45 protein-coding genes, 1 tRNA gene and 2 CRISPR repeat arrays (2 of these 48 only partly in view) are annotated in these 57,671 nt (G+C 60.4%); of the genes, 19 read left to right on the top strand and 27 right to left on the bottom strand.

What is annotated here, in order from left to right; genetic code table 11:
- Positions 1–578, bottom strand: the 5' portion of a protein-coding gene (locus EA462_RS01960; protein ID WP_124176889.1) for a helix-turn-helix domain-containing protein. 64 nt of this gene lie to the left of the window's left edge; 578 of the gene's 642 nt are visible here — the first part of the coding sequence; its start codon is at positions 576–578; its stop codon lies beyond the left edge, outside the window.
- Positions 579–817: 239 nt separating this feature from the next.
- On the opposite strand from EA462_RS01960, the gene EA462_RS01965 reads away from it, so the two are divergent.
- The gene (locus EA462_RS01965; protein ID WP_124176890.1) at positions 818–1,219 is read left to right on the top strand and encodes a CopG family transcriptional regulator; all 402 of its coding nucleotides are present in this window, start codon (positions 818–820) and stop codon (positions 1,217–1,219) included.
- A 37-nt stretch (positions 1,220–1,256) separates the two neighbouring features.
- Here the strand turns inward: EA462_RS01965 and EA462_RS01970 are convergent, their stop codons facing one another.
- Positions 1,257–1,712, bottom strand: a complete 456-nt coding sequence (locus EA462_RS01970) for a DUF5814 domain-containing protein (RefSeq protein WP_124176891.1) — start codon at positions 1,710–1,712, stop codon at positions 1,257–1,259.
- A 160-nt stretch (positions 1,713–1,872) separates the two neighbouring features.
- Between EA462_RS01970 and EA462_RS01975 the strand changes: the two genes are divergently transcribed.
- A tRNA-His gene (locus EA462_RS01975) sits at positions 1,873–1,944 on the top strand.
- Between the two features lie 194 nt (positions 1,945–2,138).
- Positions 2,139–5,082: a CRISPR direct-repeat array (repeat unit 37 nt; unit sequence GTTTCAATCCCGTTCTGGGTTTTCTCCCGGCTGCAAC).
- 110 nt (positions 5,083–5,192) lie between these two features.
- On the opposite strand, the gene cas2 is transcribed toward EA462_RS01975, so the two are convergent.
- The 8 genes from cas2 to cas6 are packed head-to-tail and all read right to left on the bottom strand — an operon-like array spanning position 5,193 to position 14,931.
- Positions 5,193–5,465, bottom strand: a complete 273-nt coding sequence (gene cas2 / locus EA462_RS01980; protein WP_124176892.1) for a CRISPR-associated endonuclease Cas2 — start codon at positions 5,463–5,465, stop codon at positions 5,193–5,195.
- Between the two features lie 2 nt (positions 5,466–5,467).
- Positions 5,468–6,463, bottom strand: a complete 996-nt coding sequence (gene cas1, locus EA462_RS01985; protein WP_124176893.1) for a CRISPR-associated endonuclease Cas1 — start codon at positions 6,461–6,463, stop codon at positions 5,468–5,470.
- A complete protein-coding gene (cas4, locus tag EA462_RS01990) occupies positions 6,460–7,077 on the bottom strand; it encodes a CRISPR-associated protein Cas4 (protein WP_124176894.1) in 618 nt (205 codons plus the stop codon). Before cas4 ends, cas1 begins: the two co-directional genes overlap by 4 nt.
- Positions 7,074–9,227, bottom strand: coding sequence for a type I-D CRISPR-associated helicase Cas3' (cas3, locus tag EA462_RS01995; protein ID WP_124176895.1), 2,154 nt, complete (start codon positions 9,225–9,227; stop codon positions 7,074–7,076). The genes cas4 and cas3 overlap by 4 nt, the downstream gene beginning before the upstream one ends.
- The gene (gene cas5d, locus EA462_RS02000; RefSeq protein ID WP_124176896.1) at positions 9,220–9,966 is read right to left on the bottom strand and encodes a type I-D CRISPR-associated protein Cas5/Csc1; all 747 of its coding nucleotides are present in this window, start codon (positions 9,964–9,966) and stop codon (positions 9,220–9,222) included. The genes cas3 and cas5d overlap by 8 nt, the downstream gene beginning before the upstream one ends.
- A gap of 10 nt (positions 9,967–9,976) precedes the next feature.
- The gene (gene cas7d / locus EA462_RS02005; RefSeq protein ID WP_124176897.1) at positions 9,977–10,966 is read right to left on the bottom strand and encodes a type I-D CRISPR-associated protein Cas7/Csc2; all 990 of its coding nucleotides are present in this window, start codon (positions 10,964–10,966) and stop codon (positions 9,977–9,979) included.
- Positions 10,967–10,969: 3 nt separating this feature from the next.
- The gene (gene cas10d, locus EA462_RS02010) at positions 10,970–14,068 is read right to left on the bottom strand and encodes a type I-D CRISPR-associated protein Cas10d/Csc3 (protein ID WP_124176898.1); all 3,099 of its coding nucleotides are present in this window, start codon (positions 14,066–14,068) and stop codon (positions 10,970–10,972) included.
- Positions 14,065–14,931 (bottom strand): CRISPR system precrRNA processing endoribonuclease RAMP protein Cas6, encoded by an 867-nt coding sequence (cas6, locus tag EA462_RS02015; RefSeq protein WP_124176899.1) that lies wholly within the window; start codon positions 14,929–14,931, stop codon positions 14,065–14,067. The genes cas10d and cas6 overlap by 4 nt, the downstream gene beginning before the upstream one ends.
- Positions 14,932–15,055: 124 nt before the next feature.
- Between cas6 and csa3 the strand changes: the two genes are divergently transcribed.
- Positions 15,056–15,709, top strand: a complete 654-nt coding sequence (gene csa3 / locus EA462_RS02020) for a CRISPR-associated CARF protein Csa3 (protein ID WP_124176900.1) — start codon at positions 15,056–15,058, stop codon at positions 15,707–15,709.
- Between the two features lie 115 nt (positions 15,710–15,824).
- Positions 15,825–22,790: direct repeats of the CRISPR family, unit length 37 nt; unit sequence GTTGCAGCCGGGAGAAAACCCAGAACGGGATTGAAAC.
- 110 nt (positions 22,791–22,900) lie between these two features.
- Entirely contained in the window at positions 22,901–23,098 is a 198-nt protein-coding gene (locus EA462_RS17155) for a hypothetical protein (RefSeq protein WP_165872006.1), read from the top strand.
- 59 nt (positions 23,099–23,157) lie between these two features.
- On the opposite strand, the gene EA462_RS02025 is transcribed toward EA462_RS17155, so the two are convergent.
- Positions 23,158–24,642, bottom strand: coding sequence for a response regulator (locus EA462_RS02025; protein WP_124176901.1), 1,485 nt, complete (start codon positions 24,640–24,642; stop codon positions 23,158–23,160).
- Positions 24,643–24,855: 213 nt separating this feature from the next.
- Between EA462_RS02025 and EA462_RS02030 the strand changes: the two genes are divergently transcribed.
- Positions 24,856–25,191, top strand: a complete 336-nt coding sequence (locus EA462_RS02030) for a helix-turn-helix domain-containing protein (RefSeq protein ID WP_124176902.1) — start codon at positions 24,856–24,858, stop codon at positions 25,189–25,191.
- A 185-nt stretch (positions 25,192–25,376) separates the two neighbouring features.
- Positions 25,377–26,315 (top strand): NAD-dependent epimerase/dehydratase family protein, encoded by a 939-nt coding sequence (locus EA462_RS02035; RefSeq protein WP_124176903.1) that lies wholly within the window; start codon positions 25,377–25,379, stop codon positions 26,313–26,315.
- A 171-nt stretch (positions 26,316–26,486) separates the two neighbouring features.
- On the opposite strand, the gene EA462_RS02040 is transcribed toward EA462_RS02035, so the two are convergent.
- The 5 genes from EA462_RS02040 to EA462_RS02060 all read right to left on the bottom strand — a co-directional run bounded on the left by EA462_RS02040 (position 26,487) and on the right by EA462_RS02060 (position 33,560).
- Entirely contained in the window at positions 26,487–27,890 is a 1,404-nt protein-coding gene (locus EA462_RS02040; protein ID WP_124176904.1) for a sulfatase-like hydrolase/transferase, read from the bottom strand.
- Positions 27,887–30,487 carry a GtrA family protein gene (locus EA462_RS02045; RefSeq protein ID WP_124176905.1) on the bottom strand — a complete coding sequence of 867 codons (2,601 nt, stop codon included), beginning with the start codon at positions 30,485–30,487 and terminating at the stop codon, positions 27,887–27,889. The genes EA462_RS02040 and EA462_RS02045 overlap by 4 nt, the downstream gene beginning before the upstream one ends.
- Positions 30,481–31,560, bottom strand: coding sequence for a glycosyltransferase family 4 protein (locus EA462_RS02050; protein ID WP_124176906.1), 1,080 nt, complete (start codon positions 31,558–31,560; stop codon positions 30,481–30,483). Before EA462_RS02050 ends, EA462_RS02045 begins: the two co-directional genes overlap by 7 nt.
- On the bottom strand, positions 31,557–32,339 hold the full coding sequence (locus EA462_RS02055) for a polyprenol monophosphomannose synthase (protein WP_124176907.1): 783 nt from the start codon (positions 32,337–32,339) through the stop codon (positions 31,557–31,559). Before EA462_RS02055 ends, EA462_RS02050 begins: the two co-directional genes overlap by 4 nt.
- 225 nt (positions 32,340–32,564) lie before the next feature.
- A complete protein-coding gene (locus tag EA462_RS02060; protein WP_124176908.1) occupies positions 32,565–33,560 on the bottom strand; it encodes a phosphate uptake regulator PhoU in 996 nt (331 codons plus the stop codon).
- Between the two features lie 438 nt (positions 33,561–33,998).
- Between EA462_RS02060 and EA462_RS02065 the strand changes: the two genes are divergently transcribed.
- The 8 genes from EA462_RS02065 to EA462_RS02100 all read left to right on the top strand — a co-directional run bounded on the left by EA462_RS02065 (position 33,999) and on the right by EA462_RS02100 (position 40,810).
- Positions 33,999–35,048, top strand: coding sequence for a PstS family phosphate ABC transporter substrate-binding protein (locus EA462_RS02065; protein WP_124176909.1), 1,050 nt, complete (start codon positions 33,999–34,001; stop codon positions 35,046–35,048).
- 15 nt (positions 35,049–35,063) lie between these two features.
- Positions 35,064–36,056 (top strand): phosphate ABC transporter permease subunit PstC, encoded by a 993-nt coding sequence (gene pstC, locus EA462_RS02070; RefSeq protein WP_124176910.1) that lies wholly within the window; start codon positions 35,064–35,066, stop codon positions 36,054–36,056.
- Entirely contained in the window at positions 36,053–36,979 is a 927-nt protein-coding gene (gene pstA, locus EA462_RS02075; RefSeq protein ID WP_124176911.1) for a phosphate ABC transporter permease PstA, read from the top strand. Before pstC ends, pstA begins: the two co-directional genes overlap by 4 nt.
- A gap of 1 nt (position 36,980) precedes the next feature.
- On the top strand, positions 36,981–37,817 hold the full coding sequence (pstB, locus tag EA462_RS02080; RefSeq protein WP_124176912.1) for a phosphate ABC transporter ATP-binding protein PstB: 837 nt from the start codon (positions 36,981–36,983) through the stop codon (positions 37,815–37,817).
- Positions 37,818–37,819: 2 nt separating this feature from the next.
- Positions 37,820–38,479 carry a phosphate signaling complex protein PhoU gene (gene phoU, locus EA462_RS02085; RefSeq protein ID WP_124176913.1) on the top strand — a complete coding sequence of 220 codons (660 nt, stop codon included), beginning with the start codon at positions 37,820–37,822 and terminating at the stop codon, positions 38,477–38,479.
- A gap of 306 nt (positions 38,480–38,785) precedes the next feature.
- Positions 38,786–39,184, top strand: a complete 399-nt coding sequence (locus tag EA462_RS02090; protein ID WP_124176914.1) for an ArsR/SmtB family transcription factor — start codon at positions 38,786–38,788, stop codon at positions 39,182–39,184.
- A complete protein-coding gene (gene arsB / locus EA462_RS02095) occupies positions 39,177–40,334 on the top strand; it encodes an ACR3 family arsenite efflux transporter (protein WP_124176915.1) in 1,158 nt (385 codons plus the stop codon). The genes EA462_RS02090 and arsB overlap by 8 nt, the downstream gene beginning before the upstream one ends.
- A 26-nt stretch (positions 40,335–40,360) precedes the next feature.
- A complete protein-coding gene (locus EA462_RS02100) occupies positions 40,361–40,810 on the top strand; it encodes an arsenate-mycothiol transferase ArsC (protein ID WP_124176916.1) in 450 nt (149 codons plus the stop codon).
- 84 nt (positions 40,811–40,894) lie between these two features.
- Here EA462_RS02100 and EA462_RS02105 read toward each other — a convergent pair whose 3' ends face one another.
- From EA462_RS02105 to EA462_RS02150, 10 genes are all read right to left on the bottom strand, one after another.
- Positions 40,895–41,743, bottom strand: a complete 849-nt coding sequence (locus tag EA462_RS02105; RefSeq protein ID WP_243641343.1) for an aldo/keto reductase — start codon at positions 41,741–41,743, stop codon at positions 40,895–40,897.
- Between the two features lie 76 nt (positions 41,744–41,819).
- Positions 41,820–42,980 carry an AI-2E family transporter gene (locus EA462_RS02110; RefSeq protein ID WP_124176918.1) on the bottom strand — a complete coding sequence of 387 codons (1,161 nt, stop codon included), beginning with the start codon at positions 42,978–42,980 and terminating at the stop codon, positions 41,820–41,822.
- A gap of 129 nt (positions 42,981–43,109) precedes the next feature.
- Positions 43,110–43,751 (bottom strand): 3-isopropylmalate dehydratase small subunit, encoded by a 642-nt coding sequence (gene leuD / locus EA462_RS02115; RefSeq protein WP_124176919.1) that lies wholly within the window; start codon positions 43,749–43,751, stop codon positions 43,110–43,112.
- Positions 43,748–45,169 carry a 3-isopropylmalate dehydratase large subunit gene (gene leuC, locus EA462_RS02120; RefSeq protein WP_124176920.1) on the bottom strand — a complete coding sequence of 474 codons (1,422 nt, stop codon included), beginning with the start codon at positions 45,167–45,169 and terminating at the stop codon, positions 43,748–43,750. The genes leuD and leuC overlap by 4 nt, the downstream gene beginning before the upstream one ends.
- Positions 45,166–45,462, bottom strand: a complete 297-nt coding sequence (locus EA462_RS02125; protein WP_124176921.1) for a hypothetical protein — start codon at positions 45,460–45,462, stop codon at positions 45,166–45,168. Before EA462_RS02125 ends, leuC begins: the two co-directional genes overlap by 4 nt.
- Positions 45,463–45,478: 16 nt before the next feature.
- Positions 45,479–46,531: a ketol-acid reductoisomerase gene (gene ilvC, locus EA462_RS02130; RefSeq protein WP_124176922.1), complete on the bottom strand. Its 1,053-nt coding sequence runs from the start codon at positions 46,529–46,531 to the stop codon at positions 45,479–45,481.
- Positions 46,524–47,195 (bottom strand): acetolactate synthase small subunit, encoded by a 672-nt coding sequence (ilvN, locus tag EA462_RS02135; protein ID WP_124176923.1) that lies wholly within the window; start codon positions 47,193–47,195, stop codon positions 46,524–46,526. Before ilvN ends, ilvC begins: the two co-directional genes overlap by 8 nt.
- Positions 47,196–47,247: 52 nt before the next feature.
- Positions 47,248–49,059 carry a biosynthetic-type acetolactate synthase large subunit gene (ilvB, locus tag EA462_RS02140; RefSeq protein WP_124176924.1) on the bottom strand — a complete coding sequence of 604 codons (1,812 nt, stop codon included), beginning with the start codon at positions 49,057–49,059 and terminating at the stop codon, positions 47,248–47,250.
- A 347-nt stretch (positions 49,060–49,406) separates the two neighbouring features.
- On the bottom strand, positions 49,407–50,699 hold the full coding sequence (locus tag EA462_RS02145; protein WP_449289201.1) for a LeuA family protein: 1,293 nt from the start codon (positions 50,697–50,699) through the stop codon (positions 49,407–49,409).
- A 331-nt stretch (positions 50,700–51,030) separates the two neighbouring features.
- Positions 51,031–51,624, bottom strand: coding sequence for an AsnC family transcriptional regulator (locus EA462_RS02150; protein ID WP_124176925.1), 594 nt, complete (start codon positions 51,622–51,624; stop codon positions 51,031–51,033).
- A 616-nt stretch (positions 51,625–52,240) separates the two neighbouring features.
- On the opposite strand from EA462_RS02150, the gene EA462_RS02155 reads away from it, so the two are divergent.
- Positions 52,241–53,227: a GDP-mannose 4,6-dehydratase gene (locus tag EA462_RS02155; RefSeq protein ID WP_124176926.1), complete on the top strand. Its 987-nt coding sequence runs from the start codon at positions 52,241–52,243 to the stop codon at positions 53,225–53,227.
- Between the two features lie 132 nt (positions 53,228–53,359).
- Positions 53,360–53,809 (top strand): HVO_A0114 family putative DNA-binding protein, encoded by a 450-nt coding sequence (locus tag EA462_RS02160; RefSeq protein ID WP_243641344.1) that lies wholly within the window; start codon positions 53,360–53,362, stop codon positions 53,807–53,809.
- A gap of 110 nt (positions 53,810–53,919) precedes the next feature.
- Here EA462_RS02160 and EA462_RS02165 read toward each other — a convergent pair whose 3' ends face one another.
- Positions 53,920–54,627 (bottom strand): sugar phosphate nucleotidyltransferase, encoded by a 708-nt coding sequence (locus EA462_RS02165; protein WP_124176927.1) that lies wholly within the window; start codon positions 54,625–54,627, stop codon positions 53,920–53,922.
- A gap of 149 nt (positions 54,628–54,776) precedes the next feature.
- Between EA462_RS02165 and EA462_RS02170 the strand changes: the two genes are divergently transcribed.
- The 3 genes from EA462_RS02170 to EA462_RS02180 all read left to right on the top strand — a co-directional run.
- Positions 54,777–55,757: a hypothetical protein gene (locus EA462_RS02170; protein ID WP_124176928.1), complete on the top strand. Its 981-nt coding sequence runs from the start codon at positions 54,777–54,779 to the stop codon at positions 55,755–55,757.
- A 101-nt stretch (positions 55,758–55,858) separates the two neighbouring features.
- On the top strand, positions 55,859–56,809 hold the full coding sequence (locus tag EA462_RS02175; RefSeq protein ID WP_124176929.1) for a glycosyltransferase: 951 nt from the start codon (positions 55,859–55,861) through the stop codon (positions 56,807–56,809).
- Between the two features lie 79 nt (positions 56,810–56,888).
- On the top strand, positions 56,889–57,671 hold the 5' portion of the coding sequence (locus EA462_RS02180; RefSeq protein ID WP_124176930.1) for a glycosyltransferase. 324 nt of this gene lie beyond the right edge of the window; 783 of the gene's 1,107 nt are visible here — the first part of the coding sequence; its start codon is at positions 56,889–56,891; its stop codon lies beyond the right edge, outside the window.

Raw genomic sequence — 57,671 nt, forward strand, 5'->3', positions numbered from 1 at the left:
GAGCGCGCCACGCCGAGTTCCTCGGCCACTTCCGTCGCGTTCGCCCCCTTGGGATAGGCGAAGTAGCCCATCTCGTGGGCCGTCTCGAGTACCTCTCGTTGTCGAGGCGTCAGCGCGTCCAGATCGACGATCGCGCGATCGCCACCCGCTCCGGCGGCGCCGCGTGTCAGCTCCTCGACGACGACGCCCTCGAACCGATCACGAAGGCCCTCGACGACGACGGCGACCTCCTCGAGATCGCCCGTCCGAAACGAGATTAAGAGCGATCCGTCCTGGGCGCGAACCGAGGAAATCGGCGTTCCGAGTCCCTCGACGACCTCGCAGGCGCAGTCGTCGCGTTCGCGCTCGAACCGGTAGACACCGCCGTCGCCGTCCGACCGGAGTCGCGTCACCTCGACGTCGAGCGTCGCATCCTCGAGCGCCGTCGCCCGAGGAGCGTCGAACTCCTCGACGGTGACGCCGTCCGACGCCCGGGTCCAGTTAACCGATCCGATCGAGTCGTCGCTGGCGGCGGAGACGCTCGCGACCGGACAGTCCGTCGGCTCGTGTACGACGACGGTTGCGCGGAATCCGGTCATCGGATGTTCGTTCGACGGACGCCTCCATAACCGGCGACCGGAATTCCCACGCGTTGAAAACGTCACGTCGTCCGGCGTGTACCCGACTTTCGCCGTTTCGTCCGAGTACGGGAGATGGCAAGTAGAGAGTATAAGAGGCCAGTATATCCGATACTTCGGAATTCAAAGTATTGGCACAGGTTCGCCCGAGTCCACGTCTGACGAACGATTAAGTGGACCGAACGGTAACTAGCGTGTGAATGGGAAACAAGAACAAGACGATCTCGTTTCGAGTCAACGAGGACGCCTTCGAGGCGCTTCAGGACATCGCGACGGAGCGAGACATCTCGCTGTCGGCGGTGTTTCGCGACTACGTCGACCTGCTGGTCGATCACGACGGACAGGTGACCGTCGTCCCCGACCACGAACTCGAGACCGGCGCGAGCGACGACGGCGATCGCTCGTTTCCGCCGACCGTCGAGGTTCCGAAGAGTTTCATTCGGGAACACGAGCGCTTAGAGCTCGAGGCGGAGCACCTCCGCGAACAGCTCGACGAGTACAACGCCTACGTCACCGATCTGCAGGACCGACTCGAGGGCGAGGAGGACGAGATCCTGTTGCTCGACGATCTGGACGACGAAGAGTCCTACCAGCTCCGGTAAGGCGGATTCCGCCGGGCTCCGATCCGCCGAGTTCCGGTCAGCGGGTGAGATTTCGCTTTTCGCGTCGAATCTCGTCGGTCGTCTCGCCCGCGCCGTCGACCCGTGCGAGCCCCTCGGCGGCCTCGAGCGTCCGAACGCCGTTGTCGAGAAAGGAGAGAACGTCGCCCGTGTACGCATAGACCATGTAGTCGTCGCTCATCACGTCGACGATCGCGTTCGGACCGAGTCCCTGGGCTCGCAACTCGAGTAGGTACCGGATGAACTTCCGCTCCGGACAGCCACAGTAGGGGTTGTTGTCACAATCACAATCGAGAAAATCGCCCGCGAAATCGAGAACGCGATCGCGGGTGGCCTCGTCGAGCTTCTCGAGGCCCGCACCCTGAAAGAGGACGTCGAGCGTCGCCCCCTTGAACGCCCCTTTCGGGATGTTCGTCTCGAGCTGGGAGCTGAGTTGACGGTGGTTTTTGACGTAGATCTTATCGGTGATAGCCACGCGTTGGAAGGGGTACGGCCCCACCGCCGAAAAACGTCTCGATCACGGGCGATCGGCCTCGTCGGCGCTGGCGACGATTCGGCACTGCCTGACACACCGCCCGTACTCGAGTCGTAACGTATTTCAGGTCAACCACCCCTAACTCAACTTGCAACACGTGTCCGGGTTGGGGTAGTGGTTATCCTTCAGCCTTGTGGAGGCTGAGACGCGGGTTCGATTCTCGCACCCGGACTTTTTCACGACGACTATCGGGAGGAGTGGAAAAGCCGGAAGGAGAGATCGAACCCTGGAAGTCGCAGCGTCGAGCGAAGCGAGGCGACCGTCTTCCTTCGGTTCATTCTCGCACCCGGACTATTCTGCGACGAACGGACGTGAGGAGAGAATAGTCCCAGGAGAGACCGAATCACGCGAGACGACCATCGCAGTGTTTCAATCCCGTTCTGGGTTTTCTCCCGGCTGCAACCTCCGTCCCATCAGAATCGTAGCGCGAGAGCGTCACGGTTTCAATCCCGTTCTGGGTTTTCTCCCGGCTGCAACTACTTACGTAGACGCAGTCTTGCGTTTTCTTGTGCTGTTTCAATCCCGTTCTGGGTTTTCTGCCTTCTGCGACACCAGTGCGACCGTTGCGAGCAGACGTTCAGCGGTTGTTTCAATCCCGTTCTGGGTTTTCTGCCTTCTGCGACAAACATTAGCCAAGGGGTGGTGATTGGATGTCATGTTTCAATCCCGTTCTGGGTTTTCTGCCTTCTGCGACAGCGGAGCTCGTCAGCAACGAACCGTACATGCGCGAGTTTCAATCCCGTTCTGGGTTTTCTGCCTTCTGCGACAGCCGGGGGAGTCGATGTCGATTATCGGAGTGCCGCGTTTCAATCCCGTTCTGGGTTTTCTGCCTTCTGCGACGCGGCGCTCGAGCACCTCACCCACTCGACGACTCAGTTTCAATCCCGTTCTGGGTTTTCTGCCTTCTGCGACCCACCATCTTTCTCGGCCGCCCAGTCGTCGAAGCGTTTCAATCCCGTTCTGGGTTTTCTGCCTTCTGCGACACGACGACGGCGTCTCGATCCTCAATCGGATGGCTGAGTTTCAATCCCGTTCTGGGTTTTCTGCCTTCTGCGACGCCAGATCACCCGAAGACGCGGGAGCACATTGCACTGTTTCAATCCCGTTCTGGGTTTTCTGCCTTCTGCGACTGAAAAGCTCGAGCGCCTGGAAGACGTCGCGCTCTGTGTTTCAATCCCGTTCTGGGTTTTCTGCCTTCTGCGACCTCGTTCACCCAAGGCGAGTCATCTGAGGCTTCCAGTTTCAATCCCGTTCTGGGTTTTCTGCCTTCTGCGACGGTCGATGTCGAGCCATTCGGAAACGGCGATGTGTTTCAATCCCGTTCTGGGTTTTCTGCCTTCTGCGACCGATAGCCTCTCCGACGGAACGGCCTACGACTATCAGTTTCAATCCCGTTCTGGGTTTTCTGCCTTCTGCGACGATCTCGACATGATCCAAGATGCGGCGACGATCGCGTAGTTTCAATCCCGTTCTGGGTTTTCTGCCTTCTGCGACGGGGCAACTAACACCACACCACCCCCGCCGTTACGTTTCAATCCCGTTCTGGGTTTTCTGCCTTCTGCGACGCATGCTTCGTGAGCCCCACGAAGCGCGGTCGGGCGGTTTCAATCCCGTTCTGGGTTTTCTGCCTTCTGCGACGCATGCTTCGTGAGCCCCACGAAGCGCGGTCGGGCGGTTTCAATCCCGTTCTGGGTTTTCTGCCTTCTGCGACTCGACGGGAATCTTGTGCTGTTTTGACCCACGGGCATGTTTCAATCCCGTTCTGGGTTTTCTGCCTTCTGCGACCGTCGCAGAAGTCGAGGTCAACATGTCCAGGGGTGAGTTTCAATCCCGTTCTGGGTTTTCTGCCTTCTGCGACAGCTTCGAGCCGCTGATCGAGCCGATCGGGACGGTGTTTCAATCCCGTTCTGGGTTTTCTGCCTTCTGCGACATCCGCGATAGTCCCCCGATGTGGCCCGGTCAACCCGTTTCAATCCCGTTCTGGGTTTTCTGCCTTCTGCGACGACTAGTCATCATCCACCTGAATCTGCAAAGAGCGATGTTTCAATCCCGTTCTGGGTTTTCTGCCTTCTGCGACCTCACTGTTAGTGAATAGGATCAACTCTTCATCGCTGTTTCAATCCCGTTCTGGGTTTTCTGCCTTCTGCGACACCGATCCGCTTCGCGATGCCGTTGGGGAGATTCGGTTTCAATCCCGTTCTGGGTTTTCTGCCTTCTGCGACCAGTCGTCTTTCGTCATTCGCTCGAGTACGTACGGTTTCAATCCCGTTCTGGGTTTTCTGCCTTCTGCGACGTGTCCACACCCGGCACTGAACGACTCCCGCTTAATCGTTTCAATCCCGTTCTGGGTTTTCTGCCTTCTGCGACAACAGTGGCGTGCTGAAGGCGGCGATCACGTTGAGGTTTCAATCCCGTTCTGGGTTTTCTGCCTTCTGCGACACGTTCCCAAACCGGTGATTGAGCATTTCGAGGAAAGTTTCAATCCCGTTCTGGGTTTTCTGCCTTCTGCGACTCGTTGCCGGTCCCGAATGCACCCACTTCTCGACGTTTCAATCCCGTTCTGGGTTTTCTGCCTTCTGCGACCGACGCCACCGAAGATGTCACCTACAAGACTACCGCCGTGTTTCAATCCCGTTCTGGGTTTTCTGCCTTCTGCGACCCTGCAGCGAGCGTCATGTCCAGTGCATAGAGGTTCGGTTTCAATCCCGTTCTGGGTTTTCTGCCTTCTGCGACGTATCGTCGTGGGAGTCGATCCGGTACTGGAGCTTCGGTTTCAATCCCGTTCTGGGTTTTCTGCCTTCTGCGACCATTTCGCCGAGTGTCTTTTCGTCGGTGCCGTCGTTTCAATCCCGTTCTGGGTTTTCTGCCTTCTGCGACCGAGCAGGAGCAGACGCGCTTCCTGCCCGACGACGGTTTCAATCCCGTTCTGGGTTTTCTGCCTTCTGCGACCGATCGTCAATGTCGAAAGTGATCAGAACCGAATCGTTTCAATCCCGTTCTGGGTTTTCTGCCTTCTGCGACATGTCGCTGGTATCGGTTATGCCAAAGAAGATGTGCCGTTTCAATCCCGTTCTGGGTTTTCTGCCTTCTGCGACCTTGCCGTCTGATCCAGGTCTTCATGTCGCTAGTTTCAATCCCGTTCTGGGTTTTCTGCCTTCTGCGACTAAACGGCAATAGTCTCTCTCATTCGGGAGAGCTTGGTTTCAATCCCGTTCTGGGTTTTCTGCCTTCTGCGACGTCCGCTGTCGGCCGGACCGACGCGATCGTCGGGAAGTTTCAATCCCGTTCTGGGTTTTCTGCCTTCTGCGACAGGGGGTGAAAATACGTCGAGACGGATCAAAAACGTTTCTTATTGCTTCAAAACAACCTCGAGATTCGTCGACAGGGGCTGTACAGATTCTTAATAAAGGTCGACGAAGATCAGATCACGTTCGATTGCTCATCAGGTGGTTCATCACCCAAATCGGTCGTTGCGTCTTGACAGGCACTACAGAGTCGATAGATTCGGATTCGATCACCGTCACTTGGAGAAATCTGTGACTCGAGTTGGTCCTCGAGTTCGACGCGATCGGTTTTCGAAATTTCGAGTTCGAACACGCTGTACTGTTTCCAGGCCCCGTAGCGCTCGAGAGTGCGATAGACCCGTCGTCGGTTCGCGTCGTCGCTGACGTCGTATGTAATTGCTAGTCGCATGGTTATCGGTCGAAAGTAAGCGGGTGGTAGTCGTCCAGTTCGTCGGTGATCACCTTTCGAAGCAGGATTGCTTGTTGACGAATGGCCTTTCGACGAGACACAGTATATTCGAAGTACGGATGCGTGAACTCTTCTTGCATGTAGTCATCGAATTTCGAGAGGTACGTGTCGAACGCGTCATCTCGAAGCCGGTTGTCCGTTCGGAAATCGTCGTGCGTGATCGCTCCGCGATTGACGAGTCGGGTTACGAACGCATCACAGAAGATTGGCCGGAACTCCTCTTGCAAATCGAGTGCGAGTGACGGGCGTCCGTGCCGGTCGGCGTGAAGAACGCCGAGAAACGGATCGAGATTGTACTGCCGCAGCGCCGCCAAAACCTCGTTTTTCATGAAGACGTACGTCAACGAGAGGAGCGAGTTGATGTGATCCTCCGGCGGCCGTTTCGACCGCGTTTCGAACGTCCAGCCGTCAGTCAACGTCTCGTCGAGTCGTGCGAAGTACCGTTCCGCCGCTTCGCCCTCTGTTCCACGCAGATCGTCTTTCGATGTTGCCTTTTCCGTACGAACGCCGAGGTCTTTCAGCACCTCCGTTCCATGAACGCCCTTCCGAGAGAGCAGCGTCCGTGCGTTTCTGATCTTTCCCGAAATCATCGCTTTGGCGATCTCGAGTTCCGCATCGTCCGAGAGCGCATATTGTGCCCGACGAACCTCTGCAATCGTGTTCTTCTCGGGGACGAAACTCCCGCGATACTTTCCATGCTGGGTGAAATAGTTGAGTACGATGCCGTGTTCGTTCGCTTTCGCGACGAACGGCGTCGAGAAGTTCACTCCGCCGAAGACGTTGATCGTATCGACCTTCTCGATCGGCCTCGAGGCGAGTCGTCCCTCGTCGCCGTCAACGTCCCAGACGACGATTCGACCGCCGTCGACCTGTACCTGGGACCCCTGTCTCGTGACGAACAGTACCGCCTCATCGTACATTCCTTCGGATGCTTTCATATCTCGTCCTCCCAGCCGGTTCCAGCCGCTTTCTCGGGCTCGAGGCGTGCAGTTTCTGCTGGCATGCAGTACTCTCGAGCCGAACAGGCCTCGCATTTCTCTGGGTTGTCGGTCAACGGTGGTATCGAGCCAACAGACATTTCTTCGATTCGGGTGATGATTTCACGGACTGTCCGTCGGTGACGATCCGTAATTCGAACAGCATGCCGTTCATCAGTCGAATACAGATAGATGTAGCCGACGTTCACCGGTTCGTTGAGTGCGGCTTCAAGTAACATACAGTAGCCGGTGAGTTGCACCTCGTCGCTCGGATAGTACTGCCCACTTTCGGAACGCTTCCGCTCAACTGGAGTGAAAACTCCACCTTCCGATTCTATCAGGTCGATTTTTCCGTGTAGCTTGAGCTCGTCAGCCCTGAAGTATCGTTCAGTGATCCATCCTCCTCTGTTCGATTGATTCTGGTGTTTCGATCGACCATCAACGAGTTCGTACGGGGTACCAATCTCGTCGTGGTATCGCTGGTAATAGAACCGGCGTGGGCAGTATACATACTCATTCAATGCACTAACGTGAACGACCTTGTCCCGTTGTCCAACGGTCGGTGGCGACTTCAAAAATCAAGCACCTCATCGAACGTACTCGACTTTTCCTGTATTTTGTCTTGGACACGACAATGGAGATACAGGGCGTCATGGCCAAATGCCACTGCTGCTTCCCCTTCTGAGTAGAGGAGTGAATAGATGAAGCCAAATGAGCCGAGCGAGTACTGATTCTGAATTTGCGAGACGTGCCCCTCGAGCGGATAACAAAGGATCTGGTCGGTGGAGAGGTCGTCCTTTAATATATCCACACCGTTGACGCTAGGTGTCACTTCGACCTCTAAACCAGTACAGACCTCTGGTGTACGGATATCTCGAGGATGGTCACTCAGAAGGCTATAGAGTTCACCCGTTGCTTTGTACGTGAAAAGCCTCCCAGAGACCTGATCACCATCTATCCCGGATGATTGGCCATCATACTCCCCTCGGTAAATACAGTAGCCGCTACTGTACGGTTCTAATCTTGACACTTGGTCAATAAGTTCGCTTGGGATATGAGTTAAGAAGTCATCTCGAGTGTGGAACGAAATATCAGAATGCCGGAGAAGGTACGGAAGGTTGTACGTTTGAACAGTCTGTGAGCGCTGGTTGTAAACAAGCGTCTGGACGCTTTCCCCTCGGTAGGTTTTCAACGTCTTGAGGAGTTCCGAATTAGCTACCTCGTGTATCCGTTGGAGATCGCTTTCAGAGAGACCACCCTGTTCTCCATTAAAGAAGTGACTTTCAATCCGATGCCAACCAGCCTTTCGAACGGCCAGTTGGTCATCGGGTGGTGCATCTTCTACTCGCTCTTCGACGTGATCGTAGGCCTCTACAGCAGAGTACCGCCAGTCAAACGAAGCGGGCGTGGATGAATCGACATAGGCTGATTTGACGCGCTTTTCGAACTCTGAGCGATCAACCCATCGTCCACTGAGAGAGTCTGCAAGCGGTTCGAGATCATGAAAGAGATAGGGGGGCGCGTACGCAAACGCAGCAGAACGGTCAGAACGGGTGCGAAGTCGTCCAAGACGCTGGAAGAAACTCGCAGCATCGTGGCCCGAGAATACGATCTGATCTGTATCGAAGTCGACACCGACCTCGACGGCAGAGTTACTCACTAACGTGTCGAACGTGTCGATTTTCTCCCGAACGCCATCACGATGGAATCCGTCGATTCGCTCAACACGAGTGAGATCCGCACGGCATAAGCGATCATACACGCGATCAATTTCGTGAACCCCATCGAGCATGATAACCGTCCGGCCGGTGGCCAATCGCTCCAACACGACTTCGTCGTTGTCTAGCATTTCTGTCGCGGTTCCGAACGTCGGTGCTGGCTCGATTAACAAATCTACAGGAGGTAAGACCGCGCGGTAGTCTGCAGGTAAATTACCCGGTGAAAACGATATTGTAGATGGTGTCTCCCCTGAGATTGCGGGGTGAGGAGTATTCCGCCAGCCAAAGTCGTCGACTCGATAATATGGTGCAATCATCGCCTCTTCGAATTGCCGTTCGAGGCGCACTTCTGGGGTTGCACTTAGGAAGACGAGGTAATTTAGCCGACAAATAGACTCGTTAGTATCGTACATCTCGTCGAGGAGAAAGAGCATCGTATTCCGCTCTTTTCGTGTTGCCCGATGGAACTCGTCAACGACTGCAACTTCGAATCGCTTAATCTCCCCAATTCGTTCACGGTAGATCTCTCGTCGGAGCAATACGAATATGTCGGGGTTCGTGAGGAGGATGACGGTCCTCCGACTAGAGAAGGCTTGCTTCAGAAGCAACGAGAGACGTTTACCGTTCGAACTGGCTTCGGGAAATTGCTCCGCATATTCGTTCTGGAGTGTTTCACTGGTGACCGCCAATAGTTGACAATTATCTCCACCATCGACATCACTCAACAAGTCAGAAATATTTCTATTTTGGTCTTCGATGAGGGCGTTCGTTGGGTAGACCGCGACTGTTGACAGCCCTTCTGAAATCACAGGTGCGAGCCAGGAGAGCGTTTTGCCCCCACCGGTGGGTGCATCGTTTACGAATGTCCCGGGTTCACGGGCTGTAAGCGCATCGTGGAGTGCCCACTGGTGTCGGTACGGGGTGATACCGTCCACCGGATACTCGCCCGGATACGTACGAAGTCCAAGTCCAGCAAGCTGGAACGAGACTGAATCGGGATTAGACATCGTCCCGTTTTGTCGCGAGGAATTTCGCACCAGCTGGGTAATATATCCTCGATTCGTTCCGATACGGGGGCTCAATTGCGTAGTGGTCAGCGTCGAACTCCCCTTCGAACCAGACCGGTGTCGGTTGCATCTGTTTCATCACGACGCCACCGGTCGGCGTTGTGTCGTGATCGTATACGCTCAACGGATGTCCCAGATTGAACCTGCCCGATCGGCGTTCGGCGTCGACAATTCGATAACTGACGTGTCCCTTCCCCCGCTTCTTTCCGAGTCGGATATACGACGGGAGCCGTGTAGCTACCTCACTCGCGTCTTGTCCGTACGGAAATACGTAGAAACGGAACGTGTTTTCGGGCGCTAACGCCCGCTCACGCTCGAACGTCGGGAGATTCTTATCAGCCCGGCCAGTGGGGTCGTCAGTTGCTGGGTAGTTGGGCGTCGCGTAGGTGTCACTTCGAGCGTTTCGATTCGTCGTGAGATATTCCGTACGAGCCGTGCCTTGCCGTTCGACACGAGCGGGAGCCGCGGGGGTAACGTACACTTCGTCGACTACATCAGCGGTGTCTTCGATGTAGGTCGGCTGGTGGACCACATCCACGTATCGTCCACTCGCAATGCCGAGGGCGTAGTGCAACGCTGTGTTTAGGATACATGGATCTGTATCGGTCATTCGACCCACTTCTCGTGAGGCGAATCCAACTTTGCCGTGCGTCGTGAGCGTTGCTTCGATGATCTGCATGGCAGCCCCGTCAGTCCCCGTCAGTTGCAATTGCGTCTTCGATGAACTCCTCAGAATGCGGTCGCTGGGCTTCTAGGATAGCCTCGAGTTCATCATCTGCAGCCACCTCGATGAGTTCATTCACGACTGCCTGATCAACTGGATTCTGTGCAACCTCTTCTGTACAAGCAGCATCGTACGCATCTCGGACGTACTCACTTGCCTCCGAAATGTCGAGCGCTGGTGCCTGAACGACGTCACCTAACGTATAATCGCTATCTGCAGCGAACGACGTAATGACATTTGCCGTGAGTTCCCGGTTCGAAGGGCCTTCCTCGGAGCCGGTGTACACGCCAAGGATGTGGTTTTTGACGCGGCCAAGCCGCGTCGTTGCTGCACCGTAGCGCTTGTTTCGTTTCGTGATCGCCACGACGAACGCCACTTCGGCAGGCGTCGCGTCTCGGAGCGTAATTGCACACGGGAAAAGTGACCCCGGTTCGAAGAAATCCGGCTCGCGGATAGTTGAACGGGAACCTTTGGCGTAATCTTCCCCTGGTGCGTTCTGGAACTTCTCATCGATGCACGCGCTTGCGTCCCGAACGCTAAACGCCGTATCGTACATCACTCGTGAGGTGACGCCAATATCGACGTCATCATCGCCGCTTGCTGCGCTCCCATAGAGAGCCGACTCGACGGAACGAGGATTCATGTTGTTTACCTCCATCGAGTCATCTTCCTCATAATCCAGCAGCTCGCGCTGAATGGCCTTTCCCATGCGACGGTCACTGCCAGTTTGTTTTCGCATGAACATGATCCCTGGCGAGTACTCGATACTCGCATCTTCTCCGACGACTGACAACGAAGCGATGTCTGCGTCCTCGCCGTTAGTCGTAAAGATCGCGTGACTTTCGAGTTCTCTGAGTGCCAGGATCGTCGTGTAGTTGGTTCCTGGTGTGTTCGTCATTTCGTCGATCGGAACGGTACCGCTCTCTAGCGCCGTAGTGATTGATTCTGGTAGCATTGGTTACTCCATCTCCGTGTCCGCGTCGTTACTTTCGTTCGTTTGGTCACGCTCTTCGTAGAATCTCGATTCTGCCCTGAGCGTTGCGCCAAAGAACCCGTCGGCAAGGTTGTTTTTGAGGCGTTTCAGCTGCGAGGGGCGACCGTTTGCGATACCATAGAGGATTTCGTCTACGAAGAACTCGGAATAGTCCTCAATGCGTTCTTGCAATGGTGTACCTGAATTTGAGTCTTCTGCGCTGACTGGGTAAACCGCATTGACTTTTGACGGGACCAATCTTTTTTGAAGTCGTCCTGAGACGAGCATCACGTAGTCGTCTCGGCTGAGCTGTTCGCCTGTCTTCGATACCGCTTTCACACTCTCGCGAAAGACTCGTTCGACGCGATGAGGTTTTCGTCCGTGGCCGCTTGCGGGACGGATAGCGTCGTAAGCGAGATTGGCGAGTTGTGTGATGCGGCTGTGTGGTGTTTCACTCATATTTGAACCGTACTGCTTGATGCCGGCTTGCTCATCGAGCGTAACAGCGTACCTCATCAGGGCGGGAATATACGGCCCCTCATCTGAGGATTGGGCTGCTCGTTTGAGCAGGTACGACCCCGGGAGCAACTCGTTACGAGTAACCCGAAGGTACTTTGCGAACAGCGAGTCCGTTCGAGAGTCTCCCTGCAAGGCGTGGCCGAGTTTGATTAGTGCCGCTGCAGACCGAAGTCGGCCCTGTAATTCAGAGAGTGGTACGCTGTCTCCATAGAATGAAGTTGCTTGGCTGAAACCACCCCCGATCTTCACGAACTCTTGGAAGTCGCGTGATCGGATTTCCGGGATAGGAGATGCGCTGAGGTACACTCGCATTCCCGTGTAAGAACTGATCGAAAGCGCGAGAAAGGTCCCGAAGAATTGGAACTCGGTATCGTTGTCGGAATTTTTAAAGTAACCCACAGTCTGCGCACCGAACTGCAGATTCTGATCGAAATCTTGAGATAACGACTCGATCATTGTTCGCCCTTTTCCTTCGGGCTGGGTCAGTTCGTTCATGACTGAAGCGAACTCTTCCGAAGATTCGGTGTCGAATACGGCCTCTGCGAGCCGTCCAATCCGGACGCGGTTCTCACCAGTAAACCGATTGATTGTTCGAGAATACAGCTGCCAAGAAAATGGCGTATAGAAGTAATCTGGCACCAGGTGGAAAAATAGCCGACCGGGTCCTCGACGTTGAGAAGCTGTCTCCCGAAGGGAAAACTCAATTCGGCAGGCAGAACACAACAGGAGCTTTTCCCGTTCATTAACTCCTATCATCTCGCGGTTGGAAAACCCACTCTGCAGCGTTGTGAGCGACTTCTTTGATTTCATTGGGCCCAAATTGCCACCTGCAGCAACGCCACGTCTACACAGTGTGCAAGTCTTCCCACGTGACTTTTTCACATATTCATCGAAGGTATCCACAGTTGATTCGGACGAAAGCAATATACCAGATCCGACTCGAAGATTCTCGCTGATAAATGCCTGTACCTCCCTTTTCAGATTTCCAGCGTGCTCATCTCTAATTAGCTGGCGCCAGTCATTGGTATCGCCAGCGAGATCACTGAGGCCAGCATCAATTATGGAGAAGATGGCATCTTCGTCATTTCGAATCTTGGGTCCGACACCGTGACAATCTAAGAGCCCCTGAGCGATAGCGTAGGAATATTCCCACTTACCCCCGCTCGTCAGTGATGAGACTGTCTCATCGGAGAGATTGTTGAGTTGGTCCGCGAGAGATTCTGGTAGATCGAACACCGCTACTGTTGCTCGAATCAGATCGTCGCCAGTTGCATCATTGTTGAGTAGCGGTCTAACGAACGACGTTTTAATCGTATTGACGAACCGTCCGAGACCATATTGTTGTTCTGTCTTGGCGAATGTTTGATCCAGACTTTCCTCCAGTAGTTGCATTGAGTCCAGTGCGGCCTCGCTAGGGTCGCCATCTTCCTTACCATCGTTGACTCCCTTTCGAACGACTGCCTGGAGCATATTTTGAGCCCCTGCGTAGAAGAAATCTGGCGAATTCAGGCTATACAACCCCTGTGAGATTGTTGAGAAATTCAACAGTAGCTGATCGGGGTTGTCATACGATGAGTGAGACTGCTTGATTGTATTTCCGAAGCGGTCCGCGATCGTTTCGGATAGTTCCTCTTCCTTCTCTAGGTTAGATGTGTCTTCTGGTGATAGATACACACACCCATCTTGATAAATCGTTAGAAGGCTGTAGCCAAATTCATCACTCAGATGGTCGTTTACCGCTCGATTAAGGAGGTTAGTGAAAATGCCACTCACGTGGTCGATCCGGTGGTGAGCCAGTTTAACGTCCACACCCGGGAAGCATTCCCGAAACTGTTTCTGTGCCCTTTCGTTCACAGCTTCTTCTGGCGTCGTCGAAGACGCCATCCCGTCTGCTAACCGAATGAAGGGCCGATATTCCTCCCACCGAAGCGTTACGTTCGTCGATTTAGCATTCTCGGTTGCGTGATGATCGACAGCACAGGAACGGAAGTCTTGCATCTCAAGCGCTGAATTTGCTTCCGACGGAGCGGTGCTGAACGCTTTGAGTCCGAGTTCATCGACGAAAGGCTCTAGCTCTGCGATTGTAATGTTGAACCGCTCTAACCGATTCTCGTCTTCATCACGAAGTTTGTGATAGTCATGAATGACTGCAAGAGCGATGAGGTGACGTAACTCTTTCGGAGAGATCGGTCTGAGACCGGCTAGTTCTGCCTGGGCCGCAAGTCGATGGAGGAAGAAAACGAGATTCCGAGTGTGATTGAGCATCGATTGGTCAACCTTCCCGTACTCGGTGCTCTTATTCGGGAGGTATAGCCAACCGGCCTCAATGAGTTTGCCGTCAATCTCGGAAAGGTACTCCATGAACACCTCGTTGAGTGCTGCCTGCTCGTCAGATACTGTCTCATCGGGAGCAAACACCTCATCAGGATTTTCAATTATCTCCTCTGGAAGGGATGCAACACCTGATTGTGACTTCTCATTTATGTGCGACTTGTCCCCCTCTCCTTCAGCGACATAGCTGAAGTCATCAATCTCACTTTGTTCATCGTCTGAACTATCACTCATTCATCCACCACCTGGATATTAACATTCCCACACCCTCGAGCGACGGCACTCCCAACCCCCGAATACTCGGCAAACAGTGCCAGCGCTGAAAGTGCGTTCTCGACGCTCTCGGACGCATCCTTGAACGCGTACGTACACCGACCCGAGAATCCCTGCCGAAAGATCGGCCGTGGATTCCCGTCATCGTCCTCCACGCGATTGACCAGCACGCTGTGAGTCCGGTAGCTCGAGTCGTCGGGCTTCTCGATGACCGACGAGGCGATCGCGTCCCGGCTGACGTCTACCTCGAGATTCTCGGGAGCCGTCCGGTTCCACTTCCCTAGCAGACTCGAGAATACGGCAGTGCGAACGGGGAACATCGTCGTTACCGAGCCAGCCTCCTCGATACAGGTTGCCGTCTCGAAATCGAACTCGAGCGATGGATCGTCGAACGAAGCCGCGGTCTCGAGCAGATCTTGGTGGCTCGAGTTCTCGCTCTCGAAGGAGTCGACGCGAAGGCTGCCGTTCGTGAGTTCGATCGAGTCTCCTTCGAGGACCAGCGCGGCGACGAGAGCTTGAAAGATCGCCTCGTCTTCGGGATCGGTAATCCCGATCGACAGTCGGTACTCCTCGTTCGGCAGGGCGAGTTTGTGGTGGGAGCGATCACTGTCGCCGAACACACCCTGTAGGCCGCTAGTGTGAAGACTACCGATCTGAGAGTCGTGAACGCGTGCGCTCGCGTCCGCATCGGCGGACTCCAGCGCACTGAGAAGGGCGCTGTACACCGAGTAGCCGTCCGACAGTGGAACGGCGAACCGCTCCTCGGGTCGCAAGCGAATCTCGACCCGGCGAGTACGGGCGCTCGAGTGTGATTGCTGTGCCATGCGATGGATACGAAAACACGACAGCAGAAGAATATAAATCCGGCGACCTATCCAACCTGGAATTCGAACAGCTGGGTTGCAATATCGTGCAACACTAAATGACGTAGTCGAGTAGTGGCCGCTAATGCGAACGTACGTCTCGCCGATCGGGTTCAACACGACCAGTGTCACGCGGACGGTACTCAATCAAGACCTCGACAAGAACGACGTCGTCGTCCTGATTCGACCCGAGCACGGGACCGACGACGACCGAGCCTCCGAAGCAATTGCAGATGTGGAACAACTATTGCAGGAAATCGAACCGAGCGTCTCCGTTTCGATCGCCCGCATCCCACACGACGACTTTTCGACTGCGGTAATGTCCTGTAGTGACGTCCTCCGCGCAGCGGAGGGATCGGTAATAGTCAATCTCGGCGGTGGTGCTCGAGACGTGGTCGTCCCGCTGACGATCGCGACCGTCGCTCACGCACACGAAATCGACTCGATGGTTGGCTTCAGCGATATCGACGGCAACGTTCGCGAGTGGGAACTGCCGACGATTCCATCGAACACTTCGAGAGGGGCGACGGAGACGCTCGAACTGATCGGCGAGGTATCTGGCTCGGTCTCGATTCCGATGCTCGAACAACAGTGCGAACTGGCAAAAAGTACGGTCACACGTCACGTCAATCAACTCGAGACCGAAGGATTAGTCACGTCGCGGACTAAAGATCGAACGAAACACGTCGAGATAACGCTCGGTGGCCAGCTCTATTTGGCCTCGAGCGGGTCAGCCTGAGTGTGTCTTCATCGACCCATATAAACAGTCTGTACAGCAGAGGTCGACGAATTCCAATGTGGAATTCGACTGCGCAGGAAGTTTTTTAGCCCCTTTGTCCGTATCTCGACCCCCTGTTGCAGCCGGGAGAAAACCCAGAACGGGATTGAAACAACGTCGCCGTCCCAGTCACGGTTTGAAAAGAGTCGCGTTGCAGCCGGGAGAAAACCCAGAACGGGATTGAAACACAGCGACCCACTCATCAGTGGGGACATTCCCTCGTTGCAGCCGGGAGAAAACCCAGAACGGGATTGAAACTTGCTGTTCGTCGTGACGGATATCGATCTAATCGTGTGTTGCAGCCGGGAGAAAACCCAGAACGGGATTGAAACCTGATCAACGAGCGCGGCGGCTGGAACGAGAGCGGGTTGCAGCCGGGAGAAAACCCAGAACGGGATTGAAACACATCGACGACGACAAGTGTCCATCCGGCTCCGCCGAGTTGCAGCCGGGAGAAAACCCAGAACGGGATTGAAACACCATCTTGCCACTCGTCGCCATCGAATGTCCGGAGTTGCAGCCGGGAGAAAACCCAGAACGGGATTGAAACACGGAAATGAAGTGCCGCAGAACACCGAACTCCGGGTTGCAGCCGGGAGAAAACCCAGAACGGGATTGAAACAGTGATGACGGGTACGACGAGGCCGCTGATAGAGTATGTTGCAGCCGGGAGAAAACCCAGAACGGGATTGAAACGCGGCTTCGGCGTCTCGAGTTCGCTGTGGCGGTACGGTTGCAGCCGGGAGAAAACCCAGAACGGGATTGAAACTCGTCCTGCTGGACGTCGTCGAAGACCATGACGAGAACGTTGCAGCCGGGAGAAAACCCAGAACGGGATTGAAACAAGTCCGAGATCCAGTCGGGCCGGGCTGCGTCCGCCGGTTGCAGCCGGGAGAAAACCCAGAACGGGATTGAAACATCGTGATGACTGCGAAAAAGCCGCCTTTAATCGCCTTGTTGCAGCCGGGAGAAAACCCAGAACGGGATTGAAACCCAGGCCGAGTTTGCTGAGCGCTGTCTTGATCTTCGGGTTGCAGCCGGGAGAAAACCCAGAACGGGATTGAAACCGCTCGAAGTACTCTGGATTGATCGTGATCAGGTTGGTTGCAGCCGGGAGAAAACCCAGAACGGGATTGAAACGCGGTACGCCACGAATGATAGACCCGCCGCTCGCTGTGGTTGCAGCCGGGAGAAAACCCAGAACGGGATTGAAACCGTACCGAAAGATGTTCCGAACGAGTGGTTTGAGGTTGCAGCCGGGAGAAAACCCAGAACGGGATTGAAACACGGCGATGTCGGGCAGCCCAGTCCGTGGTTGCAACCGTTGCAGCCGGGAGAAAACCCAGAACGGGATTGAAACGAAATAGGGACGTGTGCCTTTCTCTTGGGCAAGCATATAGTTGCAGCCGGGAGAAAACCCAGAACGGGATTGAAACATATAGCCGTTTCCAGAGTCGGACACAACCGCGTTAGTTGCAGCCGGGAGAAAACCCAGAACGGGATTGAAACGAGTGCCTCCAGCAACGTTTTCGTCGATCTCTCGCGCGTTGCAGCCGGGAGAAAACCCAGAACGGGATTGAAACAATAGATGCGAGAAAAGCACTGTATGGTAATAGGGTTGCAGCCGGGAGAAAACCCAGAACGGGATTGAAACGATGCGGTTCAAGCAGCGCGTTCACGACACACTATTGGGTTGCAGCCGGGAGAAAACCCAGAACGGGATTGAAACTTAGACGAGCTTAAGTCAACGTATGGCTTGAGTATAGTTGCAGCCGGGAGAAAACCCAGAACGGGATTGAAACTTGGTGGTGCGGTGATTCCATCGGCCTTGTTCAAGACGTTGCAGCCGGGAGAAAACCCAGAACGGGATTGAAACCGCTCGGCCTGACTGTTGTGGTCGTCGTTGAGTGCGTTGCAGCCGGGAGAAAACCCAGAACGGGATTGAAACTTCACCTCGGACCCGCTCGCGGGTCCCTCGCGAAAGTTGCAGCCGGGAGAAAACCCAGAACGGGATTGAAACAGCGCGCCAAAGCGCATCGACCTCGATCTCGAGAATGTTGCAGCCGGGAGAAAACCCAGAACGGGATTGAAACTGCCGACGAGTGCGGACTTAGCCGACGCGCCGAAACCGTTGCAGCCGGGAGAAAACCCAGAACGGGATTGAAACAGTGCGGGGGATGGTCCGAACGACGACGTGTCCTTGTTGCAGCCGGGAGAAAACCCAGAACGGGATTGAAACGAATGGATGACTCGGTCGGATGATGAAATCCTTGAAGGTTGCAGCCGGGAGAAAACCCAGAACGGGATTGAAACCGAGATCAACGGATCGTACGACCCGGCGAAACGGTTGCAGCCGGGAGAAAACCCAGAACGGGATTGAAACCTCGATTGCCGTTGGGGAGGAATACTGCCGAACGATACGTTGCAGCCGGGAGAAAACCCAGAACGGGATTGAAACCGCCCAAAGGATATCCTCGAGCTGATCCTGAGAGTACGTTGCAGCCGGGAGAAAACCCAGAACGGGATTGAAACTCTGGCACGACGACCCTCGCGTTTGCGAGTTTTGGCGTTGCAGCCGGGAGAAAACCCAGAACGGGATTGAAACTCCTCGGGGCGTCGGAGGGCGACGGCGGCGGGTTCCGTTGCAGCCGGGAGAAAACCCAGAACGGGATTGAAACATTTCGGGATAGGCGTCGTCGATCGTGGCCGTGAGTTGCAGCCGGGAGAAAACCCAGAACGGGATTGAAACCGCTGATGGCCGGGAACCCGCTGTCTGCGATCGCCGGTTGCAGCCGGGAGAAAACCCAGAACGGGATTGAAACTAGTCCGCTCCGAGCGTCACGCGTCCGCGATCGTCGGGTTGCAGCCGGGAGAAAACCCAGAACGGGATTGAAACGTTCGCATCGAGATACGAAACAGGCGAAAATAGCGAGTTGCAGCCGGGAGAAAACCCAGAACGGGATTGAAACAGGAGAACCTCTACATCGAGATGGACGCGCTCGAGAGTTGCAGCCGGGAGAAAACCCAGAACGGGATTGAAACGCCGCCGTGTGATCCTCGTGCCAGTTGATCGGTGGCGTTGCAGCCGGGAGAAAACCCAGAACGGGATTGAAACCACCCGTCGCAGTACTCGTCGCCTGAGAAGCCGCCGAGTTGCAGCCGGGAGAAAACCCAGAACGGGATTGAAACAACTCAAAGGCACCACCAACGGCGTTCTGGTACTGCCGTTGCAGCCGGGAGAAAACCCAGAACGGGATTGAAACTGTCCCGTCCGTTCATCGCTGCGGAGAGGTCGCAAAGGTTGCAGCCGGGAGAAAACCCAGAACGGGATTGAAACTCTTCGGGGTCGATCATGCTTTCACCCGGCCGTCTTGTTGCAGCCGGGAGAAAACCCAGAACGGGATTGAAACACTACCTTGATGTGAGCTTCGACTTGGTTAACCAACCGTTGCAGCCGGGAGAAAACCCAGAACGGGATTGAAACCCGGGCCAGGGTTCCTTGTTGTAGTCCTCCCAGTCGGTTGCAGCCGGGAGAAAACCCAGAACGGGATTGAAACCGTGTAGAACGTCTTGTCGACAAACTCAAAGACAGGTTGCAGCCGGGAGAAAACCCAGAACGGGATTGAAACACGCATGATAATTTCGATCTGCTCGAAGTTGTCGGGTTGCAGCCGGGAGAAAACCCAGAACGGGATTGAAACACCATTCCTTCCGGGCCGCGCGCGGTCGCACGCACCGTTGCAGCCGGGAGAAAACCCAGAACGGGATTGAAACCCACTGGAGGCGGCGTGCTCGGCTACACGAGCGCCGTTGCAGCCGGGAGAAAACCCAGAACGGGATTGAAACAGTTCGTCACCGAAGACCAGCTGAACGAACAACTTGGTTGCAGCCGGGAGAAAACCCAGAACGGGATTGAAACCTCCAGGGGACGCTGACGAATCCGTGGTGGGTTCGGGTTGCAGCCGGGAGAAAACCCAGAACGGGATTGAAACCGGGCCGGATGGACCGGGACATCTTCGGCCAGCAGGTGTTGCAGCCGGGAGAAAACCCAGAACGGGATTGAAACAGAACTCGAACAGAGGTCCGACGTCGAACAGCCGGGTTGCAGCCGGGAGAAAACCCAGAACGGGATTGAAACTTCGTAGTACGGGAGTGGTTCTGCGCTTTCGGGAGGTTGCAGCCGGGAGAAAACCCAGAACGGGATTGAAACCCGGATCGTCGCGCGCGATCTCGACCTGGAGATCGGTTGCAGCCGGGAGAAAACCCAGAACGGGATTGAAACCCGGATCGTCGCGCGCGATCTCGACCTGGAGATCGAGTTGCAGCCGGGAGAAAACCCAGAACGGGATTGAAACGGCAATGATTAACTCTGGAACGCACGATCGCGACGGTTGCAGCCGGGAGAAAACCCAGAACGGGATTGAAACCATTCTCACAGTGCTCGCACTCGATCCCTTCACCGTTGCAGCCGGGAGAAAACCCAGAACGGGATTGAAACTCCGATTTCACCCGGATCCCTTTAAGTACCCCCTCTGGTTGCAGCCGGGAGAAAACCCAGAACGGGATTGAAACATTGGAGACGACGATCAACATCGGCAGTTCATGGATGTTGCAGCCGGGAGAAAACCCAGAACGGGATTGAAACAACTGGTCGTCGACGGTGAACTGGTAATTATCGAGTTGCAGCCGGGAGAAAACCCAGAACGGGATTGAAACACGTCTCGAGGACGCGGTAGGCACCAACGCCTGCGGTTGCAGCCGGGAGAAAACCCAGAACGGGATTGAAACTCTCGGTCAGTTATCGGGAGTGGGCCGAGTAGTTTAGGTTGCAGCCGGGAGAAAACCCAGAACGGGATTGAAACTCGTCCCGCGGGCGCTCCGGAACGCAGCCGATGGGGTTGCAGCCGGGAGAAAACCCAGAACGGGATTGAAACCGCGGAAGCCCGTTGAGCACTGGGATCCACTCGATGTGTTGCAGCCGGGAGAAAACCCAGAACGGGATTGAAACCCACCCGACAGCGTAGTCGATAACTTCGAGGACGCGTTGCAGCCGGGAGAAAACCCAGAACGGGATTGAAACCGACTCGACTCGAGCCGCCGTACGACCTCGAGACGGTTGCAGCCGGGAGAAAACCCAGAACGGGATTGAAACAGATCGACCTCGCTGATTCCGAGACGAAGCTGTTTGGTTGCAGCCGGGAGAAAACCCAGAACGGGATTGAAACTGTGACGATGAACGGAACGGCGAACCCGACAAAAGGTTGCAGCCGGGAGAAAACCCAGAACGGGATTGAAACCGCGGGTGGCAGGATAAACTAACGGGGCCTCGCTTGTTGCAGCCGGGAGAAAACCCAGAACGGGATTGAAACCCCCAGACGTCGTGACGGAAGTCGCGAGCCTGCGGATGTTGCAGCCGGGAGAAAACCCAGAACGGGATTGAAACCGTCCGACATCATCCCCGCGATCAAGACGATCCACGGTTGCAGCCGGGAGAAAACCCAGAACGGGATTGAAACACGACTATGTTGTCGGATCGGATGACAGATACGACGGTTGCAGCCGGGAGAAAACCCAGAACGGGATTGAAACCATCCGTCACTGTGGATGTCGAAGCACCACCGACCGGTTGCAGCCGGGAGAAAACCCAGAACGGGATTGAAACGTCACTACTCGAGCGGTGTTGGCCGGAAGGAGTTCGTTGCAGCCGGGAGAAAACCCAGAACGGGATTGAAACGATCGCTGAGTCTCCCCGAGTTCTCGACCGGGCTGGTTGCAGCCGGGAGAAAACCCAGAACGGGATTGAAACGTTGCCTCCTCGAGTGGCTCCTGGACCTCAAGCGCGGTTGCAGCCGGGAGAAAACCCAGAACGGGATTGAAACGGCCTCTCCCCAAGTCTCTGAGTCGGCAGCAGACACGTTGCAGCCGGGAGAAAACCCAGAACGGGATTGAAACGGTTCACTCCGCACGTCATCGATTGCTTCTATCTTGTTGCAGCCGGGAGAAAACCCAGAACGGGATTGAAACATCGCCCTGGTCGGCGTGCTCGACGAACACCTCGATCGTTGCAGCCGGGAGAAAACCCAGAACGGGATTGAAACACTTCTGGGGAGCAGGTGGTGAGTTCGAGGTTATGTTGCAGCCGGGAGAAAACCCAGAACGGGATTGAAACACGACGGCGAGAAGGACATTGTAGCCGAAGCGAAAGAGTTGCAGCCGGGAGAAAACCCAGAACGGGATTGAAACTTTCGGCTTGGGTTTCGACCGACCCATTGACCCTATGTTGCAGCCGGGAGAAAACCCAGAACGGGATTGAAACCTATACGGTTGACTACGTTGAGGTTATCGGGGTTGGGTTGCAGCCGGGAGAAAACCCAGAACGGGATTGAAACCGTATCTTCCACGGCCAGAGCGCGTAAACTGGTTAGGTTGCAGCCGGGAGAAAACCCAGAACGGGATTGAAACAGAGAACCCAACCAAGGACACGGAAGATAGGCAGAGTTGCAGCCGGGAGAAAACCCAGAACGGGATTGAAACACTGAACCCTTATCAATTGAAGAGTTCGATGCAGAAGTTGCAGCCGGGAGAAAACCCAGAACGGGATTGAAACTCACCTCAACCGTGACGCCGACGGCGAACGCAAGCGTTGCAGCCGGGAGAAAACCCAGAACGGGATTGAAACTTATCTCACAGTTGGTCCATGCAAGGGCGCTACTCACGTTGCAGCCGGGAGAAAACCCAGAACGGGATTGAAACTTCGTGGATGGATCAACGGCTCGCGTTCAGTAGCGCTGTTGCAGCCGGGAGAAAACCCAGAACGGGATTGAAACACTTCGGAGAATGGAAGAAGCGGCTGTTCAACGGTTGCAGCCGGGAGAAAACCCAGAACGGGATTGAAACGTTGATAAGCTCGTTCAGCCCCGAATCGGGAAGCTGTTGCAGCCGGGAGAAAACCCAGAACGGGATTGAAACTCTGTTCCGTCTCGAGGGCGCGACGTCGATCGTCCTGTTGCAGCCGGGAGAAAACCCAGAACGGGATTGAAACACCGCGGAATATATACACAAGACTCGCACCCGGACTTCCCGTGGCGCAAACTCGAGAGCTCACCAAAACCCGTTGGATTGAATAATCACGAGGGACAAACGGGACCCACGATGGAGTGTTGCAACTGCAACTCCGTCGGCAGACTCGAGAAGTACCAGCTCGTATTGAGAGGCGAAGACACGCTCGAGATGACGATAACCCTGTGTGAAGAGTGCGTCATCGACTTCCGCGCTACCGACTGGATTACGGTCCGCGGTGGCTCGGAACGGGCGACCGGACGCAGCGGAGTCGAAGGACAGGAGACCTAACGGTCGGTGTCCGGTGTGAGTGTGTCCGCTTCGAGAGGAGTGACGGACTCATCAGTGATCTACTCGCCAGTGCGTATTTCGAATCGAACGCCGCCGAGTGTATCATCGTCGTCCACGTAGATTCGCCAGCCGTGTGCGAGTGCGATCTGTCGAACGCTCGCCATGCCGAGTCCGGTTCCGCCGTTCTCTTCTTTGGTGGTGAACCCCTGTTCGAACACCTTCTCTCGGTTCTGTTCGGGGATTCCCGGTCCATCGTCCGCGACGTAGAATCCGTCGGTCAACTCGCCCACTCGAACGGTGACCTCGCCGGTTCCGTGTTCCAGGGAATTCCCGAGAAGGTTGTCGAGCAATCGCGTTACTGATCGTTCGTCACCGACGATCTCCGGGGCGCCGTCGATCGAAAGCGTTCCGTCCGTGTCGTACGAATCGAGGGCGTCCCAGACGGACTCTGCGAGCGTCCCGACCTCGAGACGCGTTTGCTCCGAGACGATGCTGCCGGCTTTGAGAACCTCCGAAATGTCCGTTATCAAGTGCTCGAGTCGCTCGAGCGCCGGCAAGGCCTCGTCGACGTGAGTTTCCTCGCCGGTTTCCAGTGCCAGTCGGAGTCGGCCGCGAATCGTCTGTATCGGGTTCATCATGTCGTGAGAGAGAACGTCCCCGAGCGCTTCGAACTCGGCCAACAGCTCGCGTCGGGCGGTGACGTCCTGTTGAAACCCGACGAAGTGCGTGACGGTCCCGGTCTCGTCGCGGATCGGCGCGATGTCGAGGCGATTCCAGAACTCGGAGCCGTCCCGTCGGTAATTTCGCATCTCGACGGTGACCGGCCCTTCGTTTCGAATGGCGTCCCGAACGTCCCGTATCGTCTCGTCGTCCGTGTGCTCGCCCTGCAGAAATCGGCAGTTCCGGCCGAGGGCTTCGGAGCGCGGATAGCCGGTCAGTTCGACGAAGCCGTCACTGACGAAGACGATCGGATTGTCCGCTTTCCGCGGATCCGTGATCGTGATCCCGATCGGTGCCTGGTTCATCGCACGAAAACCGCGGACGGCGTGATTTTCCGCGCGGTACCCCCGGACGGAGTTTTGGATCCGGTTTGCGAGCACCTCGTACTGGTCCGTCCCTGTGCTTTTCTGGAGGTAGTCGGTCACTCCCGCCGAAATCGCCTCGCTCGCGATCTCTTCGTTTCCCTTACCCGTAAAGAGGATGAACGGTAAATCGGAATATCGCTTCCTGAGCTCTTCTAACAGTTCCAGACCGTTCATTCCCGGCATTTCGTAATCCGAGACGACGCAGTCGAAATCGGCATCGTCGCGGTCTATCGCCTCGAGAGCGTCCGCCGGATGCGTCTCCGTCCGTATCTCGAAGCTCCCGTTCTCTCGTCTGAGAAACTCCGCGACGAGCGTACCGATGTTGTGATTGTCATCGACGTGTAATATATCGATGTGGTTTTTGACCCCCGCAATCTGCAACCGATCATCGACGGCCTCCTCCAGATCGTCGAGGAGGAATGCCGGAAGCGAAACGTCTCTCGACACGTCGTTGGTCATCGATCATCCGACCCTTGAAGCGGCCACTGGAAGTATGTTGATGGCGGGGTTCACCGGTGAGACTCGTACATGAATTGGAGATATCAGGTCGTGGTGAAATCAATTTTTCGGACGGTTAAATCGGAGATCCCAGCGCTGAACGCGAAAGGGCAAATCTCATACGTGAGACTGGACTAGCGGTTATGGAGCGTTTCAGCGGATGGATCAAATCGGATGTCACGAAATTCAGAGGATCGCGAAATCGCCGAAACGCTGATCGACCAGCACGGAAGCGAGATCCTCACGGCAGCGAGCAAAGAGCCGGTCGCCGTCAGGAACATCGTCGAAGAGACGGAGATGTCTCGAGCGACGGCGTACCGACGGGTGGAGGCGTTGAACGATAGCGGCCTGCTCGAAAAGGTCGGTCAGGTCGACGAAACCGGCACCCAGTACCACGTCTACCAGGCCGCGTTCGAATCGATCAAACTCGAGATCGTCAACGGAATCACGTACGTACACGTCATTCGAGACGACGGTCACGACCTCACCCAAATCAGTGACTACCGGTGAACGAGCGGATGGGCGGACTGCAGAGAGCGGGCGAACTCGCCCCCCGTCGACCGGTTCCAGGTCGATTGAAACATCAAAAGTCCGAAGAGTAATAGCCGATGTCCGATCGCTCGGGAGCGGACATGCACGTATTACCCACGAATCCGACTCCAATATTCAAATAGTGCTTCGTCGCCCGTAGTTCCATGCAGGGAAAGCGAGTCCTGATCACCGGCGGGGCCGGGTTTATCGGATCCAGCCTCGCGAACCATCTCGTGGACCGCAACGAGGTTCTCGTCGTCGATGACGGGTCGCTGGGGACGCCCGCGAACGTCTCGGATTCCGTTTCGGTCATCGAGCGCAGCGTCGTCGATTCGACGTTACCGACCGACGTCGACGTCGTCTTTCACCTCGCGGCGCTCTCGTCCTACGCGATGCACGAGGCCGACCCACAGCGGGGCGTCCGCGTCAACGTCGAGGGGTTCGTCAACACGGTCGAACAGGCGCGGCGAGACGGCTGTGACGTGATCGTCTACGCGTCGACCTCGTCCGTCTACGGCGATCGAGCGGAACCAACGGCCGAGAGCCTCGAGGTGGGGGCGTCGACGGGCTACGAGGCGTCGAAGCTCTCTCGAGAGCGCTACGGCGAGTATTTCCACGACCGCTACGGGATGGAACTGACCGGGCTCCGTCTGTTCTCGGTCTACCAGGGGTACCACGGCGGCGAGTCCCACAAGGACGAGTACGCGAACGTCATCGCGCAGTTCGCAGACGACGTCGCGAACGGCCGCTCGCCGGAGCTGTACGGAACGGGCGAGCAAACGAGGGACTTCGTCCACGTCGAGGACGTCGTTCGCGCGTTCGAACTCGCCGCGGATTACCGTTTCAACGGCGTCTTCAACGTCGGAGCGGGGGAGAGACACAGTTTCAACCGGATCGTCGAGGTGCTCAACGAGCTGCTGGGACGGTCGGTCGAACCGACGTACGTCGAGAACCCGATCCCGGAGCACGTCTACGTTCACGACACGTGCGCCGATTGTAACGCGTTTCGGAAGGCGACGGGATGGTCACCCGAGATCGACCTCGAAGACGGCCTCCGTCGAGTCTGCGCTCCGTACGCCCCCGATCGTCTGGAAATCGCCTGAACGCGTTCGAACTCCGGGGCGAACCGAGACTCGGGCGGTTCACTGCAAGTCATCGCCGGTGCAACGGCCGGCAGTTTGGGGCTGCGCCGACAAACCGGCACAGCGGTCCGTATCAGCGACCGCGCGGTCGGCCGAGGGACTCGATCCCGCGTCGTCCGCGGTGGACCCGGCTCACTCGAGGTAGCCCAGATCGCGAAGCCTCCGCTCCGTGCTCTCGTCGTAGGAAGCGTCGGCCTCGCCGGCGAGCGTCTCCTCGATCGAGTTCACCCTCGCGGCGAGCACCGACAGCAGCTCCGACCACTCGGAATCGGGGTGGTCCCGAACGGGGCGTCGCTCCCGCGGATCCGATTCCAGATCGAAACAGCGCGTCTCCCCTCGGTCGAAATACGCCTTGCGGTCGGCCGTGCGGACGACGATCTGGAGAGCGGTCCGGTCGATCCGTCCCGGCGCGCCCGGCCGTGAGGCGACCTCCGCGATCGCCGGTCGAATTCCCGACTCGTCGTCAGTCCGTCGATCGTCGGTTCCGTCGACGATCGGTCGAAGCGAGCGTCCCTCGTAGGAGTCAGGGGGCTCGATCCCGGCGTAGTCGAGTACCGTCGGTGCCAGATCCGCGTGGCGGACGAGCGTCTCGTTCGTCCGGGCGCGGGTCCCGCCCGGCGGACGGATCAGGAGCGGCACGCGCAGGAGTTCGTCGTACAGGGCGGGTTCGTGTCCGACCTGTCCGTGTTCGAAAAGCGCCTCGCCGTGATCGGCGGTGACGATAGCGAGCGTTTCGTCGTCGACCGACGAGAGGAGCGCCGCGATCTGTTCGTCGGCGTGGCGAACCGACGCCGCGTACAGTCGTCTGACCGTTCGCTTCTCGTCGCTCGTAAGCGACTCCGGATCACGCTGGGCGCGTCTGACCAGGGGCTGTGAGTCGGAGACGGCGTGGTCGATGCCGACCCGATGCTGGTGGCGGGGCGGCGGCTCGTACGGCGCGTGTGGCGTCAACAGGTGCACCCAGACGAATTCGTGGTCGCCAGCCGACGAGAGCGCGCCGACCGCGAAGTCGACTTCGCTCTCGGCGTCAGCGACGAAGCGAAGCGGTGTGCGAACCCGGCGGTAAATGCGCTGGACGGCGCGAAAGACGCGGTCATCCGTTTCGAACCGGTCGTGTAATAGGTTGCGACCGCGCTCGAGCAGCGGCAATGAGAACTCGCCAACGTCCGCGTAGCACTCGTAGCCTCGCCCGTACCCGTTTTCCGCTTTCAGCCACGGGTTCGAATGGACGCCGGTGCAGGTCCATCCCGCGTCGGACAACGGTTCGGTCAGCAGCGTTCGGTCGGCCGTGATCCGTTCGTATCCGCCACGGTCGAGCGGAAGCGTCGACGTGAACAGGGACGGAAACGCGTACGGAGTCGCCGGTCCGTGGGCGACCGCTCGAGAGAACGCGACTCCGTCTCTGGCGAACGACGCCAGGTGGGGAGTCAACTCGCACCCGGCGGCGACGGTTCGTCGGAGACCGAGATCGGATCCGTCGACGAACGAGGCGTGTGAGGCCCGCCACGCATCGATCGTGAGGAGGAGGACCTTCACGGGTGGACCACCGCCGATCTCTCACCAGCAGTCGGGTGCGGTCCGTGGCGCTGAGTTTCGTCCGCGACGATCCCGTCCGTCGCCGCCCCGCTCGAGCGATCGCCGTATACGAACGCCCCGCTCCGATCGTCCCCCGAAAGCGTCTCGCTCCGATCGTCCCCCGAAAGCGTCTCGCTCCGATCGTCACCGGACGGCGAAACGAGTTCGACTCCGCCGCCGTGGAACTCGACGGTTCCGTCCCCGCCCGCCTGAAACCCGCGGAGTTCGACGTCGCTCGGACGGTCCAGTTCGAACCTGACCGTCACCTCCTGGGCTCCGCCGGTCGAGTCCAGATCGGTGCTCGAGACGACCTGTGGCCCCTCTCCGGCGGCGACGTCGAGCGTTAGCTGTAGGTCCGACTCCGTCGTCACGTCGACGAGAAACGTCGCCTCGTAGGTCCCCGGCGGTAACTCGTCGTACGGTCCGTACCAGAGGAGCCGCGGCTGCTCGTCGCTTGCGACCGTCATCGAGCTCTCGAGTCGATCCGCGTACAGCTCCGCGTTGCTCGAGGAGAACTCGCTCGGTGCGTACGTCCTCGATATCTCGAGCGGTTTCGTTATCCCCCGCGGGTCACCGTCGTAGCCCCGCTTGTAAACGATCGTTCCGTCTTCGTAGCGGTAGACGGCGTACTCCTCGTGGAGCCGGTCTCCGAACCCGTCCTCGACGGGGTCGTCCCAGGGTGACGTTCGATCGACGAGGACGTACTCGGGTTCGATCGGACCGTACAGTCGATCGTATTCGCGGAACATGTCGGATCGGACGACGTACGACGCCCCCGGATTCGTCGCGACGTGCGGATAGATGTCGTTCTGCGTGACGACGGTCTCGTCTTCGGGGACGGATTCGATCGCGGCGTCGAGGCGCTCGGTCCGGTCGCTCTGTGACGGGACGCTCCCGGCCGGTCCGAGCGCGAGACCGACGAGCAGATTCACAACGAGCACCGCAGCCAGCAGCGTCCGCCAGTCGAGTCGGCGCAACCGTCTCGCCCGTCCCGAGGCCAACGCTCGCGTCGCGCCGATGTACAGGAACGGCAGCAGATAAAACGGGTAGTGAGCGCCGAACTCGTAGTACACCGTTCGTCCAGCGAAGATCCAGGCGAACGCGAAGAAGGGAGCCACGGCGGCGACCGCACTCTCGTCTAACAGCGAAAGGAAAAACACCGGTAGCAATAATAGGAGAACGAACGTCACTTTGGTCGAGAGGTCGTACGTCGCGGACTCGAGGAGTAACTGCGGATTGGTGAGGTAGAGCTGAAGTAAGTCGGTTATCGAAAGTCGCCACTGGTCGGTGTAGGCGTGTACCGGGTCCGCGACGGACGCGAGCGGGATTCCCGTAGCGACGCTAAACCGTGCCATCACCGCTTCCGCGAGCAGCTTTACGGCCGCCACGAGACCGAAGCCGGCGAGGAACACGGATCGCTCCGCTCGCAGTCGGTTCGCTCGGTGCGAGGCGAGTGCGAGCCCGGACAGGTAGCCGGCGACGAGCGGAACGAGGAACTCGTTGGTGAGCAAGATCAGCGCGATCGAGACGAGAAATCCTCCGTATCGACGTTTTTTGTAGAAGTAGTACGATGCGAAAACCAAAATCGGCAGGAGGATCTGTTCCTGAAAGTCGAACAGCCAGGCGCTCCAGAGGAACGGGTTCCCCGCGTACGAGACCACGAGAACGAGTGCGACGTTCCGGTCGTCGACGGCCTCGCTGGCGACGTACCAGAAGGCGGGAATACTGAGCGCCAGCACCACGGACTTGACGACGAGGAGGGTTTCCGGGCCGGGGGCGATCGCGAACGGAACCAGAAAGACGAGTAACGTCGCGGAGAAGTGTGCCCCCCAGTAAGATCCCATCGGGTGACCGATTCGGTATTTGCCGTGTTCCAGCCACCCGTCGCCGCTCGCTGTCGTCGAGAACATCTGGACGTACGCGCCGAGGTCCGAGCCGGACGTCAGGTACGCCCGGTGCTGGAGGAGAAGAAAAGCCGTCAACGCGGCGCCAACCGCGACCGAGAGTCCGACGACGGCCAGCTCGTGGCGACGAGCGTGGATTGCCCGTCCCGCGGCCCGAATCCGGGTGCGCACGGCCGAGATCCGCTGGCCGCTGACGCGTCGGAGTTCGCTTCCGAGGGGGTCGTCAGATCGCGGTCGCCAGACCCACCGCTCGCTGATGCCGAACCCCCAGAGAAAACCGGCGCCGATGGCGACGAGATTCGCGAGGAGGTAGTGCATTCCGAACGCCTCGACGAGGACGATCAGTACCGAGATCCCGATCAGTATCCCAACGATCCTGGTTCCGACGTACTTCCCCCCTCGCTCGACGTACTTCCGGCGACCGGTCCCGCCACGCCCGCGCCACGTCCAGTGATCATTGAGCGCGTAATTGGTGAGTATGCTCACGATCCGGCTGAGGATCCCGCCGGTTACGTACGTCACTCCAACGTAGGCGACGCTGACGAAGAGCACTACTTCGTTGACGCCGACGCCGACCAGACCGACCGTCGCGTACTTCAGGACCCGTTTGTTCCGCGGCGTCAGCCACTGTTCCGAGAGCACGTCCCCTAGCATCTTCGCTCTGGGGGGACGCGTGATCGGTCACTGCGGTCGCCGACTTCCGGGTCGGCCCGCTCGAGGAGGAGCGATTTCAACGCCGGATACACGCGTTCGACGTCGCGCGATTCGCTCGTCTCCCGCGCGTAGCGACACCGACGTTCGTACGCCTCGCCGGCCTCCCACTCCGATCGCAACCCCTCGAGCAGCGACGCCATCCCTCGAGGAGTTCCGGCGTGGAGGACGGCCTCGTTTTCTCGCACGTGGGTCTCGAGGGGCGTCGTCACGACCGGCGTCCCGGCGGCCCCCGCCTCGTTGATCACCATGCTGTCGGTGTCGACTCTGGCCGGATGCAACACCGCGTGCGACCGGGCGTACGCGTCCGCGAGCTCGCGTTCCGAGAGAAAGCCGAGACCGGTGACGTGCGGCGAGTCGCTCGTTCCGGTCGTGACGAGCCGAATCGATGGTTCGAGTAGCGATGCGGTTCGACGCGCGAGGTCCCACCCTTTCCTGTGGACGTTCGCCGCAGAAACGAGCACCTGAAACTCGTCGGCCAGCGGACGCCTGTTCGGCCGGAACAGCCGCCGATCGACGAAGTTCGGGACGTACACCGGCTCGATTCGATCGCCGCCGTCGAACGCCGGTGTAACGGTGTGCACCCGGTCGTACCGCGCGAGGTCGCGTTCACCGACGAGTCGGTAGAACAGCTTCGCTCCGTTGTGCAGCGGAGAGTAGTGCGGTTCGACAAGCGTCGGGGAGACGAACGCCCACGAGTGAATCCCGGCGACGGTGAACTCGGAGCCGCGAAACGCCTGGCGCATTCCGGGGGCGTACATCATGTAGGCGGAGGAAACGCCCGACAGATCGTGATGCCACGCTTCCGCGTACGACACGTCCGGGTCGAGAACGCGCCGGTGAGAAACCCGGCGCACGCCACCGGGCGAGTACGGTATCGTTCGCACCTCGACCGAGAAGCCGTCCTCGGAGAGCAGGTTGGCGAGGGCTGCGACCCACTTTTCGCCGCCACGGTAATGCTCGAGCGAGAAGTGCGAACAGATCGCGATCCTCGTCGAACGCGGTCGGTCCGTCACGGTTTCCCCGCCCGTCGAAGCGAGAACACGTGTTCGAGAAACGCGAGATACTCCCGGGGTGATAGCTTCGATTCGCCGCGCTTTCGATCCTCGAAAGCGTAGGGGACCTCGCGGACGGATTCCGGTTCACACCGGACGAGCGCCTCGAGCAGGAACTTATAGCCGGTCGGGTCGACGCGCTCTCCGTCGAGTAGCGATCTATTAATGACGAAAAAGCCGCTCAACGGATCCGCGATGGACCGCGTTTGCGGTAAAAGCGCCTTCGCGATAGCGACCGCACCCTTACTGACGAGCTTTCGAGCTGTCGTCCAGCCCGTGATCCGACCGAACTCGGCGTATCGGCTGCCGATCACGAGGTCGACGTCGTCCTCGACGTGGACCAGTAGACGCGGGAGTACTTCCGGCGGATGCTGGAGGTCCGCGTCGATGATCGCACAGTGTTCGAAGCGACTTCGGGCGATTCCGAAGGCGATGGCCGATCCGAGTCCGCGTTCGTCGATCCGTCGGATCACTCGAACGCGATCGTCATCGCCGTACAGCAGATCGACGATCCGCCAGGTGCTGTCCGGGGAGTCGTCGTCGACGACGATGAGTTCGTACTCGTAGCCCTGGAGGACGTTCCGGATGCGCGAGATCACGTGCTCGACGTTTTCCGCCTCGTTGTACGTCGGAACGATCACCGAGAGACCCCGCCCGATGTCGGGTTCGAGCGGGGCTGAATCCGAGATCGAACTCGACTCGCTCCGCGTTTTCCAGAGAGCCCCGTCAGCGGACGACATGTTCGACTCGGTTCTCTCGTTGAGTCGTACCTTATACCGTAATAACCGTTGAAACGGCCAATTATAAGTTAGAGAAACGCTTTCCGAGACGGATGACTTCAACAGGAAGTTACCGGTTTCGACAGCCCTCCGGAAAGCACCCGACGATCGTACCCGAACCGATTCGCACCGGACAGGGTAACGAGGAGGCGCGAACTCTCGTCGTTCACAGCGGAGAGAGGACCGTCACGGCTGCGGTCTCGCCTTCTGGAGCGCCGTCTCTGCGGTGTTTCCGCCGTAATCGGCACTCCGGGAGAGTGAGTCGAGTACTAATCCCAGCGACTGGGCCTGTACCGGGTCGAGTTCTCGGAGCAAGTCGTCGATGCGGCGGGTGTGTTCGTCGATTTCGAGGACAGACTCGAGTGCGTCGTGGCCGAGGTCGGCCGCTTCGGAACTCTCCTCGGTGAACAGCGCGTCCATCGACTTCTCGATGATCTCGGCCGAGTCGGCCTGAAGCGCGAGGAGCGCCTCGCCCACGTGGTCCGGAATATCCTCTAGTTTTACCGCGAGATGGCCGATTTTCGCCGCGTGGTCGGCGATCCGTTCGAGTTGACGGGCGCTCGAGTGATAGTCGAAACAGTCCTCGCGCGAGACGCCGAGTTCCTCGCTGGCGCGGGGCGAGCGAAGCGTTGCGCGAAAGGTTCGGGAGACGACGAGCCAGAGGCGATCGACGTCGTCGTCGCGCTCGATGACGTCGCGAGCGATGGCGTCGTCGTTTTCGACCAGCGCGATGACCGCGTCCTCGAGCATGGACGTCGCGATCAATCGCATCCGACGGACGGCGTCGACGATCGAGAGCTCAGCGGAGTCGAGCAGGTCCTGGACGACGACGCGATCGGCGCGCTCCTCGACGACCTCGACCCCGATAAGTCCCTGAACCGCGGTTCGGATCGCCCGGCGCTGATCGGTCGTGATTCGGTTCGCCTCGAGCGCGATGATATCGAATCCGCCGACGTACATCGTCAGAACGGCCTGGATCAGTTGCTCGCCCTCGAGCAGTTCGATCTCGAGCGTGCCGGTCCGGTGGTCGGTCTCGCGCCGTGGCGTGACGAGCAACGTCTCGCCGTCGGCGTACAGCTCGACGGTCGAGCCGCTGTCGACATCGTTGTCGGTCGCCCAGTCCTTTGGTAGCGAAACGGTGTACGTCGAACCGCCGGTCATCTGGACCTTCCGGGTTTCCATACGCTGTGTTCCCGACACCGGGACTATAAATCCACTCATATCTATATAGGTATTTTACGTACCGCCCGGTAGCGCGCCGTCCGGCTCGAGTCGACGCCGTTCTGGACCGGTCGTGAACGTATTGCTATCGAGTGATACGTATCGATCGTTGTGTCACCGTACGACTATCGAGAAGCCAGTGATCCGCTGCTCTCGCGCGTTAGGGAACACACTTCGGCGTTTCGCCCGGACGGGCGAGGTGGCGGTTTCAACGCGAAAGCGCGCCCTCGGCCGGCCTCCTATACTCGAACCGGTCGAGTTCGGTTTCGAGTGACCCGGTCGGATTATCGAGGATCGTACTGCGAGCTACAGTCGACTATGGACTTCTCTATTGAGTTTCGTCCAGTATTATATATCTATTAGCATCGGTTTTATACGAGCCACGAAACCGCTTACCTGATGACGGACAACCAGTCCGGCCGACCCGACTTCGGTGGAGTATCGAGGCGGAACTTTCTGGCGGGCGGCACGACAGTCGCTGCGATGAGCGTTGCTGGCTGTGGCGACGTCCTCGGTGACGGAAACGGTGACGGTGGCGGGCCGTCCGGAACGATCGACGCCTCCGGATCGAACACCGTCGCGCCGATCACCTCGTGGGCGGGCGAACAGTTCGAAAACGAGTACCCGGACGTACTCGTCGACGTGGCACCGGAGGGAACCGGTGCCGGCTTTCAGGAGTTCTGTCGGGCCAACTCGGCCGTTCAGAGTGCAAGCCGAGAGATCACCGAGGACGAGGTCGACCTCTGTGAGGAAAACGACGTCGACTACGACTTCCTCGAGGTCGGTCTCGACGGACTGTCGGTCGTCAAAAACTCCGAGAACGACTGGGTCGACAACGTCACGCTCGAGGAGCTCCAGCTGATCTGGGAGTTCGAAGCGACCGACGAGATCACCCACTGGAGCGACGTTCGCGAGGAGTGGCCCGACGAGGAGATACAACTGCACGCACGAGACAGCGCCTCCGGGACGTTCGACTACTTCACCCGCGAGATCAACGGCGAAATCGGGGACGTCCGGGACGACTACTCCGCGACCAGTCAGACGAACGAGATCATGGGTGCGGTCGCGGACAACCTCCACGGCTTCGGCTGGGGCGGACTCGGCTACCTGCGCGAAATCGAGGACGATCAGCCCATCGAGGCCGTCCCCGTCGAGAGCGACGCCGACGGCGAGTTCTACCTCCCGACCGAGCAGAACATCGAGGACGGGCTCTACTCGCCGCTGGCTCGTCCCCTGTTCGCCTACGTCAATCTCGCGAGCCTCGAAGAGCAGACGGACCTCATCGGTTCGTTCGCCCGGTTCTACACGAACGGCGCACAGGAGTTCGCCCGCGAGGAAGGGTTCTACGCGGCCCCCGACGCGGTAACCGACGAGAACCACGACAAGATCGACGGCTGGCTGGACCGGGTCGGTTCCTCGCCCGACGGGATCACCGTACAACGAGAGTGACGACGGAGTGATACGATGAGCACCGAAACGACGCCGGGGCCGGACATCACCGGCGGAGCGGCACGGGGCGATCTCGAGGCGAACCGTCGAGCCCGACGGCTGCTCTTTGGCTGTGCGACGATCACCGTCGTCACGACGCTCGCGATCTTTTTCGTGTTGATCGACAACGCCGTGAGCTACTTCTTCGGCGCGAGGGCGACCGAGATACTGCTCGGCGCGAGTCTCGAGCGGACCGTCACCTTCACGGAGTTCTTCACCGGAACGCGGTGGGCACCCGACCACGCGACGCCGGGCCACGGCGTGCTCCCGGTCGTCTTCGGGACGATCGCGATCACGGTCGGTGCGGCGTTCGTCGCGATTCCGATCGGCACCGCGACGGCGATCTACCTGTCGGAGTACGCCTCCGACGGCGTTCGTCGAAAGCTCAAGCCGACCCTCGAGATCCTCGCGGGGATCCCGACGATCGTCTACGGCTACTTCGCGATCGCGTTCATCAATCCGGTCGTCCTCAGCCCGATCGCAGAGACGCTGTTCGGCATCAACATCGGCCGGTACAGCATGCTCTCGGGGATGCTCGTCGTCGGAATCATGACGATCCCGATGGTCTCCTCGATCAGCGAGGACGCGATGTCGGCGGTGCCGGACGACCTCCGAAACGGCGCGTACGCACTCGGCGCGACCAGGTTCGACGTTTCGACGCGGATCGTGCTGCCGGCGTCGATCTCGGGCGTCTTCGCCTCCTACATCCTCGCGGTGTCGCGGGCGATCGGTGAGACGATGGCAGTCTCGCTCGCGGCGGGGTTCAACGCGAACATCACCGCGAACCCGTTCGACGAGATCATGACGATGACGGCGTACATGGTCCAGATGGCGCGTGGCACCACCGCCGTCGGAACCGTCGAGTATCAGAGCCTGTTCGCCGTCGGCCTGTTGTTGTTCGTGATGACGCTTACGATGAACCTGCTCAACGACTGGTTCAAACGCCGATTCCAGGAGGAGTATCGATGAGCACCGACACCGACACCGAACCGACGAGTACCGCCGCCGACGAGAGCCTGTTCACCGACGTCGATCTCGGCTGGGAACACCGCAAGAACCGCATCTTCCTCGCCGTCATCTTCGCCGCGTCGATGTTCGGCGTCGTCATGCTCGCACTCCTGTTGCTCGACGTGCTCACCGACCTCTACGTTGGCGTAACCGAGTACAACATCAGCCTCCTCGAGTTCTTCACCCGCGACGGCTCCCGTCGCGAGGAGCTGTCCGGGTTCAGGGGAGCGATCGTCGCCTCGATCATGCTGATGATCGTGACCGCGATCCTCTCGTTTTTCGTCGGTGTCGGCTCCGCGATCTACTTGGAGGAGTACGCGCCGGACACCCGCATCACCCGACTGATCGAGGCGAACCTGGCGAACCTCGCCGGGGTTCCGTCGATCGTCTACGGCCTGCTCGCGCTGGCGGCGTTCGTCAACGGAATCGGAATGGGACCGATCCTGCTGGCCGGCGCGATCGCGCTCGCGTTGCTGGTGATGCCGATCATCATCGTCTCGACCCAGGAGGCCCTCAGAGCGGTTCCGGACGGCGTCAGGAACGGCTCTTACGCTACCGGTGCGACGGAATGGCAGACGATCCGCCGCGTGGTGCTTCCGGCCGCGATGCCGGGGATCATGACGGGCACGATTCTGGCCCTTGCACGCGCGATCGGAGAAACGGCCCCGCTGATCATGGTCGGCGCGATCTTCGTCAATCGAATGCCGTTCGGCCCGTTCGATCGGTTCAGCGCGATGCCGACCCAGATCTACAACTGGGCGAACGAGCCGAGCATGCACTTCATCCACCTCGCTGCGGTCGGGATCGTGGTGTTACTGACGTTCATGTTCGTCATGAACGGGATCGCGATCTACCTGCGAAACGAGTACGAGACCGAGATCTAAGATGGCAACACAAGACAACGAGCGTGCGTTGATCACGACCGAGGTACAGACCGAGAGTACGGATCGTTCCGACCGGCCCGACGAGACCGTCCTCGAGGCCCGGACACTCGACGTCTACTACGGCGAGGATCAGGCGCTTACCGACGTGTCGATCGAGATTCCCGAACACAAGGTCACCGCGATCATCGGTCCATCAGGCTGTGGGAAGTCGACGTTCCTGCGGTCGATCAATCGGATGAACGACCAGATCGACGCCTGTCGCGTCGACGGCGAACTGTCCTTCCACGGGAAGAACGTCTACGACGACGACGTCGATCCCGTCGCCCTGCGCCGGAAGATCGGACAGGTGTTCCAGAAACCGAACCCGTTTCCGAAGTCGATCTACGACAACGTCGCCTACGGGCTGCGGGTTCAGGGGGAACTCGACGAGGGAGGGATGGACGACGCCGTCGAGGAGGCCCTGCGTGGGGCGGCGCTCTGGGACGAAGTGGAGGGCAAACTCGACTCGAGCGGACTCGACCTCTCGGGCGGCCAGCAACAGCGCCTCTGTATCGCCCGCGCGATCGCGACGGACCCGGAGGTGATCCTGATGGACGAGCCGACCTCTGCGCTCGATCCCGTCGCGGCCTCGAAGATCGAGGACCTGATCGACGAACTCGTCGAGGAGTACACCGTCGTCATCGTCACGCACAACATGCAACAGGCGGCGCGGATCTCCGACCGGACCGCGGTGTTCCTGACCGGCGGCTCGCTCGTCGAGGAAGACGACACCGCGACGATCTTCGAAGATCCGCGGGACGACCGCGTCGAGGACTACATCACCGGTAAATTCGGATAACCATGACACGAACCGCATACAGAGCCCAGCTCGAACAGCTCCGAACGAACGTTTTCGAGATGAGCGAGACGGTCTGTCGCCGGCTGCGGCAATCGCTCGACGCACTCGAGGCGAACGACGACGAGCTCGCTGACGCCGTGATCGCCGGCGACGACGAGGTCAACCGCCGCTATCTCGAACTGGAGAGCGACTGCATCGAACTGCTCGCCCTCCAGCAACCGGTCGCGAGCGACCTGCGATTCATCGCGTCGTCGTTCAAGATAATCACCGACCTCGAGCGAATCGGGGATCTCGCGGTGAACCTGGCCGAGTACTCACGGCGGGCCGAACGGGATCGCTATCCGGAAATCGATATCGTTCACATCGGCACCGAGACGGTGTTCCTGGTCGAGGACGCCATGCGGGCGTACGCGACCGACGACGCCGACGCGACCCGCGACATCGCCGCGAGAGACGACGAGATCGACGCGCTGTGTGAACGAGCCAGCCGGACCGTCGTTCGCGGCCTCGTCGACGCCGACGCCGCAGACGACGCGCTTCTGGCGGACGTCTCGCGGATGCTGTTGACGATCCGCGATCTGGAACGAGTCGGTGATCACGCGGTCAACGTCGCGGCCCGGACGCTGTACATGGTCGACAACGACGACGAGTTGATCTACTGACGGCGCAGAGATGTCCGGCGGAGGAGAAACGCGAACCGACCGAAGGACGGTTCAGCCCGTCGGAACCGCCACGTCCGTCGCGTCGGTCCCGAAGCCGGTGCGAGAGAGCACGAACTCGAGTCGGAGGACTCGATCGCGTGCCGTCTTTTCACTCACGGGTATTATTGACTGTATACTCAATCGTTATTAGACGGAGGGGCTGGTACAGGGCATAATATCACTGTATTGGGCCACAGTAGTGCATCTTCGAGATTCTCCGAAACTGAATCGGAAGATGTACTTGAGAGAACATTCAACTATATCTCGATGGCACACGCGACGGAACGCCTGCGACGGTACCTCGAGGACGAACTCGAGGAGTGTCGAAGCGAGGACGTCGACCGCCGGCTCGACGAACTCGGGACGCTCGAGGCGACGATCGGACACGAGCGGGTCAGCGACGAACTCGACGTGCTCTCGGCGCTCGCAAACGAGACGCGGTACGCGATCGTCCGCGTTCTCGTGGCCGCTCGCGAGGAGCTCTGCGTCTGCGAGTTGAACGCGGTGGTCGACGTGACCGAGAGCGGCCTCAGTCACGCGCTCTCCGCGCTCGTCGAAGCTGGCCTCGTCACCGCACGCAAGGAGGGGAGATGGAGGAAGTACCGGGCGACGAACCGCGCCGTCGCCCTCGTGACGGTTCTCGAGGGGAGCCTCGAGGATGCGTGACGCTCACGATCACGGGCCGAACTGCGACTGTGGGAGCTGTGGGGATCCGCGGGCGATGGACGTCCTCGATAAGTACCTCACCGTCTGGATCTTCGCCGCGATGGCGGTCGGCGTCGGACTCGGATACGTCGCACCCGGAGTCGTCGATCCGATCCGGGAGTACTCCCTCGTCGAACTCGGCCTGATACTGATGATGTACCCGCCGCTTGCGAAGGTCAACTACCGGCGGCTCCCGACGGTGTTCAGCCAGTGGCGCATCCTCAGCCTGAGCCTCCTCCAGAACTGGCTGATCGGGCCGACCGTCATGTTTCTGCTGGCGGTGATCTTCTTCAGCGGGGCGGTCCCCTGGTTCCCCGCCCGTCCGGAGTACTTCCTCGGGCTGATCTTCATCGGGATGGCTCGCTGTATCGCCATGGTGCTCGTCTGGAACGACCTCGCGGACGGCTCGAGCGAGTACGCCGCCGGCTTAGTCGCGTTCAACAGCGTCTTCCAGATCGTCACCTACGGGGTGTACATCTGGGCGTTCGCGCTGGTTCTCCCGCCCCTGCTCGGCCTCGACGCGTTAGCCAGCGGGATCTCCGCCTTCGACATCACGACGATGCAGGTGTTCGAAGCGATCGTCATCTTCCTCGGAATCCCGTTCGCCGCCGGCATGCTCACCCGCTTTGGCGGCGTCCGAGCCAGGGGCGAGGCGTGGTACGCCGACGAACTGGTTCCGAAGATCAGCCCGCTCACGCTGCTGGCACTCCTGTTTACCATCGTCGTGATGTTCGCGACACAGGGAGACGCGATCGTCGCTCAGCCGACCGACGTCCTGTGGATCGCCGTCCCACTGACGATCTACTTCGTCGTCATGTTCCTCGTGAGCTTCGCGATGGGCCGCGGGATCGGCGCGGATTACTCGACGACGACGGCGATCGGCTTTACCGCGGCCTCGAACAACTTCGAACTGGCCATCGCGGTGGCGGTCGCTGTCTTCGGCATCGGCTCCGGCGTCGCCTTCGCGACCGTCGTCGGCCCGCTCATCGAGGTGCCGGTGCTCCTCGCGCTGGTCCACGTCGCGCTGTACTTCGGGCGGCGGTTCGACTGGGACGGGTTCGAAACCGGCCGACTCGACGGCTCTCCCTCCGAAACCACGACTGACGACTGATCACACCCGACGACTCATCACCAGCCATGTCCACCACAACCGAACCGACGGACGCGATCCGCCTCGCGTTCGTCTGCGTCCGAAACGCCGGCCGGTCACAGATGTCCGCCGCGATCGCAGAACGCGAACGCGACCGCCGCGACCTCGCTGGCCGCGTCGAGATCCGCTCGGGCGGGACGGATCCCGCCGATCGCGTCCACGAAACCGTCCGCGAGGTGATGGCCGCGGACGGCTACGACTGCTCCGATCGGGTCCCCAGGGAGATCTCGCCCGAGGAGCTTCGCTCCTGTGAGTACGTCCTGACGATGGGGTGTTCGACCCTCGACATCGAGGACGCCGACGCGGTCGACGTCCGCGACTGGGCGCTCTCGGATCCCCACGGTCGCGACCCCACGGAGGTCCGTCGCATTCGCGACGAGATCGAACGGAAGGTGAACGCGCTCTTCGACGAAATCGAACGAGCGCTCGAGCCGTAGCCAGCACCGAACCGGACGGTTCACCCGCAGACAGCGAACGCGCCCGGTCGCGGGCGTCTCGCGACTGACCCGGTGCCGACCGCCTCAGACGCCGGCCTCCGTCAGCCGGCCGACCTCCTCGTCGCTCAGCGACACCGCTCGAGCCTCGAGGTTCGACTCGAGGTGGGCCGGATTCGACGTGCCGGGGATCGGCAGGATCACGTCCGATCGCTCGAGGAGCCAGGCGAGCGCGACCTGTCGACGCGTCGCGTCGTGGGCGGTCGCGATCTCGTCGAGCAGGTCGCCGTGTGCCGCGAGGTCGTCGGCGTCGATGGGACACCAGGGAACGAACCCGATGTCGTTGTCGGCACAGACCTCGAGTACGTCGCGGGAGGACCGATCGGAGACGTTGTAGCGGTTCTGGACGGTCGCGACGTCGACGTGCTCGCGGGCCGTCTCGAGTTCGTCGACGGTGACGTTGCTCAGGCCGACCTGTCGAACCAGTCCCTCGTCTTTGAGCTGTGCGAACGCCCCGACGGAGTCTTCGAAGGGAGTGTCGGGATCGGGGCGGTGGAACTGGTAGAGGTCGATCGTCTCGGTTCGGAGGCGGTCGCGGGAGGCGAGGACCTGATTGCGGACGTAGTCGGGATCGCCGCGGGCGAGCCACTCCTCGTCGCTGTTTCGCAGGAGGCCGGCTTTGGTCGCCACCACGACGTCGTCGGGATCACCGATCGCCTGGCCGATGAGGCGTTCGCTCACGCCGGGTCCGTAGGAGTCCGCCGTGTCGATGAAGTCGACGCCGCGGTCGACCGCGCGCCGGACGACCTCGCGGGCGGTTTCTTCGTCGTCCGGCGGACCGATGATCTCCTCGCCACAGAGGCGCATCGCCCCGAATCCGAGCCGGTTGACGGTCGTTTCTCCGATGTCGAACGTCTCGGCGCTGTCGGTGCTCACGTGTCGATATCGGACGCCGCGGGGGATACGCTTTGGGCGTGTGGTCACCCGCTCGTTTACAGAGCGCATCGGGGGGTCACTCCCGAAGCGGCATCGACTCGCTCCCGGAGGCGTCCGTACCCGACGAGCCCCCGTGTCCCGTCGACGCGCCGCGTTCGGTCGGGGCCGGCCGATCGACCGGAGCCGACTCCGCGCCGAGGAGGCGTGGGAGCGCCGTATCCGCGAACGTCAATCCGAGGACGAGGATGATCGGTGCCAGAAAGAGCCCGTAGAAGCCGAAGACGATCGGCCCGAAGATGTACGCGAGCATCAACAGTCCGACGTGGGTTCGCTTCCCGCTCAGGTACGGCCGGAGCACGAGATCCGGAATGGTATCGACGACGACGACCGCCAGCGCGAGAAAGCCGAGCAGATACACCAGCAACGCGGTCTGCCCGTCTAGAACGAGCGGAACCGCCGCCGCGATCGCCACCGGGACGTAGACGATCTTCATCCCGACCACCGGGATCAGGCTCGCGACGCCCGTCAGCGCCCCCGCGAGCGCGGGGTAGGGTATCTCGACCGCGGCCGGAACCAGCGCGTTGTACCCCATGAACGTGATGACGGCGATCAGGGAGATGAGGATCACGTTCAACAGGTTGCCGAACAGGACCGCCTCGAGTTCCTCGTCGACCGCCTCCAGATACTCGCGGACGATGGCGTCGTCGTCGAACCTGAGCAGCCACTCGTGGGCCTTCGAGCCGTCGATCAAGAGGTAGTAGGTGACCACGACGACGATGAGCAGGTTCAACAGAAAGCCCGTGACGAGGTCCGTCAGCAGACCGGCGTTGTCGATCGTGAAATCCAGAAACGGATCGAACGTGCCCGCTCGATAGGCCTCCGCGAGCCCCTGGATAGTCAGTTCGGGCGGGTTCTCGAGCCCCTGAACCCAGCCGACGTCGTCCGGCAGCATCTCCGCGACCGGATACTCCGCGACGAAGTTTCGAACCTCGATCACGAGCAACGCGACGGTGTAGCTGACGAGCGCGAGAAACGGAACCGCGAGAAAGGAGATGACGAGCACGGCGCGCACCTTGTCCGGGAGGTGGAGTCGCTCGAGGGAGGTGTAGAACCGACGCGTCGAGTAGTACAGAAAGACCGCAACCGTCAGCGCGGCGATAAATCGGTAGGCGATGTAGGTCGTGACGGCGGCTACGGCGAACCCGAAGAACGTCACGGCCGTCCGTTTCTCGTTCATATCTGTCAACCTGGAGTCGTGAGGACGGTCACATAAAACGTCCGATCGGAGTCCACACCGGGACGGGGTCGTCCGGCGCGACGGACTCGCTGAATCGGATCGGTCGCGCGTCGAAAATACCGGATCGGATCAGTCGGCCGCGTCCGGAATCTGCTCGTCAGTCACGTACGGCAGGTCCCGGGCGGTCTTGCGGACTTCGCCCGCGTTCGACTTCATCAGCGCCGTCGTATCCCAGACGCCCTCGACGAGGGCTTTGCGCTGGGCGTCGTCGACGGTGACGTCGATCGTCTGTCCACCGTAGGTGACCGTCTCGGCCTCGACGTCGATCTCGAGTTCGCCGTCGGGGTTCGCCTCGACCCACTCCTGCAGTTCCCCGATCGTCTCGCTGTCGGCGGTGACGGTCGGGATGCCGAGTGCCAGACAGTTGCCGGCGAAGATCTCGGCGAAGCTCTCGCCGATGAGCGCGTCGATTCCCCAGCGCATCAGCGCCTGGGGGGCGTGCTCGCGCGAGGAGCCACAGCCGAAGTTGCTGTTGACGACCATCACCGACGAATCCTGGAACCGCTCCTCGTTCATCGGATGCTCCTTGAGGTCGTCGTTCTCGTCGAACCGGAGGTCGAAGAACGCGAACTCGCCCAGTCCGTCGAAGGTGACGACCTTCATGAACCGGGCCGGGATGATCTGGTCCGTGTCGATGTCGTTGCCCCGGATCGGAACGCCCGATCCCGACGCGGAGTCGACCTCGGGGATGTCGACGTCGGTTCCGCTCATACCGTCTGCACCTCCGGTAGATCGCGGACGTCAGTGACCGCCCCGGTGATCGCCGCCGCGGCGACCATCTGCGGGTTCATCAGGACGGTCCGCCCGTCTTTCGATCCCTGTCGGCCGACGAAGTTCCGGTTCGAGGAGGAGGCACAGGCCTCGTCGCCCTCGAGTTGGTCTTCGTTCATGCCGAGACACATCGAACAGCCGGCGTTGCGCCAGTCGAAGCCGGCCTCCTCGAAGACGTCCTTGAGGCCCTCCTCCTCGGCGGCCCGCTGGACGCGCTGGCTGCCGGGGACGACCATCGCGCGGACGTCGTCGTCGACCTGACGGCCCTCGACGATCGCCGCGGCGCGACGGAGGTCCGGAAGGCGCGCGTTGGTACAGGAGCCGAGGAACGTGACGTCGATCTCGTAGCCCTCCATCGTCTCGCCGGGTTCGACGCGCATGTGCTCCTGGGCGCGTCGAGCGGTGTCTCGCTTGTCCTCTGGGAGGGAGTCGGGTGCCGGAATCGGCTCCGTGATGCCGATTCCCTGACCGGGAGTCGTCCCCCAGGTGACGACCGGCTCGAGGTCGTCGGCGTCGATGGTGACGACGTCGTCGTACGCCGCGTCGTCGTCCGAGCGGATGGACTCCCAGTAGGGTTTGAGTTCGTCGAACTGCTCGGGGTTCTCCTGGAAGTAGTCCGTCCCCTCGAGCCACTCGTAGGTGGTCTCGTCGGGGTTGACGTAGCCCGCGCGAGCGCCGCCCTCGATCGACATGTTACAGATCGACATCCGACCCTCCATGCCGAGGTCCTCGACGGCGGAGCCGGCGTACTCGTAGACGTAGCCGACGCCGCCCTCCGTGCCGAGTCGGCGGATGATCTCCAAGATGACGTCTTTGGCCTCGACGCCCTCGCCCAGTTCGCCGTCGACTTCGATCTTGCGAACCTTCTGTTTCTCGAAGGCGAGCGTGCCCGTCGCGAGCACGTCCCGGATCTGGCTGGTACCGATCCCGAACGCGAGCGCGCCGAACGCGCCGTGGGTGCTCGTATGCGAGTCGCCACAGACGATCGTCTTGCCGGGCTGGGTGAGTCCCTGCTCCGGCCCGATGACGTGGACGATCCCCTGATCGCCGGAGGTCGGATCGGAGAAGTCGATGCCGGCCTCGCGGACGTTCTCCTCGAGTTCGGACATCATCTCCTCGGCCGCGTCCTCGTCGTACGGACGGGACTGATCGGACGTCGGGACGATGTGGTCGACCGTCGCGTGGGTGAGTTCGGGGTAGGCGACCTCGAGGTCGCGCTCGCGCAGCATGCCGAACGCCTGCGGGCTGGTCACCTCGTGGATGAGGTGGAGACCGACGAACAGCTGGTCCTGTCCGGTCGGCAGCGTGGTTACCTTGTGACGGTCCCAGACCTTGTCGTACAGCGTGCCCTCGCTCATTCGTTCTCCCCGGCTCGGTCGTGGCCGCGCTCGAAGACGCGATTCGCGTCGTCGGCCTTTTTCGGCGGCGTGTGATCGACGCTCGCCATCGTTCGTCCGCGCTCTTCTTCCGTCGTGTCGGCCGAATCCGTCGACGCCGGTCGATCGTCGTCGACCCGCTCGCCGCCGTCCGCCGCGACGATCGGCCCGCGAGTGAACAGCTGGCCGGTCGCCCGCCCGGTGTAGGGGTTCGCGTGACTGACGTCGGCCATCGTCTCGCCGTCGTCGGAGTTCGGCTCCGTCGTTCGTGTCATCGTAACTGTCTCCGTGTTATTCGGTCGCCGTGACGCGCGTCTGATCCTCGTCTTCGGTCCCTTCGGTTGCTTCCTCCCAGGCGAACAGCGCGCGCAGTCGCTCCCCGACCCGCTCGATGTCGTGGTCCTTTTCGGCCTGGTTGAGCTGCGTGTAGACCGGCCGGTTCGCCTGGTTCTCCGCGATCCACTCGGTCGCGAACTCGCCGTTTTGGACCTGCTCGAGCACTTCTTCCATGTTCTCGCGGACGTGATCGTCGATCACGTCGTCGCCGCGAGTGAGGCCGCCGTACTCGGCGGTGTCGGAGACGGAGTCCCACATCGCGCCGAGGCCGCCTTCGTACATGAGATCGACGATGAGCTTCATCTCGTTCATGCACTCGAAGTAGGCCATCTCGGGGCTGTAGCCCGCGTCGATCAGCGTCTCGTAGCCGACCTTGATCAGCTCGGCGATCCCGCCACAGAGGACGGCCTGTTCCCCGAAGATGTCGGTCTCGGTCTCCTCTTTGAACGACGTCTCGACGACGCCGGCGCGGGTACAGCCGATCCCTTTGCCGTAGGCGAGCGCCCGCTCTCTCGCGTCGCCGGTGTAGTCCTGATAGACCGCGAGCAGACCGGGCGTCCCCTCGTCGTTCTCGTAGTTCCGTCGGACGAGGTGACCCGGCGACTTCGGCGCGATCATCGTCACGTCGACGTGCTCGGGCGGCTGGATCTGGTTGTAGTGAATGTTGAAGCCGTGGGCGAACTGGAGGGTGTTACCCTCCTCGAGTTCGGGCTCGATCCGTTCGTAGACGGCGGGCTGGACCGTATCGGGGACCAGCACGGAGACGACCTCGGCCCGCGCCGCGGCCTCGACCGGCGTCGTCACGGTGAGTCCGTCCTCTTCGGCGGCCGCACGCGAGGCGGAGTCCTCGCGGAGGCCGACGACGACGTCGACGCCGCTCTCGTGGAGGTTGAGCGCGTGGGCGTGGCCCTGGCTGCCGTAGCCGAGTACGGCGACCGTGGTGGTTGCGAGATACGATCCGTCGACGTCGTCGTCGTAGTAGATGTCGGTGGTGAATTCGTCAGTCATCGGTAGGTGTCTGTGTGTATTCGTGGCTCTGATTCGCCGCGTCGGCGGACGATACGGCCGTCGCGGGGTCGCGCCCCGCGGTCTCGTCGGTTCCGCGCGCGAGCGCCGTCGTGCCGGTTCGGGAGATCTCCCGGATGCCGAACTGCCCGAACGTCTCGATCGCCGCGTCGATCTTCTGGCGCGCGCCGGTGATCTCGAACGTCGCCGTCTCCGGACTCGAGTCGACGGTCTTTGCGTCGTACATGTCCGCGACGGCGGCGACCTGATCCGGGCGCTCGGCGTCGACTTTCACGAGCGCGAGCTCGCGACGCATCGCGTCGGACGCGAGTTCGCGCACGGAGATGACCGGAACCAGCTTCCGGAGCTGTTTTTTGATCTGGTCGATGCCGGGATCGGGCTCCTCGACGACCAGCGTGATTCGGGCGCGGTCGTCGGCCGTCGTGGGGCCGACGGTCAGGCTCTCGATGTTGAACTGCCGCCTCGAGAACAGGCCCGAGGCCTCCGCGAGCACTCCGGGTTCGTGTTCGACCAGCACGGAGATGACGGTGCGTCGGGGATCGTGGGTCGCTTCGATCTCGGGATCGATGCGGATCCCCTGTTTGTTTCGCCGCCCCGCCGGCGTCGGCCGCTCTTCCGGCGGCGGCCCCTCGAGTCCGCGCTTCATGCGGACCACCCCGTGGCTCGCGTACGGTCGGACGACGCCGTCGGTCCGACGGTCATAGCTGGTCCTCCGTCAGCGCGAACTGACCGTTGTCGCCGCCGCTTGGAACCATCGGGTAGACATTCGCCTGGGGGTCGATATGCGCGTCGATCACGGACGGGCCGTCGTAGGCCAGCGCCTCGGTGACGGCGTCGGCGACGTCGTCGTAGTCGTCGATCCGGAAGCCCTGCGCGCCGAAGGCCTCCGCGAGCTTGTCGAACTCGGGCATCCAGCCGTAGTCCGACGCGGAGTGACGTCCCTCGAAGAAGGCGTCTTGCCACTGGCGGACCATGCCGATGTACTCGTTGTTGAGGACGACGACCGTGATGTCCAGGTTCTCGCGGACGGCCACGGACAGCCCCTGTAGCGTCATCAGGAACGAGCCGTCGCCGTCGATGCAGACGACCTCCTGATCGTCGGCGGCGGCGACCCGCGCGCCGATGGCGGCGGGAAGGCCGTATCCCATCGTCCCGAGGCCGTGACTCGAGACCCAGGTTCGCGGTTCGGTGTAGGTCCAGTACTGACAGGCCCACATCTGGTGTTGACCGACGCCGGTCGTGACGACCGCCCGGTCGCTCGTGGCCTCGTCCAGCGCTTCGACGATGAACTCGGGGCGAACCGGTTCGTCCTCGGGGGCGTCGTAGGCCATCGAGTAGTCGGATTTCCACTGCTGGCACTGGGCGCGCCACTTCTTCGCTTCGGGCGAGGCGTCGACGGCCTCGCCCAGCTGGTCGACGACCGTCGCGGCGTCGCCGACCAGCGGGTAGTCGGCGTGGATGTTCTTCGAAATTTCGGCGGGATCGATGTCGACGTGGATGATCTCGGCGTCGGGCGCGAAGGTCTCGATGCCGCCGGTCAGGCGGTCGTCGAAGCGCGTGCCGACGGCGATCATCGTATCGCAGTGCGTGACCGCCATGTTGGCGAAGCCGGTGCCGTGCATCCCCGCCATCTCCATGGCGAGTTCGTGATCCTCGGGGAACGAGCCGATGCCCGGCATCGTCGTGACGACCGGGATCTCGTGTTCGGTCGCGAACGCCCGGCAGGCCTCGCTCGCCTCGCCCTTGATCACGCCGCCGCCGAGCAGCATGATCGGACGGGCGGCGTTCTCGACGCGTTCGGCCGCGGCCGCGACGATCTCCGCGTCCGCGCGCTCTTGGACCTCGTAGGTGTCCGGCACCCGCGGGCCGTCGGGCTCGCGGTCCGTCTCCCCGTTCGTGACGTCCTTCGGCAGGTCGACCAGCGTCGGTCCCGGTCGGCCCTCGCCGGCGAGCGCGAAGGCCTCGCTGACGTCGGTTCCGACCCGGTCGGGATCGGTCGAGAAGGTGTTGTCCTTCGTAACCGGCGTCGTGACGCCGATCGTGTCCGTCTCCTGGAAGGCGTCGTTGCCGACGAACTCCGTCGGGACCTGGCCCGTCAGGGCGATCATCGGGTCCGAGTCCATGTCGGCGTCCGCGATGCCCGTGACGAGGTTGGTCGCGCCCGGACCCGACGTCGCGAGACAGACGCCCGGCTCGCCCGAGACGATGCCGTAGGCGTCCGCGGCGTGCGACGCTCCCTGCTCGTGAGCCATCGTGATGTGGTAGATGTCCGAGTCGTAGAGGGCGTCGTAGACGGGCATGATCGCCCCGCCCTGGACGCCGAAGGCGTACTCGACGCCCGCGTTCTCGAGCGCGCGGATAACCGACTCGGCGCCCGTCGTGACGGGCGTCGGCGTCGTCTCGGCGTCACTCGAGGCGGCCCCGTCGTCTCCCGACTCGTCGGCGTCGGTCGTCGTCTGGTCGTCGTGCTGTTCCTCAGTCGGCGTGACCGATGCTGCGCGTTCGCTCATCGTGTCTCTCCCGCCGTCTGACGGCGATCCGTGGGTTTCGGTGTGGGGTGTGTTCTCATCTGCTGTCTGACTGGTCGCTGTAAAGCCGGTACGAACCTGAACTCGACGGTGCGAAAGGAGAGATGAGGGGCTAGACCGCCCCTACGATCCGAACCGATACGAACGCGCCGGTGTCGACTGGCCGCGAACGAGCCGACAGCGATGCGCGATGCGCCATTATCGTACTCGTAGCTCCGGCGAGACACATAACTCTTGTGAGTCGCGTTGCCGGTCGGCGGCCGAACACCGTCGCCGGTCGGACGCCACAGCGGGCGCTCGCGAACGCGAGCGAACGGAGCGGACATCGTTTAGACGCGCACCTCCTCCTGTTCGTGCTGGCGTTCGACGCCAGCCTCTTCGGCAAAGCGCTCCAGGTCGCTGACCGTGACCCGGCGCTTTTCCGCTCCGTAATCTTTGACCCGGCGGGTGACCGCCCGGACCTGCTCTTCGGTCGGATCGAAGCCGACCTCGAGCAGCCGTTCTCGGACCGAGTGCGTACCGGTGTGTTTCCCCATGACCAGCCGGCGTTCGGCGCCGACCATCTCGGGGGTCATCACGCCGGGTTCGAAGGTGTCCGAGTTCTCGATGACGCCGGCGGCGTGGATGCCGCTCTCGTGAGAGAAGGCGTTGTCCCCGACGACGGGCTTGTTGCCCGGCGTGGGAACGCCGCTTTTCTCCGCGACGACCTCCGAGAGCTCGGTGATTCGGGTCGTGTCGATGCCGGTGTCGCCCTGATAGAGCGACTCGACGGCCATCACGAACTCCTCGTAGGCGGCGTTGCCGGCGCGCTCACCGATCGAGTTGACCGAGACTTGCGCCTGCTCCGCGCCGACTTCGATGCCGGCCAGCGCGTTGGCGGTCGCCAGCCCGAAGTCGTCGTGGGCGTGGACGTCGATGCGCGCGTCGGTGTGGTTCAGGACCTTCTCGATCAGGGCCCGGAACCGACCCGGCGTGGCGACGCCGCAGGTGTCCGGAATGTTGATCCAGTCGGTACCGGCCTCCGTCACCGCCTCGATGACGTCGATCAGGTACGCCTCGTCGGTTCGCGTCGCATCCATGGGCGAGTACATGCAGGTCGCGCCCGCCGCTTTGATGCGTTCGACCGACTCGACCGAGCGTCGTACGACCTCCTCCCGCGTGGCGTGCATCGAATCCTCGATCTGGACGTCGCTGGTGCTCACGAAGATGTGAACCATCTCGACGCCCGAATCGAGTGCGGCCTCGATGTCGCCGTCGACGACGCGGGCCAGTCCCGCGGTCGTCGTCGACGTCGAGGAGGCGATGTCACGAACGGCTTCGAACTCCGCGTCGGAGTTGACGGGGAACCCAGCCTCTATGACGTGGGTCCCCATCTCGTCTAGAATCGACGCGATCTGCCGTTTGTCGTCGTACGAAAACGACGTTCCGGGCGACTGTTCGCCGTCCCGGAGCGTGGTGTCGAAGACACGTGCTGACTCTATTTCGTCAGTGGAATCTAACGTGCCCTGGAAGAACTCGACCCCCCTGACTGGTGTCAGAGGAAGAGCTGTCTTGTGAAGACATTGTATTTGAACTCGAGGCGCGACGGCATATATAAATGTGACGCTGTCACGGCCCGCCACCCCCGTGATAGCTCGAGGCACGGACGACCGACCGGGTCGAAAACCGAAGGACGTAAACGCCCTAGTATATCCACCAGTTCCTTATATTGTACCGGTCAGGTCTTCCCGCTGGTGCGATCGATCGTCGATCGGGGGTATTATTCGCCCGGCGACGGCCGAAACGCGCTCGGACGCGCCGGTGCGCGCTCTCGGTGGACGAGCGGTCAGTACTCGAGTGCGATCTCGAGCGGTTTTCGTCGTTCGTCCATCCGTCGGCGGTCGAACTGAGGAATCGGTCGGAATATGGGTCGAGTTGGCGCGCGATTGCGGAACCGAACGACACCCCTCGAGATCACTCGAGGGCGTCCCGATGGGACTCGTACCGGCTGACGTACCGATCCTCACAGGAGGGACAACAGAACGTCTTGACCTCGCCGCCGACCGTCGCCGTCACGCCGTCACCGACGACCTCCTTCCCGCAGACGACGCACTCGAGTGCGAAGCCGGTCGCCGTCACGCCGGTGATCCGGTCCGACCGAGAGAGCACGGTGACGTCGTAGCTCGAGAGCATCTCGAGGTCGAGGTGCTCACCGAGCCACGCCCGCACGTCCGTCCCGGGGAGCGTCGCGTGGACGACGACCCGGCCGTCCGCCCCCTCGAAGACGGTCTCGACGCCCTCGAGCGATCTCGCGTCCGCGTAGACCTCGTCGACGGTCGCCGGGGTCGGCGCCAGTTCGACCAGGACGGGCGTCTCGCCGTGAAGCGTCTCCCGATCGACGTCGATCGTGAACCCCCGGATGATCCCCTGCTCGGAGAGCCGCGAGATCCGATCCGAGACGGCCGGCGGCGTCAGCCCGACCGCCTCAGCGATCTCCCTGTAGGGCCGCCGGGCGTCCTCGGTGAGCAACTCGAGGATCTCGAGGTCGGTCTCGTCGAGTTCTCGCATGGGCGGCCGTTGGGTCGGGACGACAAAGAGTGTATCCCGGCGCTCGTGGTTGTTCTGTTCGTGGTTGTTCTTGTTCGTGGTTGTTCTGTTCGTGGTTGTTCCGTTCGTGGTTGTTCTGTTTGGGGTTGTTCTGTTCGTGGTGGTTCTCGCTTTCTCGAGCGGGGCGTCGGCGGACTGCGGGAGGGAGTGGACGTCGGCGGACTGCGGGAGAGAATGGATGGGGGCGGCGGACTGCGAGACGGTGTGGACGGGACGTCGAAAGCCCTCCGCGCGTTCGCGGCCGCTCCGACGGATATCCTCACTCCGTTCGGACAGTGCCGCCGGAGCGACGCTCCCGGCTCACGGCTCCCGCTGGTCGCCGTTCGCCCGCGCGGCCCTCTCGAGGTTCGGGCCGCGCTCAGCGCGAACGCCCGTCGCCCTTTCAGTCCGCCAGGAACGGGAACCGCAGGCGGCCTCCGCGGGCCTGCCCTTCCCCGGGTCGCACGACCCGCGCAGGGCGCGGGCACGCGCTCCCGGCCATCCCGATGTGTGGATGTGTGGTACGGACGACGGCGGCGGGGAAACGAATCAGTTGGATCCGTGGCGTTTTTCACCCAGTCGCTCGGCTATGGGAGCAATGAAGATCCTGGTTACCGGCGGCGCGGGGTTCATCGGCGGACACCTCGCGGAGCAGTTCGTCCGCGACGGCCACGACATCGTCGTCCTCGACACCCTCGTGCCGTTCTACGACCTCGGCATCAAGGAACGAAACGTCGAGATCGCACGCACCGCCGCGGCCGGCGGCGACGGGACCTACGAGTTCGTCGAAGGGAGCATCACCGACGCGGACGTCGTAGAGGACGTCGTTTCCGACGTCGAGTTCGTGTTCCACCAGGCGGCCCAGGCGGGCGTCCGCGCGAGCGTCTCGAATCCCGAAAAGACCACCCGGACGAACATCGAGGGGACGTTCACGCTCCTCGAGGCGGCTCGAGACGCCGACGTGAAGCGGGTCGTGAACGCGAGTTCCTCCTCGGTGTACGGGAAACCCGAGTACCTGCCGTACGACGAAGATCATCCGACTACTCCAGTCAGCCCGTACGGAGCCTCGAAAGTCGCAGCCGAACACTACGTGCGCGTGTACAACGAGGTGTACGGTCTGCCGACGGTGTCGCTGCGGTACTTCACGGTGTACGGACCCCGAATGCGCCCCAACATGGCCTTCACCAACTTCGTCTCCCGCTGCCTTCACGGCGAGTCGCCCGTGATCTACGGCGACGGCACCCAGACGCGGGACTTCACCTACGTCGAGGACGTCGTCGGCGTCAACCGCGACCTGCTCTCGACCGACGCCGCCGACGGCGAGGTGCTGAACGTCGGCTCGACCGGCCGGATCACGATCGACGACCTCGCGCGAGTGATCCGCGACGAGATCGATCCGTCGCTCGAGATCGAGTACGACGACCCTCGAGAGGGCGACGCAAAGCACACCCACTCGGACGTCTCGAAGGCCCGCGAGTTGATCGGGTACGAGCCGAGCGTCTCGATCGAGGAGGGTGCAAAGCGGTTCGTCGACTGGTACCGGGAGAACGAGGACTGGTACGATCCGCTGGTTCGTCGGTCGTAAGCGACTCGAGGAGGTCTCGCGGTGTTGTGGTGGAAGAGTACTGATAGCGCTAAGAGGATGTCAAGAATAGGTCTATTGTATTGGCCCATGTACCAATAGTCGAGATAGCCTCACCGACCGACGACAATACCCATGACTGATACCACCCCGCCGCTGCATCCGATGGAACGCGAACAGCTTCGCGCCGAGTCCACGCTCGTCGTGACCGTAAAGTCGTCCGGTGAGCTCCACGATGACGTTACGGACGGTGTCGAGACGCTCGAACGAGGCGACGCGGTGGACTCCACGCCGACGCTCTCGTTTACTAGCTACGACGACCTCATGGAGACACTGACGCCGCGCGTCCTCGAGCTCATCAAGGCCATCCGCCGAGCGGAGCCTGCTAGCATCAACGAAACCGCACGCGTCGTCGACCGGGACGTGAAAAACGTGTACGAGGAGCTCAGCCAACTGGCACAGCTGGGAATCATCTTCTTCGAAGAGAACGGCCAGAGCAAACGCCCGATCGTCTGGTTCGACGAACTCGTAATTACCCTTGCGTTCGATTCGGAAACCGGCGACAGAGCAACCGCCGCACCGTGAGAAACTGCGAACCGTTTCATCGCTCGAGATGCTATTAGATGGGTGCGTTCACACGAGATCCCGTCCAGTCGATGATTCGGGACGACGGACGACCGTTCATCGAATCGATCCTATCGCAGTTTCCGTTCGGCCTCCGAGAGATCCGCCTCCGTGTTCACATTCACCCGCCAGCCCTCGAGTTCGACCGTCTCGACGACTCCACCGTGCTCTCGGAGGCGGGCGATCGCGTCCGGGAGTTCGTACTCGCCGCGATCCGATGGGGCGATCGCCCGACAGTGCTCGAAGATCGATTCCGGGAGGGCGTAGACGCCGGTCGTCACGAGCGTCGACGGCGGCTCGTCCGGCTTTTCGACGAGTTCGGTCACGGTTCCCGACTCGTCCGTGACGACGACGCCGGTCGTCCGCGCGACAGCCGGCGAGGCCCGCTCGACGAGCAACGCTGCGTCGACGTCCGACCGACGCCTGGTTTCGACGACGGACTCGAGCGACGTGCCGAAGACGTTGTCACCGTTACAGACGAGGACGTCGCCCTCGACCGCGTCCGCCGCCTGTGCGATCGCGTGTGCCAGGCCCTTCCGTTCGGGCTGTCGAACGTACCGGATCGGCGCCTCACCGTAGCAGTCGCCGTAGTAGTCGACGATCTGGGCACCCCGATAGCCGATCACGACGACGATGACCGTGACGCCGACCTCGCACAGCCGATCGAAACAGTGTGAGAGGATCGGACGGTTGTCGACCTCGAGCAATCCCTTCGGGCGGTCGCTCGTCAGCGGTCGGAGTCTGGTCCCCTCGCCGGCCGCGGGAACGATCGCGTGCATGGATTGTCGTTGTCGGTCTAGCTCCATGAAGTCGGTTGGTCGACACGCGTCTCGAGTCAGATATCAACCAGTTTAGTGAGATCGGTCTTCTACGGGTCGAGGACAACGACACCGGTTGTTTCATTACTGTTCTGCGTCGATGCCGGTATATGCAGACGAATATTCGCGCGTGGGTCGCTGAAATGCGCGATCGGTTTCGCGATCATCCGCTCCGGGCTCCCCTCTACGTTATCTTCACCTGGTATCTGGTGTTCTGGTATGCGGTGACATCGAGAGTTCCGATCGGAACCAACGTCTACGAGCGCGACTGGGATGTGCTCATCGTCCTCGATGCGTGCCGCGTCGATACGCTCGAAGCCGTCGCCGAGGAGTACGAGTTTATCGAAAGCGTTGACTCGATCCGATCCGTCGGGAGCCAATCCGACGAGTGGATGGCAAAGACGTTCACAGAGCGGTTTCGGTCCCAGATCGCCCGGACGCACTATGTGACGGCAAACGGCCACGCGACACAGTTATTCGAACAGGGGGAGTTGCCCCCGAAGAACAACACGACTCCAATCGACGTTTCGTCGTGGGATCTCGTCGATCTGGACGTTTTCGACGACGTTACGATGGTCTGGCAGGACCACCACGACGAGACGTATCGCGTCGTTCTCCCGCGAACGATGACGGATCACGCGATCCAGGCCGGACGAGCGAACGAGTCGGATCGGTTGATCGTCCATTATATGCAACCGCATCTGCCGTATATCGGCCAGGCTCTCGACGAGGGGCGACCACCCACGGATCTCGAGATGGAGGGATACAATCGACTCGAGTCCAACGAGGCGAACCGATCCGAGGTGTACGACCTGTACGAAGACACGCTTCGACTGGTACTCGACGATGTGGCGATCCTGCTCGAGAACCTGGACGCTGATGACGTCGTCATCACTGCAGACCACGGGGAGGCTTTCGGTGAGTTCGCCGCGTACGGTCACCCCGAGGGGTTTCCACACCCCGTCGTGAAGAACGTGCCCTGGGTTCGCACGTCCGCAACCGACACGGGGAGTCGGGATCCGGATCTCGAGATTAGTTCCGGGGCCAGCGTCGACGTCGAAGAGCACCTGCGCGATCTCGGCTATCGATAACCCTCTTTTCGAGAGTTTCTGAGAGAGGGGCCGGAGACCGTTCCGGGGGGCACCAAACGAAGGCTATAACCGCCTTCCATCGAAACGGCACTGACAACCGAATGTCGACTGCCGACGATCTTTCCGTCCTTCACCTCGTGACCGCGAGGGAGGTCTTCTTCGATCAGCAGATCGAGACGCTCGAGGCGAAGGGCGTCGACTGCACGGTCTGCGTCGTTCCCGGTGCCGATCAGATCGACGGCGCGATGGGACGCGGTCGCGGCGTGACGGAGTACCTGCAGTACGTTCCGAAAGTTCGCCGGGCGCTCCGTCGCGGGGAGTTCGATCTCGTCCACGCGAACTACGGGCTGACGGCACCGTACGCGGCGACGCAGTTCCGATTGCCGATCGTGTTGACGCTATGGGGATCCGACGTCGTCGGCGTCGACGGCTGGGTGACGAAAAGCTGTGCGTGGCGAGCGGACGCGGTGACCGTTCGAAGCGAGGAGATGCGAGAGCTGCTGAGTCGGCCGGACGCACACATCGTCCCCAGTGGCGTGGACATGGACCGGTTCCGACCGATCGATCGGACGGCCGCTCGAGAGCGAGTCGGGTGGGAACTCGAGGAGACGCACGTCCTGTTTCCGTACTCGCCCGACTACGAGCGCAAGAACTACCCGCTGGCCGAGCGGGTCGTGGATCGGGCTGGGACGGAGTTGGGGGAGGACGTGACGTTACAGACGATTTCGGGCGTGGCCCACGAGGACGTTCCGTACTACGTGAACGCGGCCGACTGTCTGCTGTTGACCTCGAGACACGAAGGCTCACCGAACACCGTCAAAGAAGCGATGGCGTGTAACGTGCCCGTGGTCTCGACGGACGTCGGTGACGTCCGAGAGCGACTCCGCGATGTAAAACCGTCGGCTGTCGGATCGAATGCCACAGAACTAGCAGAGTGTTTGTCGACAGTAATCGAATCCGAGGAACGATCCAACGGTCGAGAAATCGTTCGAGAGATCAGTTGGGACCGAATTGGCGAAAGACTCGTGAATATTTATCGAGCCGTGACGTAAATCTCGAAACAAACGGATACGGACGACACGGATTATCAGCAACTGTTTAAACAGGACTCTTCGTAGACGAGTAGTACTAATGGTAGAGGCGACCTTTTTCACACATAATCTCGGTGTCGGTGGCGCACAGCGGGTATTAGTCAATTTGTCAACAGAATTGGCGAAACGCGGCCGGGAGATTGAAATTGTCGTTCATACCGACAAAGGAAAACTCGCATCAGAGGTACACGACGACGTCAACATCTATTATACGAACACTCCCAATTTCGTTCCGACGATCCGTTCGCTTCGATCCTACCTCCGAGATAGACATCCAGACGTGTTGCTATCGACGGTAAACATCGCGAACCTGGCTGCAATTATTGCTGGAAAAACTACGAATACTGATACACATCACGTGGTCAGAATGGCTAATACACCCTCCAAGAAGGCACAAGATTACGAGAATAAGCAAATCAGACATAAGGTTGTGCCATATATGATGCGGGGTCTCTATCCATTATCTGATGAGATATTAGCCGTCTCTGCCGGTTTAAAAGACGATCTAGTCCAGAGCTACGGTATCGATCCGAGCAAGATTCGTGTGATCTATAATCCGACTGTGACACAGGCTGTTTTTGAAAAAGCCGAACAACCGGTTGATCACCGTTGGCTCGACGATCCAAGCCAAGACGTTATCCTCGGAGTCGGAAGCCTAATCAAACAGAAGGATTTCGAGACGTTGATAAAATCGTTTTGTCGTGTTCAGCAACGTATCGATGCGAAGTTATTGATCCTCGGAAAAGGCAACCAACGGGACGCACTCGGTCGGTTAGTCCAAGATCTAGGACTTACTTCTCAGGTTGATCTCTACGGTGCAGTC

Origin of the sequence: Natrarchaeobius halalkaliphilus, assembly GCF_003841485.1 — an archaeon.
GTDB lineage: Archaea > Halobacteriota > Halobacteria > Halobacteriales > Natrialbaceae > Natrarchaeobius > Natrarchaeobius halalkaliphilus.

Excerpts from the sequence above, each read along its gene's own strand:
- EA462_RS01965 (WP_124176890.1), top strand. The coding sequence starts at position 818 with ATGGGAAACAAGAACAAGACGATCTCGTTTCGAGTCAACGAGGACGCC.
- cas2 (WP_124176892.1), bottom strand. The coding sequence starts at position 5,465 with ATGCGACTAGCAATTACATACGACGTCAGCGACGACGCGAACCGACGA.
- cas1 (WP_124176893.1), bottom strand. The coding sequence starts at position 6,463 with ATGAAAGCATCCGAAGGAATGTACGATGAGGCGGTACTGTTCGTCACG.
- cas3 (WP_124176895.1), bottom strand. The coding sequence starts at position 9,227 with ATGTCTAATCCCGATTCAGTCTCGTTCCAGCTTGCTGGACTTGGACTT.
- cas5d (WP_124176896.1), bottom strand. The coding sequence starts at position 9,966 with ATGCAGATCATCGAAGCAACGCTCACGACGCACGGCAAAGTTGGATTC.
- cas7d (WP_124176897.1), bottom strand. The coding sequence starts at position 10,966 with ATGCTACCAGAATCAATCACTACGGCGCTAGAGAGCGGTACCGTTCCG.
- cas10d (WP_124176898.1), bottom strand. The coding sequence starts at position 14,068 with ATGAGTGATAGTTCAGACGATGAACAAAGTGAGATTGATGACTTCAGC.
- cas6 (WP_124176899.1), bottom strand. The coding sequence starts at position 14,931 with ATGGCACAGCAATCACACTCGAGCGCCCGTACTCGCCGGGTCGAGATT.
- csa3 (WP_124176900.1), top strand. The coding sequence starts at position 15,056 with ATGCGAACGTACGTCTCGCCGATCGGGTTCAACACGACCAGTGTCACG.
- EA462_RS17155 (WP_165872006.1), top strand. The coding sequence starts at position 22,901 with ATGGAGTGTTGCAACTGCAACTCCGTCGGCAGACTCGAGAAGTACCAG.
- EA462_RS02025 (WP_124176901.1), bottom strand. The coding sequence starts at position 24,642 with ATGACCAACGACGTGTCGAGAGACGTTTCGCTTCCGGCATTCCTCCTC.
- EA462_RS02030 (WP_124176902.1), top strand. The coding sequence starts at position 24,856 with ATGTCACGAAATTCAGAGGATCGCGAAATCGCCGAAACGCTGATCGAC.
- EA462_RS02035 (WP_124176903.1), top strand. The coding sequence starts at position 25,377 with ATGCAGGGAAAGCGAGTCCTGATCACCGGCGGGGCCGGGTTTATCGGA.
- EA462_RS02045 (WP_124176905.1), bottom strand. The coding sequence starts at position 30,487 with ATGCTAGGGGACGTGCTCTCGGAACAGTGGCTGACGCCGCGGAACAAA.
- EA462_RS02055 (WP_124176907.1), bottom strand. The coding sequence starts at position 32,339 with ATGTCGTCCGCTGACGGGGCTCTCTGGAAAACGCGGAGCGAGTCGAGT.
- EA462_RS02060 (WP_124176908.1), bottom strand. The coding sequence starts at position 33,560 with ATGGAAACCCGGAAGGTCCAGATGACCGGCGGTTCGACGTACACCGTT.
- EA462_RS02065 (WP_124176909.1), top strand. The coding sequence starts at position 33,999 with ATGACGGACAACCAGTCCGGCCGACCCGACTTCGGTGGAGTATCGAGG.
- pstC (WP_124176910.1), top strand. The coding sequence starts at position 35,064 with ATGAGCACCGAAACGACGCCGGGGCCGGACATCACCGGCGGAGCGGCA.
- pstA (WP_124176911.1), top strand. The coding sequence starts at position 36,053 with ATGAGCACCGACACCGACACCGAACCGACGAGTACCGCCGCCGACGAG.
- pstB (WP_124176912.1), top strand. The coding sequence starts at position 36,981 with ATGGCAACACAAGACAACGAGCGTGCGTTGATCACGACCGAGGTACAG.
- phoU (WP_124176913.1), top strand. The coding sequence starts at position 37,820 with ATGACACGAACCGCATACAGAGCCCAGCTCGAACAGCTCCGAACGAAC.
- EA462_RS02090 (WP_124176914.1), top strand. The coding sequence starts at position 38,786 with ATGGCACACGCGACGGAACGCCTGCGACGGTACCTCGAGGACGAACTC.
- arsB (WP_124176915.1), top strand. The coding sequence starts at position 39,177 with ATGCGTGACGCTCACGATCACGGGCCGAACTGCGACTGTGGGAGCTGT.
- EA462_RS02100 (WP_124176916.1), top strand. The coding sequence starts at position 40,361 with ATGTCCACCACAACCGAACCGACGGACGCGATCCGCCTCGCGTTCGTC.
- EA462_RS02110 (WP_124176918.1), bottom strand. The coding sequence starts at position 42,980 with ATGAACGAGAAACGGACGGCCGTGACGTTCTTCGGGTTCGCCGTAGCC.
- leuD (WP_124176919.1), bottom strand. The coding sequence starts at position 43,751 with ATGAGCGGAACCGACGTCGACATCCCCGAGGTCGACTCCGCGTCGGGA.
- leuC (WP_124176920.1), bottom strand. The coding sequence starts at position 45,169 with ATGAGCGAGGGCACGCTGTACGACAAGGTCTGGGACCGTCACAAGGTA.
- EA462_RS02125 (WP_124176921.1), bottom strand. The coding sequence starts at position 45,462 with ATGACACGAACGACGGAGCCGAACTCCGACGACGGCGAGACGATGGCC.
- ilvC (WP_124176922.1), bottom strand. The coding sequence starts at position 46,531 with ATGACTGACGAATTCACCACCGACATCTACTACGACGACGACGTCGAC.
- ilvN (WP_124176923.1), bottom strand. The coding sequence starts at position 47,195 with ATGAAGCGCGGACTCGAGGGGCCGCCGCCGGAAGAGCGGCCGACGCCG.
- ilvB (WP_124176924.1), bottom strand. The coding sequence starts at position 49,059 with ATGAGCGAACGCGCAGCATCGGTCACGCCGACTGAGGAACAGCACGAC.
- EA462_RS02150 (WP_124176925.1), bottom strand. The coding sequence starts at position 51,624 with ATGCGAGAACTCGACGAGACCGACCTCGAGATCCTCGAGTTGCTCACC.
- EA462_RS02155 (WP_124176926.1), top strand. The coding sequence starts at position 52,241 with ATGAAGATCCTGGTTACCGGCGGCGCGGGGTTCATCGGCGGACACCTC.
- EA462_RS02160 (WP_243641344.1), top strand. The coding sequence starts at position 53,360 with ATGACTGATACCACCCCGCCGCTGCATCCGATGGAACGCGAACAGCTT.
- EA462_RS02165 (WP_124176927.1), bottom strand. The coding sequence starts at position 54,627 with ATGCACGCGATCGTTCCCGCGGCCGGCGAGGGGACCAGACTCCGACCG.
- EA462_RS02170 (WP_124176928.1), top strand. The coding sequence starts at position 54,777 with ATGCAGACGAATATTCGCGCGTGGGTCGCTGAAATGCGCGATCGGTTT.
- EA462_RS02175 (WP_124176929.1), top strand. The coding sequence starts at position 55,859 with ATGTCGACTGCCGACGATCTTTCCGTCCTTCACCTCGTGACCGCGAGG.